This window comes from Pseudomonas sp. MF08817, from assembly GCF_059862705.1.
In genome coordinates this window covers 1-55,461 of record NZ_JCBCUY010000032.1, presented here as the reverse complement: position 1 = coordinate 55,461, position 55,461 = coordinate 1, and the positions used below count along the sequence as shown (strand labels likewise).

Here is a 55,461-nt window from a genome sequence, read left to right as displayed (position 1 = left end):
ATCTGGCACACACGAAAAACGCAGCTCGGGCATGGCCGGCTGCGCGAATAATCTTGTCGTCGACCCTTTTCCGGGAACCGGTTCACCCGTTTCCCGCAATAACCGACGCTATCCCTTTCCTACGGGCAACCTTCTATTGAGCCTGACGGCACAGTAAAAGTTCCCAGCGTTATAACCGCCTTCGATGAACATTGTGCAACCATGTCGGGAAAAAGCGCCCTTCATCGTCGATATTCGCCTAGGGCGGAATTCTTCGTGAAAGCAGCAGCCTTTAGACCCGGCCAGCTAATAGTACCTGTCACGGTAGTTTCACAATGCCATGAACGCCCGGCTATTGTGCCGATCCACCCCTCTATATACTAGTCGCCTGTGTGGCTGTCTTGACTCGCCGTTCCAGGTGTCTTGCGCCAACCCCGACCCGGGTCGCATCGAGCGGAATCCTGAAATGAGCCAACAGTTTCAATACGATGTTCTGGTGATTGGCAGCGGCGCTGCCGGTTTGAGCCTTGCCCTGACCTTGCCCGGCCACCTGCGCATTGCCGTGCTGAGCAAGGGCGACCTGGCCAGCGGTTCGACCTTCTGGGCCCAGGGCGGTGTCGCCGCCGTGCTGGATGACACCGACACCGTCGAATCCCATGTCCAAGACACCCTCAATGCCGGCGGCGGTCTGTGCCACGAAGATGCCGTGCGCTTCACCGTCGAGCATAGCCGCGAAGCCATCCAATGGCTGATCGATCAAGGCGTGCCGTTTACTCGCGACGAACAATCCGGCACCGAGGACGGCGGTTTCGAGTTCCACCTGACCCGCGAAGGTGGGCACAGCCATCGGCGCATCATCCACGCTGCCGACGCCACGGGCGCCGCGATCTTCAAGACCCTGCTGGCCCAAGCCCGGCAGCGCTCGAACATCGAGTTGCTGGAGCAACGGGTCGCCGTGGACTTGATTACCGAAAAACGCCTGGGCCGCGACGGTGACCGCTGCCTGGGCGCCTATGTGCTCAACCGTGGCACTGGCGAAGTGGACACCTACGGCGCGCGCTTCACCCTGCTTGCCTCTGGCGGCGCGGCGAAGGTCTACCTCTACACCAGCAACCCCGACGGTGCCTGCGGTGATGGCATTGCCATGGCCTGGCGCTCGGGCTGCCGCGTGGCCAACCTGGAGTTCAACCAGTTCCACCCCACGTGCCTGTATCACCCGCAGGCCAAGAGTTTTCTGATTACCGAAGCCCTGCGAGGGGAAGGCGCCCACCTAAAGCTGCCCAACGGCGAGCGCTTCATGCAGCGTTTCGACCCCCGCGCCGAGTTGGCGCCCCGGGATATCGTGGCCCGCGCCATCGACCATGAGATGAAGCGCCTGGGCATCGACTGCGTGTACCTGGACATCAGCCACAAGCCCGAAGCCTTCATCAAGAACCACTTCCCCACCGTCTATGAGCGCTGCCTGGAATTTTCCATCGACATCACCCGCCAACCCATCCCGGTGGTGCCCGCTGCGCACTACACCTGCGGCGGTGTGATGGTGGACCAGCAGGGCCGCACCGATGTGCCCGGCCTGTATGCCATTGGCGAAACCAGTTTCACCGGTTTGCACGGCGCCAACCGCATGGCCAGCAACTCGCTGCTGGAGTGTTTTGTCTATGCCCGCTCGGCAGCGGCCGACATTGTCGAGCAGCTGCCCCGGATCGGCGCGCCTGACACCCTGCCGGCATGGGATGCCAGTCAGGTTACCGATTCCGACGAAGACGTCATCATCGCCCACAACTGGGATGAACTCCGGCGCTTCATGTGGGACTACGTAGGCATCGTGCGCACCAACAAACGCCTGGCGCGGGCCCAGCACCGGGTGCGCTTGCTGCTCGATGAGATCGACGAGTTCTACAGTAACTACAAGGTCAGCCGGGACTTGATCGAACTGCGCAACCTCGCCCAGGTAGCAGAACTGATGATCCGCAGCGCCATGGAACGCAAGGAAAGCCGCGGGCTGCACTACACGCTCGATTACCCGAACCAACTGGAACAGGCCCTGGACACTATTCTGGTGCCGCCCACCTACGCCGACTGAACTTGAGACGAACCCGCAGGCGCCGATGCACCTCCGGCGCCAGCCCATCGCGCGGCACACACACCGCACGTACCCGGCGCTGGCCGCGCAAGCGAAAACGCAGCACCACCATCATCGGCAGCGCCAGGCTGTCACGGCGCAATTGCACGGCCTGCCAGCCATCGGCGGCGTTCCATAGTTGCCAGCCGTCAGCGTCACGACGCAGGGCGCAGAAGGCTGTGGGATGGGTCAGCAGGATATGCCGTGGCAGGGTCCAGGCCCCGTGGCCCAGGCACAACACGACAGCGGCCAGACGTGCCCAACCGCCAATATCAAGGGCAAACAACGAACCCAGCGCGAACAGCTGGGCCAGGAGATAGGCCGCCAGCAGGTACCGTGAGGCATGCCAGCGGCACTCAAAGTGATTACTTGGGCTGAACACGGTCCAGGATCATGCGAACCATGCGCTGCAACTCGGGGTCTTCGGATTCGCTGCGTTCCATGAACCAGCCGAACATATCCTGGTCTTCGCATTCGAGCAGCCTGACGTAGCAGTCGCGGTCAACCTGGTTCAGATGGGGGTAAACCTCCCTCACGAACGGCACCAGCAACACGTCCAGCTCAAGCATGCCGCGGCGGCTGTGCCAGTAAAGGCGATTCAGTTCAACGTCTTCGACCATGGAACGCTCCTCAAATAGGGCGCAAGTATACAGCCCGTAATGGCCAGGGCCAGTCGGCTTTGGTCGGCCACCGCCGATCCTTTGGAAACTACCCATTTCCAGGGCGCCCCCTTATGATGTGCCCCAGACTTTTTACCCTGCGATGACCCATGGCCGATTCCGCTTTTTTCTGCACGCTGTCCCATGAAGGTGTCCTGGCTGTTCGCGGCTCGGACGCGGCCAAGTTCCTGCAAGGCCAGTTAACCTGCAACCTCGATTACCTGAGCCAAAGCCACGCCAGCCTGGGCGCGCGCTGCACGCAAAAGGGCCGCATGCAATCGAGCTTTCGCATCCTGCTTGAAGGGGATGGCTGCCTGCTGGCCATGGCCCGCGAGCTGGTGGAGCCACAACTGGCGGACCTGAAGAAATACGCCGTGTTCTCCAAATCCAAATTGACCGACGAAAGCGCTGCCTGGGTGCGTTTTGGCCTGAACGACGGCGATGCCGCGCTGCGCGCCCTGGGCCTGGACCTGCCGGCCGAGACTGACGCCGTCGTCCGCGCCAATGGCTTGATCGCCGTGCGCGTCTCCCCAGCCCGCGCCGAGTTGTGGGCGGCGGCGCAACAGGCCGAGGCGTTGCACCAGACCCTCGCCACCCACCTGCCCGAGGGCGATCTCAACGCCTGGCTGCTGGGGCAGGTGCGGGCCGGCATCGGCCAGGTCATGGCCGCCACCCGCGAACTGTTCATCCCGCAGATGCTCAACCTGCAAGCCGTGGGCGGCGTGAGCTTCAAGAAGGGCTGCTACACCGGCCAGGAAATCGTCGCGCGCATGCAGTACCTGGGCAAACTCAAGCGCCGCCTCTATCGCCTGGCCCTGGACGCCAGCGTCCTGCCCGAGCCCGGCACGCCGCTCTTTGCGCCCAGCCACGCCAGCTCCATCGGTGAAGTGGTGATTGCCGCACGCAGCGCAACCGGCATGGAACTATTGGCCGTGCTACAGGCCGAAGCCGCTGAAGCGGGCGATATTCACCTGGCCACCCTCGAAGGCCCGGCCCTGCACCTGCTCGACCTGCCTTACTCTCTGGATCGCGACCGTGAAATCCAGCGTTAAGCGCAGCACCTTTTTGCAACACCCTAGAGAGCAGAAATGAGCAAGCTGGCAGAAAAAGTCCAACGGGATCTGGTGGCCGCCATCGACAACGATGACCTGGTCCTACCAACACTGCCGGAGGTGGCCCTGGGCATACGCAAGGCCGCCGAAGACCCGGAAATCAGCGTCAGCACCCTGAGCAAAGTGATCGGCCGCGACACCGCCCTGTCGGCACGCCTTATCAAAGTGGTCAACAGCCCTCTGCTACGGGCCACCCAGGAAGTCACCGACCTGCACACCGCGATCACGCGCCTGGGCGTCAACTACAGCAGCAACCTGGCCATTGGCCTGGTGATGGAGCAGATCTTCCACGCCCGTTCCGAGGTGGTAGAGCAGAAAATGCGCGAAGTCTGGCGCCGCAGCCTGGAAGTGGCGGGCGTCAGCTACGCCCTGTGTCGCAGCCACAGCCAACTGATGCCGGACCAAGCGGCCCTCGGTGGTTTGGTACACCAAATCGGCGTGCTGCCGATTCTCACTTACGCCGAAGACCACTATGAACTGCTGTCCGACCCGGTCAGCCTCAACCACGTGATCGAACACATCCACCCGTTGCTGGGGGACAAACTGCTCAGTGTTTGGGAATTCCCGGAACGGCTGGTGAAGCTGCCCGGCCTGTACCAGGATTTCACCCGCCAATCCTTGCAACTGGATTACGTCGACCTGGTGCAAGTGGCCACGCTCTACTGCCACCGGGGCACCCGGCACCCATTGGCGCGGCTCGACCTGCAGGAAGTTCCGGCGTTCCGCAAACTGGACCTTGACCTGGACAACCCCGCCTTGTGCCTCGACCTGGAAGAATCCCGGTCGATGTTTTACTAGGCGCCAGCAATAAAACTTACCCGCACCTTCAGCCCGCCCCCCGCACCGTCGTGCAGGCTGATTTGCGCCAGGTGTGCGCGGCAGATCTCCCCGACAATCGCCAGCCCCAGGCCCGAACCGGCGCCTTGGGCGCTGCGTCGGTAAAAGCGCTCGAACACCCGGCCGCGTTCCTCGCGGGGGATGCCCGGGCCATCGTCTTCCACCTCCAGCACACCCGGTGCGGCGACGCGCAAAATCACGTTGCCACCCGCAGGCGTGTGGGCCAACGCGTTATCCACCAGGTTGCTGAGCAACTCGTTGAGCAGCGTCGGCTCGCCGAGCAACCACACCGGCTCATCGGCCTCCAGCGCCAGGGCCACACCCCGGGCATGGGCCAGGGGCGCCATGGCCATGCCCAGTTCCCGCGCCAATTGGCTCAGGTCCAGACGCTGGGCACCGCCCTCGGCAATCGCCCGCGCACCGTTTTCGATCCGCGCCAGGGACAGCAACTGGTTGGCCAAGTGGGTCAAGCGATCCGTGCCCTGGGCCGCGCTTTCCAGGGTCAGGCGCCAGGTTTGCGGGTCACTGGCACGCAGGCCCAGCTCCAAGCGCGCCTTGAGCGCCGCCAGGGGCGTGCGCAACTCGTGGGCGGCGTCGGCGATGAACTGCGCCTGGCGCTCGAACTGCCCGCGCAAACGCTCGGTGAAGTGGTTCAGCGCCCGCACCAAAGGCCACAGCTCATGCTGCACCTGCACCAACGGCAGTGGCCGCAGGTCATCGGGCTGACGTTCTTCCACCGCCGTGCGCAAGCGCTCCAATGGGCGCAACGCGGCACTGACGGCAAACCACACCAACAGCAGCGCGCCCATGGCCAGCATGCCCAGACGCAACAGGGTGTCGGCCATCAGGCTGCGGGCCATGCTCACCCGCGCCTCGTCGGTTTCCGCGACGCGGATTTCCGCCATACCGTTCATGTTCGGCTCGATCACGGCCTTGAGCAGGCTCACCACCCGCACGTTCTGCCCCTGATAGGTGGCGTTGTAGAAGCGTGCCAGGGCCGGGTAATCATCTGTGCGCGGCGTACCCGGTGGCGGGCCGGGCAGGTTTTCGTAGCCGGAGATAAGTTTTTGGTGGATGTCGTTGACCTGGTAGTAGATGCGCCCGGCACTGTCGTAGGCGAAGGTGTCGAGGGCCACATAGGGCACATCGGCGCTCAGGCTGCCGTCGCGCTGGGACAGGCCCGCAGCGATGGTCCGCGCCGAGGCCAGCAGGGTGCGATCGTAGGCGGTGTCCGCCGCTTCGCGGCCGTTCCAGTAGGCGCTCAAGCCGCTGGCCACCATCAACACCACCAGCAGCAAGGCCAGGTTCCACAACAAGCGCCAACGCAGGCTGCTGGGCTTATGCATCGCGGCTTTCCAGCAGGTAGCCAAGCCCCCGGAAGGTGACAATAACCACCGGGTGGCCATCGAGTTTCTTGCGCAAGCGATGCACGTAGATTTCGATGGCGTCGGGGCTGGCCTCTTCGTCCAGGCCGAACACCTGGGAGGCCAGTTGCTCCTTGCTCATCACCCGGCCCGGGCGGGCAATCAGGGCTTCGAGCACCGCTTGTTCGCGGGAAGTGAGCGTCAGCAGTTCCTCGCCCAGGGTGAAGCGCCGGGTGTCCAGGTCATAGACCAGCGCACCGCAGCGCTGCTGGCGTTCGCCACCGAGTACGGTACGGCGCAGCAGGGCCTTGACCCGCGCTTCCAGTTCGGTGAGTTCAAACGGCTTGGCCAGGTAATCGTCGGCCCCCAGGTTGAGGCCGTGGACCCGATCCTTGACGTCGCTGCGGGCGGTGAGCATCAGCACCGGTAGGTTTTTGCCCCGGGCGCGCAACCGCGCCAGCACCTCGAAACCATCCATGCGCGGCAGGCCCACGTCCAGGATCGCCACCGCGTAGTCCTCGCTGCCCAGGGCCAGGTCGGCGGCCACCCCATCGTGCAGCACATCCACCGTCAGGCCGGTGCTTTTCAAGGCCTGGGCGACGCTTTCGGCCAACTGCAGATGGTCTTCGACGAGCAGGACACGCATGGATCTGTACCTCATTCAGGAAGGGTCGGCGCCACTCTTGGGCGCGGAGTTTACAGGCGCATCCGATGCTGTGAAGGCAAAAAAAACCTGAAAGGTTAGCGAAAGGTTGGCCCGCTAGAGTCCCGCCACGGACAGTTTCGGCCGCGGTACGCGGTCAAGCGTAGTTCCCCGAAAAACGCCCCGATGCGTTTTCGACAATAAGAACAATAAATGGAGTGTTCCACGATGCGGTCAGCACAGCCCCGTCTTCGTCCGCCCACCCGATTCCTGCGCAACGCCACCTACCGCTCCCTCTGTTCATCCCGCGGCGCCGATGACATGCGCCTGCTGGTCAGCTACAGCGTTGTGCTCTGATAAGCCCCGTCACACCCATAACAACAACTCCCTTGGAGACCACCATGCCCCTATCCCTGCGTCAATGTGCCCTGGCCGTCGGTTGCCTGCTGTTTACCGGCCAGTTGCTGGCCGAACCCAAGCGCCCGGAATGTATCGCCCCTGCCTCCCCCGGCGGCGGCTTCGACCTGACCTGCAAACTGGTGCAAAGCGCCCTGGTCAACGAAAAACTCCTGAGCAAACCCATGCGCGTCACCTACATGCCCGGCGGCGTGGGCGCGGTGGCCTATAACGCGGTGGTGGCCCAGCGCCCGGCCGATGCCGGCACGTTGGTGGCCTGGTCCAGCGGCTCCTTGCTGAATCTGGCCCAGGGCAAGTTCGGCCGTTTCGATGAAACCCACGTGCGCTGGCTCGCAGCGGTGGGCACCAGCTACGGCGCCATCGCGGTGAGAAGCGACTCGCCCTACAAGCGCCTCGACGATTTGGTCCAGGCCCTGAAAAAAGACCCGAGCAAAGTGGTGATAGGCTCCGGCGGCACCGTCGGCAGCCAGGACTGGATGCAAACCGCGCTAATCGCCAAGGCCGCCGGGATCAACCCACGCGACCTGCGCTACGTGGCCCTCGAAGGCGGCGGCGAGATCGCCACCGCATTGCTGGGCGGGCACATCCAGGTCGGTAGCACCGATATTTCCGACTCCATGCCCCACATCCTGAGCGGCGACATGCGCCTGCTGGCGGTGTTCGCCGAACAACGCCTGGACGAACCGGAAATGAAAGACATTCCCACCGCCAAGGAGCAGGGCTACGACATCGTCTGGCCCGTGGTGCGCGGCTTCTATTTGGGGCCAAAAGTCAGCGACGAAGACTACGCCTGGTGGAAAGACGCCTTCGACAAAATGCTGGCCTCCACTGACTTCGCCACGCTGCGCGACCAACGCGAGCTGTTCCCATTCGCCCTGACCGGCCCGGAACTGGACGCCTACGTGAAAAAGCAGGTCGCCGACTACAAAGTCCTGGCCAAAGAGTTCGGCCTGATCCAGTGATCGCCTCTTTCTAGCGGCCGCGCGCCCCGAGCAACGGGCGCGCGGCCCAGGAGTTCCCCATGCTGTTACAACGCATCTTCGCCGGCGCACTGCTGTTGGCGTGCCTGGGTTTGGCCCTCATGGCCTGGCCCTATCAGGCGGCTTTTTCCTACGAACCTGTCGGCCCAAGGGCCTTTCCCCTGCTGATGCTGGGCCTGATGGGCCTGGCGCTGCTGTATATGCTGTTTCGCCCCACACCCATCGTGCACAGCGAGGACGAGCCGCCTCTGGACCGCGAAACCCTACAAAAAATCGGCCTGTGCGTCGCGTTGCTGCTGCTCTTCGCCAGCTTGTTCGAGCCCCTGGGCTTCATCCTCAGCAGCATGCTGATCGGCATTCCCATGGCGCGCCTGTATGGCGGCCGCTGGCTGCCTGCCATCGCGGTGACCACCCTGATGAGCGTTGGCCTCTACCTGCTGTTCGACACGTTGATGGACGTGCCGCTGCCCCTGGGCCTGCTGGCCGTCCTGGAGAACTGATATGGATACTTTCAGCTACTTGGGCCAGGGCTTCGGCGTGGCGCTGAGCCCCTACAACCTGGTCACCGCGCTGTGCGGCACCTTGATCGGCACCGTGGTTGGCCTGTTGCCGGGCCTGGGCCCTATCAATGGCGTGGCGCTGTTGATCCCCATCGCCTTCGCCCTCGGCCTGCCGCCGGAGTCGGCGCTGATCCTGCTGGCCGCCGTGTACCTGGGCTGCGAGTACGGCGGGCGCATCAGCTCGATCCTGCTCAACATCCCCGGCGAAGCCTCCACCGTGATGACCACCCTCGACGGCTACCCGATGGCGCGCAAAGGCATGGCCGGTGTGGCGCTGTCGCTGTCGGCCTGGAGCTCGTTCATTGGCGCATTCATCGCCACCTGCGGCATGGTGTTGTTCGCCCCGCTGCTGGCGAAATGGGCGATTGCCTTCGGCCCCGCGGAATACTTCGTGCTGATGGTGTTCGCCATCGTCTGCCTGGGAGGCATGGCCGGTGATCGACCGCTCAAGACCTTTATCGCGGCGCTGATCGGGCTGTTTCTGTCAACGGTGGGCATCGATGCCAACAGCGGTGTGTACCGTTTCACTGGCGACAATGTCCACCTCACCGACGGCATTCAGTTCGTGGTGCTGGTGCTGGGCCTGTTCTCCATCAGCGAAATCCTCCTGTTGCTGGAGAAAACCCACCGTGGCCAGGAAGCGGTCAAGGCCACCGGGCGGATGCTGTTCAACCTCAAGGAAGCCTCGGCGGTGTTCGCGGTGAACGTGCGCTGCGGCCTCCTGGGTTTCATCATGGGCGTGTTGCCCGGTGCGGGCGCGACGCTGGCCAGCGCCGTGGCCTACATGACCGAGAAACGCATCGCCGGCGCCAAGGGCACTTTTGGCCAAGGCGACATGCGCGGCCTCGCCGCCCCGGAAACCGCCATCGGCGCCTCGGCCTGTGGCGCGCTGGTGCCGATGCTGACCCTGGGCGTACCGGGCTCGGGCACCACTGCGGTGATGATCGGCGCCCTGTCGCTGTACAACATCACCCCCGGCCCGCTGTTGTTCCAGCAGCAACCGGACATCGTCTGGGGCCTGATCGCCTCCTTGTTCATCGCCAACATCATGCTGGTGATCCTCAACATCCCAATGATCCGCCTCTTTACCCGCATCCTCGCCGTACCGAACTGGGCGCTGGTGCCGGTGATCGCGATCATTACCGGGATCGGCGTCTACGCCGTGCACGCCACCACTTTCGACCTGTTCCTGATGGTGGCCATCGGCATCTTCGGCTACATCCTGCGCAAGCTGGATTTCCCGCTCTCGCCAGTGCTGCTGGGGTTCATCCTCGGCGGGCTGATGGAGCAGAACCTGCGCCGGGCGCTGTCAATTTCCGACGGCGCGCTGGAAATCCTCTGGTCGAGCCCGATCACCTTTGGGGTCTGGGTGCTGACCGCCATCATGCTGCTGGTGCCGCTGTTGCGTATCTGGCGCAAACGCGCCCTGCAACGGCGCCTTATCGCCGATGTCTGAGCGGGCCTTTAAAGCCTGGTGGGGCACGCCATTGGTGGGCCTGGCGGGCGGCTACCTCGCCAGCCTGGTCGGCTGGCCGCTGCCGTGGATGGTCGGTTCGTTGCTGGCGATCATCCTGGTGCGCTGCCTCACCCCCTGGCAGTTAGCGGAAGTTCCCGGCGGGCGCAAATGCGGGCAATGGATTGTCGGCATCGGCATTGGCCTGCACTTCACCCCGGAGGTGATCGAGCAGGTGGTGAGCCACTTCGGCCTGATCTTCTTCGGTGCGTTGGTGACCAGCCTGTCCAGCGTGGTCGGGGTCTGGTTGCTGCGCCGCACCGGCGAAGACCGCGCCACTGCGTTCTTCTCCAGCATGCCGGGCGGTTCCGGCGAGATGGTCAACCTCGGCGCCCGCAACGGCGCCGTGCTCAGCCGCGTCGCCGCGGGGCAAAGCTTACGGGTACTGGTGGTGGTGCTCTGTGTGCCGGCTGCCTTCAAGTACCTGTTGGGTGACGGCGTACCGCTGCTGCACCCGGCCACTGTCGATTGGCGCTGGCTGGCCGTGTTGTTCCCGGCGGGCGCCCTGCTCGCCTGGTTCTGGCAACGCCTGCGCCAGCCCAACCCCTGGCTGTTCGGGCCGTTACTGGTGAGCGCGGCGGTCAGTATCGGTTGGGATCTGCACATCGGTTTGCCCGACGGCGGCAGCCAAGTCGGCCAATGGCTGATCGGCAGTGGCCTGGGTTGCCACTTCAACCGTCAGTTTTTTCGCCGCGCCCCGTCGTTCATGGGCCGCACCCTGGTCGGCACGGCGCTGACCATGCTCATCGCCACCCTCGCAGCCCTGGGCCTGAGCGCCCTGACCCACCTGGACCTGCGCTCCCTGACCCTGGGCATGATGCCCGGCGGTATTGCGGAAATGAGCCTCACCGCCGAAACCCTGCAACTGTCGGTGCCTCTGGTCACTGCGATGCAGGTCATGCGCTTGTTGTTCGTGCTGTTTCTGGCCGAGCCGCTGTTCCGCCACTGGAACCGTCAGGACTGAGCCAAACCCTCACACGACGAGCGGCAAACGCCACTCGATCGGCGCCTCGCCATTCTGCTCCAGGTACTTGTTAGTGCGGCTGAAGTGCCCGCAGCCGAGAAAACCGCGATAGGCCGACAACGGCGACGGGTGCACGGAGGTCAGCACCAAATGCTTGGTGGCGTCGATCAGTTTCTGCTTGCTCTGGGCATGGGCGCCCCACAACAAGAACACCAGGTGCGGCTGGTGCTCGCTGACAATCTCGATCACCCGGTCGGTAAAAAACTGCCAACCCTTACCCGCATGGGCGTTGGCGGTCGCCCGTTCCACGGTCATGGTGGTGTTGAGCATCAGCACGCCCTGGTCGGCCCAACTTTGCAGGTAGCCGTGGCTGGGGATGTCGATGTTCAGGTCGCGCTTGAGCTCTTTATAGATATTGACCAGCGACGGCGGCGCCGGTACGCCCGGTTGCACCGAAAAGCACAGGCCATGGGCCTGGCCGGGGCCGTGGTAGGGATCCTGGCCGAGGATCACCACTTTGACCTTGTCCAAAGGCGTGGAATTGAGCGCATTGAAGATCATCGGACCCGGCGGGTAAATCTCCTTGCCCGCGGCATGTTCGCGGCGCAGAAACTCGCGCAGTTCGGCCATATAGGGTTGGTCGAACTCGGCGCGCAGGGCCTCCTTCCAGCTCGGTTCCAGTTTGATGCGGTCGTCGGAAGTCATGGCAAGGGTCCAGAAAAAACAATGGCGGCACCCTAGGAAAGCTCACAGCGCTTGTCAATTGATCTGACGCAGAACCGGCACTTTCCTACACAGCGATCATACTGAACGCTCAAATTCCCGATTGAGGTCACGATGAACCTGCACTTTGAAGAGCTGACCGGCACCGACGGCGCACGCATCGGCATCGCCAGCCTGGACGCCGAAAAGTCCCTCAACGCCCTCTCCCTGCCGATGATCCTGGGCTTGAGCGAACGCCTGGACGCCTGGGCCAAGGACCCGCAAATCGTCTGCGTATTGCTGCGCGGCAACGGCGCCAAGGCCTTCTGCGCGGGCGGTGAAGTGCGCAGCCTGGTGCAAGCCTGCCGCGCCCAGCCCGGTGAAGTGCCGCCCCTGGCTGCGCGATTCTTTGCCGCCGAGTACCGCCTCGACTATGGCCTGCACACCTACCCCAAACCGTTGATCGCCTGGGGCCACGGCTACGTGCTGGGCGGCGGCATGGGGCTGCTGCAAGGCGCCAACATCCGCATCGTCACCCCCAGCAGTCGCCTGGCGATGCCGGAAATCAGCATCGGCCTGTACCCGGATGTGGGTGCCAGTTGGTTTCTCTCGCGCCTGCCCGGCAAGCTCGGTTTGTTCCTCGGCCTGACCGGCGCGCACCTGAACGGCCGCGACGCCCTCGACCTGGACCTGGCCGACCGCTTCTTGCTGGATGAACAACAGGAAGCGTTGATCGAAGGGCTGCTGCAACTCAACTGGCAGGAACAGACGCCCGTACAGCTCAACAGCCTACTCAAGGCCCTGCAACAAGAAGCCAGCGCACAGGTGCCCGCCGGCCAGTGGCTGGCCCGGCGTGGGGAGATCGATCAATGGCTGGATGTCAGCGACGTGCAAGGTGCCTGGCGGGCCATCAGCCAACTGCGCGACCACCCCGACCCGCTGCTGGCCCGCGCCGCCAAGACCATGACAGAAGGCTGCCCGCTGACCGCGCATCTGGTGTGGGAGCAAATTGCCAGGGCACGGCATTTGTCGTTGGCCCAGGTATTCCAGATGGAATACAGCTTGAGCCTCAACTGCTGCCGTCATCCCGAGTTCAGCGAAGGCGTGCGGGCCCGGCTGATCGACAAGGACCAGACGCCCCATTGGCACTGGCCCGATATCAACGGCATTCCCCCAGCCGTGATCGAGGCGCATTTTCACAAGGCTTGGGAAGGCAGGCATCCGCTGGCGGATTTATCTGAGTACTGACGCTCATGACCCCAAGACGACGGAGGGAGCGAGCAAGCTCGCCCCCTCCGGCTCAACGCTTTAAGTAACGGTAATAGGCTAGAACAAGCCTCAGCGGTTGTGCCCGCCACGATGACCGCGATCACCCCGCCCATCACGCTCGCCGCGGTTGTGGCCTCTGTCGTGGCCGCGGTTGCCATGCTCGGCGCGCTCATCGCGCCCGCGATAGTCACCCCGCGGGCCGCGGTGCTGGTCCCAGCCGCGATTGGGGTAGGCACGGTAGGCCATCCGTGGTGCAGGCTGGTAGTAGCGCGGAGCCGGTTGGTAATAACGAGGCGCCGAGTAATAACGCGGGGCCGGGCTGTAATAGCGATTGCGATCCTGGTAGTAACTCCCGCCACCGTAGTAATAGGCCGGTGCCGGCGTGCTGTAGACCTCGGAACGGTAGTACGTCGACCCTCCATCGTAGTAAGGCGTGCACGCAGCAAGAGACAGACCCAGCACAACAATCAGAAGAATTCGGCGATACATGGCGGCCTCCTGGACCGCTGATGGGCCATGCCAGCGACGCTGGTTGGCGTCAGCCGGCAAATACACCGACTGACGAAATATCTGACAACAAAAACGGAATCTGGTGCCATTCAGCAACACCCGAATACAAACGAGGGTACCCGGGTGGCTGCCTGGCGGTTGCGGTTATCCGCGCGAATTATTGTTCGACATCACTGAAGGCACAGTCGCCCGGTGCCTGGTTGGTGCATTCATACAACACCAAGCCAATCTCGGTGGTAACTTGCTTCCACTTATCCAGGTTCCTCAGCTGTACTAAAACATCAGAACTTTCGTTCGGGCGATAACGCATATTCAAGCCTTCACCATTACCCACTTTATATTGGCAATAACCCACAGTGCCCACTGTTCCACTGGCATTGTTACTGGGGTAGAACACTCCATTCTCAAACGACACCACTTTTTGGTTTTGCACTGCCGACGGGCTGAGCACGCCAAGCCACTCGCCTTTGGCACTGGCCGTAGTTGCCGTGTAGATGCCGTACTTACCGGTGATATCCGCCGGTGCCGGGCAGCTTTCAAAACTAACGGCCCACGAACTCATGGAAAAAAACAATGGTGCCGCGGCAACAAGAAATTTCATTTTCATAACTAACCCCTGATAGTCGTTAATTAAATCCGCCTGTTTCGATTCCTTGCGAATACGTTTACAGCGGACAGTGATGAGACTATCGGGCATTAGTAATTTAACAATGGGACTTTCTGTAGGCTTAATCCCAAACAACAATAAGAACAATGCCAGGCAACTCGTTACTCCCCCCCTTCCCGGCTTTGCAGCAGCGCAAGGCGGCCGAAAATGCCTCCATCATTTACCCTCGGTGCCACTAGAATGCACCCATCAGGTCTCTAGCCATGGAATCGCTATGCCGCTTCGTTCTGCGCTCTACTCCCAACGCGGGTTGGTCACCACCCTTATCGCTCTGCTGGGCTGTGGCTTCCTCGCCACTTCGCTACTGAGTTACTACGCCTCGCGGGCCTCCATTCGCGACAACATCGTCAACACCGAACTGCCCCTGACCTCCGACACCGTCTACTCGGAAATCCAGAAGGATTTGGTACGGCCCATCCTGATTTCCTCGATGATGGCCCGCGACACCTTCATGCGCGATTGGGTGATGGCCGGCGAGCGCGAGCCGGGGCAGATGACCCGCTACCTCAACGAAGTGATGACCCACTACGGCGCATACACCGCGTTCTTCGTCTCCAACAGCAGCCTGACCTACTACCAGGCCAAGGGCGTGCTGAAGAAAATCGCCGTCGATGAGCCCCGCGATGCCTGGTACTTCCGCGTGCGCGACATGGCCACGCCCTACGAGATCAACGTTGACCTGGACATGGCCAACCAGGACAGCCTGACGTTCTTCATCAACTACAAAGTCTACGACTACGCGAACCAGTTCATCGGCGCCGCTGGTGTGGGCCTGACCGTCGATGCGGTGATAAAACTGATCGACACCTACCAGCAGCGCTACCAGCGCAGCGTGTACTTCGTCGACACCACGGGACGGCTCGTGCTCACCGGTGCCGACGGTGGCCCGCAAGGCGCGCGCGCCGGGCAATCGCTGCATGACCTGGAAAGCCTCAAAGACCTGCTGGCCAAACTGCCCAAGCCCCACAGTGGCAGTTATGAATACTCGGCCCAAGGCCAGGAGCACTTTCTTAATGTGCGCTTTATTCCGGAACTGAACTGGTATCTGTTCGTCGACAAGCGCGAAGACAGCGCCCTGGGCGAGATCCGCCAGTCGCTGTACCTGAACCTGCTGATCTGCCTGATCGTCACGCTCATCGTGCTGGCGCTGCTTAACCGCGTGGTCAACCGTTACCAACGGCGGATCGAGACCCAGGCTACCCTCGACAGCCTCACCGACCTACCCAACCGCCGTGGCTTCGACCTGCTGGCCGCGCAAGCGCTGCACGAAGCTCAGCGCGAGCCCAAGCCCCTGGCCGCGATGCTGCTGGACCTGGACCATTTCAAACGCCTGAACGACACCTACGGCCACCTCGCCGGCGATAAGGTGCTGGCCGGTTTCTCCCGAGACCTGGAAAGCTGCCTGCGCCAATCCGACATCATCTGCCGCTGGGGCGGTGAAGAATTCATCGTGCTGCTCAAAGACACCGACGGCCAGGATGGCCTGATGATTGCCGAAAAAATTCGCACGCGCATCGAAGAACAACGCTACGACTATCAGGGGCAAACCCTGCAAATAACCGTCAGTATCGGCCTCACCACCCTGCAACCCGACGACACCCTGCACAGCTTGCTGTCCCGGGCCGATCAGGCGATGTACCGGGCCAAACAGACGGGCCGCAACCGCACCTGCGTAGAAATGCCTCACTCAAGCTATGAATAAACCCGAACTGTGCCCGGCCTGCGGCGCCCGCAACGGCTGCACCCTGGCCGACCCGCGTAGCGCCGACCAGGCCTGCTGGTGCTACAGCGTCAGCATCGACCCGCGCGTGCTGCAGGCCTTGCCCCCCGAACTGCGTAACGCCGCGTGCCTGTGCCCGCGCTGCGCGCAAGTCGACGCGCAGTTGCAGGCAGCGGCCCCGGCCGTGGAGTAACATGCGCGCCCCATTCGCCGCCCGCCGATAGCCATGCGCCTCGATCGCTTTCTCAGCAACCTGCCCTGCTTCAACCGCAAACAGGTGCGCCTGCTGCTGGCAGAACGCCGCGTGCAGGTGGACGGGCACACCGTCAGCGACCCCCACCATGACGTGCGCGAGTTCAGCCGGGTCGAATGCGATGGCCAGTTGCTGCAAGCCGCAAGGCCCGCGCGCTATCTAATGCTGCACAAGCCCAAGGGCTGCGTCAGCGCCACCCGCGACCCAGAGCACCAAACCGTCCTGGACCTGATCGCCGCACCGGACAAGCACCAACTGCACATTGCCGGGCGCCTGGACTTCAACACCACCGGCCTGATGCTACTGACCAATGATGGCACTTGGTCGCGGCGCCTGACCCAGCCGCAGACCAAACTGGCCAAGGTCTATTACGTCGAAACCGAGCAAGACATCGGCCCGCACTACGCACAGATATTCGCCGCCGGCCTGTACTTTGCCTTTGAAAACCTCACCACCCAACCCGCCGAACTCCAAGTGCTGGGCCCCAGGACCGCACGCCTGAGCATCGTCGAAGGCCGCTACCATCAGGTCAAACGCATGTTCGGCCACTTCGACAACAAGGTTCTGCGCCTGCATCGCGAAGCCATGGGGCCGCTGGTGCTTGACCCGGCCCTGGCGCCGGGCCAGTACCGTGCCTTAACCCCGGATGAAATCCAGCAGATCTGAAGTCGGCCCTGCAGGTTGCAGGACAATGGCCATTCGGTACTTGCGGGTTGCCCGATGCCCTGCTTGAATCAAACGGTCGGCCGTAACATGACCGCACAGTCACAAGCCACTTCCAATAAAAAATTTGCTGGCCTGGGCCCTTGAGGCTCAACGCATTCCGGCAAATTGCCCGCCTATAACAACACCCGTCGACCAGCCCCAGCGGATCGACATGGGCCCTCACTTGCAGGCGTATGCCTACCTGTCACAAAGCCCGTGCACACTCACGTTGCGCGCATACCCGCTTGCTTGCCAGGAGTCTTACGACATGAGGCCAGAAATCGCCGTGCTGGATATACAGGGGCAGTACCGGGTCTACACGGAGTTCTATCGCGCAGATGCCGCAGAAAAAACCATCATCCTGGTCAACGGCTCGATGGCCACCACTGCGTCATTTGCCCAAACCGTGAAAAACCTGCACCCGCAGTTCAATGTGGTGCTCTACGACCAGCCCTACGCGGGCAAATCCAAGGCCCACAACCGCCATGAAAAAATGCTCACCAAGGACGTCGAAGGGCAGATCCTGCTGGAACTGATCGATCACTTCGCCGCCGAGCACATCCTGTCCTTCTCCTGGGGCGGCGCGGCCACGCTAATGGCCTTGGCCCAACGGCCACGACGGATCGAAAAAGCCGTGGTCAGTTCGTTCTCGCCGGTCATCAACGCGCCCATGCTCGACTACCTCGAACGCGGGGCTGGCTACCTCGGCGCCCTCGACCGCGACCGCGTCGGGCACTTGGTGAATTCCACCATCGGCAAACACCTGCCGTCCCTGTTCAAGCGCTTCAACTACCGCCACGTCAGCAACCTGGCCGAGCACGAATATGGGCAAATGCGCTTTCACATCAACGACGTGCTCACCAGCGACCGCAGTTGCTACCTGCGCGCCGCGAAAAAAATTAGCGTGCCGGTGCTGTTCGTCAATGGTGAATGGGATGAATACACCGCCGCCAGCGACGCCAAACTGTTCGCCGACCACGTGCAGCACAGCAGCTTCAGCACCGTCCAGGCCACGGGGCACTTCCTCGACATGGAACACAAAGCCGCCTGCCGCGACACCCGCCACGCCTTGATAGGTTTCCTCAAACCCGGCCAACACGAAACCCGACCGCGCTACCTCCACCACCCGGCCCACCCTGCACTGGCCCTTTGACCCGCCCTGCAAACAAGCCCCACGCCACGGCCAAAACACCCGATACGTGGGGCTTGCTCTCTCAATACCGGCCACTAATGTGTTGACCCGACAAAGAAAAACTTCAAATCCAAGCGCACATCTGGTACAAAGTCAGCCGCTCTGAGCGGGTGTCGTATAATGGCATTACTCCAGCTTCCCAAGCTGATAACGAGGGTTCGATTCCCTTCACCCGCTCCACTTATTCCTCGCCTGTTCCCGCTCCTTGTGGCAAACAGCGAACCTAAAAAACCGGCTAATACGCCGGTTTTTTTGTGCCCCGTCATCTCGCAAGCCACCGCTTCGACAAGCCGCTGAATGGGCCGGACATTTCCACCCGGCGACAATCGATGCCATCACAAGCGCCCACGCCCACCTAAAACAGAGGTTCGTGTTACCTGCCCGCCAATGCCCGCGCCCGCTCCAGGTGTTCTTCCAGTTTGGGCAGGGTTTCTTCAGCAAAAGCCTTGAGTTCCGGCAGTTCACTGGTTTTCGCCTGTTGTTGCAGTTGTTCGATGGCTTGTTCGGTGTTTTTCACCTGAGCGGCGGCGTAGGCCTGGTCGAAGGTGTCGCCGTCCTTGACCTGGGGCATCAGGCGTTTGGCTTTGTCGACCACTTCGCTGCGCTCGGCCACGGGCAGTGCCAGTTGCTTGGCGATTTTGGCCAGGTGCTGGTTGGCGGTGGTGCGGTCGTTGATGACCTGGATGGTGTAGTCCTTGACCTCTTGGGACTCGGTTTTCTGGTGGGCCATGCGGTTCAGTTCGATGTCGGCGATGGCTTGGGCCGAAGCGTCGTCGATGAATTGCGTGGGCGTCTGGGCCCAGGCCTGGCTGGCCCAGACGCCCAAGAGCAGGGAAAAACTGACGGTGCGTAATCGGCTGGCCTTGAGGCTCATGATCGCGCCCTCCTTGAAGATGGCAGTTGAGGCGCAGGCCTTAGCCTTGCCTCCTGAGTGACTGGCGCGGGGGACGCCCGCACAACTTCAGAATGCCTGGCACCGTAAAGGTTTAAAAAACTTGTCGCGGCCACGACGAACGGCCCCAGTTCAGAGCGCTTGCTGGCGTCGTTTTTCGGCGTACATGGCATCGTCGGCGTGCTTGAACAATTGCGTGTCTTCGTCGCCGTGCTGCGGGTAAAACGCCAGGCCGATACTGGGCACGATGGTCAGTAGATGGCCACCCAGGTGCAGCGGCTGGCTCAGGGCCTGGCGGATCTTCTCGGCCACGCGTCGGCCATCCTCTTCTTCGTGCACCTTTTCAAGCAGCACGACGAACTCATCGCCGCCCATGCGCGCGACGGTGTCGCTTTCGCGCACGCAGCCCTTGAGGCGGCTGGCCACGGCTTGTAATAGCAGGTCGCCAACGCCGTGCCCGTAGCTGTCGTTGACCTGTTTGAACTTGTCCAGGTCGATGTACAGCAGTGCCATGCGCCCCGCCTCCTGCCGCGCGCGGGTCAGCGCCGCCCGCACCCGTTCGCGCAGCAGTTCGCGGTTAGGCAGTTGGGTCAACTGGTCGAACTGTGCCATGTGCTGCAAACGCGCGTGCAGTTGCTTGCGCTCGATGGCGGTGGCCACCTGGGCGCAGACGTATTGCAGCAGTTCCTTATCCTGCTCGGTGTAGCGCTCCCCACCCGGCGGGCTCTTGACCACCAAGGCGCCGATGGTGCCGCGCGGGGATGTCAGCGGCACGCCGAGCCAACAGGAAGAGTGCAGGTCATGGGCCAACGCGTCGAAGGCCGGCAACCGGCCGCTGTCCTCAGGCGTGAGCAGTAGCGGCTGGCCACTGCGGATGACCTCTGCGCACAGGCTGGCCGTGTCCACGCCTTGAGGCTGCGGCGCAGCGTTCTGGTCGTGAACCTGATAAGGAAAACTGATCTGCTGGCACTGGTGGTCGTACAGCGCCACGGAGAAGTTCAGCGCCGGCAGCCACTCGCCAATGATGCGGTGGATGCGGCCGAACAACGCCAGTAAATCCTCGGCGGCATGGGCGGCTTCGGAGATGGCATAAAGCGCAGCCTGTTTGGACTCGGCCAACTTGCGCTCGGTGATGTCGCGGGCAACGGCGATGCGCAGTTGATCCACGGGCGACCAGCGTGCCGACCAAAGGATATGGGCGATTTTCCCGTCCTTGCACAGGTAGCGGTTCTCGAAATTCGGCATGGGCTGACCGCCCATGATTTCCCGCGCTGCTTGCAGGGTGCGCTCGCGGTCGGCGGGGTGGACCAGGTCGATCATCGCCCGGCCGATCAGTTCCTCGGGGGTATAGCCGAAGATCCGCTCGCACGCGGCGCTGACAAAGACAAAACGCCCCTGCCCGTCCACCGCGCACACGGCATCCAGCAATAGATCGATGTAGCTCGCCAGTGGAGCGGAGTTCTTGGTTGCCATCTGGAGTCGATACTGCCCGTAAAAATCCAGCATTGAGTATCCGTCCCTGGGGCCATTACTGCAGCGCTGCTCCCTGGAGGGTCAATCCAGGGTTTTGTTCGCCAGCAACCCGGGCACCGCGTGCAACAGGGCATTGATGGCGAAGCCGATGAACATCAAGCCGCAAACCCGGGTGATCGCCAGCTCATGGCGCTGGTACAGGGTACGCACGTGCCGCGCGCCAACCACGGCGATCAGGATGGCGTACGCCGCCAGCCCGCCGATAAAACTGAGGAAAATCAGCCACGGCAGCATTTCCCAGTTGAGCAGTTCGGCACGGCTGGACAGCAGCGCCGTGAAGGTCGCCACCGCCACCGGGTAAGCCTTGGGGTTGGTCAGGCCAAACACCACGCCATGCCAAAACGGTTGCCGCGCCGGGCCTTGGGTGGCCGGGTCGCTGTTGCGCCGCGCACCCAGCGCCCGCGCGCCGAGCCAGAACAGGTACAGGCCGCTAAGCACGCCCAGCACGTCGAACGCCGTACTGCCGATCACCCGCGCACCGACAATGGCGATCAGCGCCGTGCTGCACCACACCACATCGCCCAGCAGGTGCCCGCAGAGGAACCCCGCCCCCGCCCGGCGCCCTCGCGCCGCGCCGATGCCGAACACCGCCAGCACGCCCGGGCCTGGGGTGATGCCATAGATAAAACCAGAAGCCAGTACCGCGAACAGCAAGGAAGGCGTCATCCCGTTTTCCATCGAGAACTGTAATGAAGGTCGATCATGTCCAAGGCAGATGGCCAAACGACATGAGGCGAATCGCCGCAGTCTATCTCAGGCGCTAAAGATTACTAGCTACCGCTGAGCCTGCGGCACGCGGCCCGACACTTGTTCAATCTGCCCGTTGAGCCAATTGAGGGCCGGGTCGCCACCCCGGCGCTCGTGCCAGGCAAGCACGAAATTGAAGTTGGGAATGCTGAACGGCGGGGCCACCACTGCCAACCCTGGGTCGTCGATACCCCGCAACCCCCGCGAGGCAACAGTGAGAATCAGGTCGGTGCCGCCGATCAGGTGTGGCGCGACGCTCCAGTGCGGCAGGCTGACCGCCACATGACGGCGGCAGCGGATCGCTGTCAGCGCCCGCTCGATTTCCGGGGTGCCGCTGCCGCGCATCTCCAGCAGCACATGGGGCCGCGCCAGGTACGTGGGCAAGTCGAGCTGGCCGTCGGCGCCAAGGCTGTGGCGATCCACCAGGCAGGCGAAGTGCTCCTCGAACAGCGGGGTGCTGCGCAGCTCATGGGGCAGTTCGGGGAACACCCCGGCAGCCAGGTCGATGTCACCGTTGAGCACGCCATCGAGCATGCCTTCGCGGCTGGCGTGGCTGACCACCAGGTCGATGCCCGGCGCCTGCTGGCGCAAGGTGCGGATCAACCCTGGCAACACCTGCGCCGCGCCATAGTCAGACATCGCCAGGCGAAACCGGCGCTTGGCCGACGCTGGGTCGAACTGGCTCGGCGCCAGCAATGCCTGTACCCGCGCCAAGGCCTCGGCCAGGGGTTGCGCCAATTCCAAGGCCCGAGGCGTGGCCGCCAAGCCAGCCCCGGCGCGTACCAGCAAGGGGTCGCCGAGCATGTCGCGCAGGCGTGCTAGGGCATGGCTCACCGCCGGTTGGCTCAAATGCAGGCGTTCGGCGGCGCGGGTCACCTGTTGCTCGCTGAGCAAGGCGTCCAGCACCACCAACAGGTTGAGGTCGATACGGCGCAGATCATTCATCTTGTGCATGTTCTACATTTGAAAACGGAATTTAAATTAAAACTATGAATACATTAGAGTCCAGCAAAACCTCCAGGAACCTTCACATGAACCCTTTGCATTGGCTTGGCCTTTTACTACTGGCAGTGATCGCCGGGGCGGTCGTGCCCTTCCAGAGTGCGATCAACGCGAACCTCGGCCGCGGCCTGGGCCACCCGTTGTGGGCCACCCTCGCCTCGCTGCTGGTGAGTATCGCGGTGCTGTTGCCGATCATCCTGATGCTGCGCCTACCGCTGCCATCCCTGGGTTTTATCAGCAAGGCGCCGCTGTGGATGTGGGCCGGCGGTGCGTTCGGGGTGTGCTTCATTTCCCTGGCGCTGGTGCTGCTGCCCCGGCTCGGCGCATCGGGGTTCATTGCCCTGGCGCTGGCCGGGCAGGTTATCGCGTCCCTGGTGCTGGACCACTTCGGCTGGTTCGGCCTGATGGAGCGGCAGTTGACCCCGCCGCGCCTGCTGGGGGCCATCCTGCTGATTGCCGGCGTCGGTTTGATCCAGTTCGGTGGCTCGGCGGCCAAGGCCCTGGCCACCAGCCACTGATCGGTGTCAGTCCGCCCGCGGGGTGTCCAGGGCCCGCAGCTTCTGCGGCAACCCCCACAACACAAGGGCCGCGGCGAGCAACGCGGCAGTGCCGATCACGTACAGCGCCGGCGTGGTGCTGCCAGTCAGGTCGCGAATGCGGCCGACCATTACCGGGCTGACGATCCCACCAAACTGGCCCAGGGTGTTTATCACCGCGATGCCGCCGGCCGCCGCCGCCCCGCCCCCTGCCAGCAACTTGGGCGGCAAGGTCCAGAAGGCCGGGATCGAAGCAATGATCCCGGCGCCCAACATGCCCAGGGCGATGATGAGGAACGTGGTGTGGCTGGCAAAGATCCCGGCGCAAAAGAACCCCACCGCGCCCAGGCTAACCAGGCCACAGACAAACTTGCGCCGCTCGCCAGTGGCGTCCGACCAGCGCCCCATCACGACCATGGTGATCGCGCCGCAGACGTAGGGGATGGCGGTCAGCAGGCCGATCATCACCGGGTCCTCCGTGCCGGCGCTGCGGATCATCTGCGGTGCCCAGAAGTTCAGGCCATAGGACGCCACCTGGATCAGGAAGTAGATCAGGCCCAGGGTCAGAAACCCTGGAATGCGCAGCGCCGAGAGCAAGGAGCCACCGTGCTTGTGCGGTTCGTGCTGGGCGATGCGGCTGGCCAGAAGCATTTTCTCTGCGGCGCTCAGCCACGGTGCGTCTTCGATACGGTCTTTGAGCAGGCCCAGTACTAACAAGCCGAGGCCGATGCAGGGCAAGCCTCCGAGCAGGAACAACCAGTGCCAACCGCGCATCGCCAGTACGCCATCCAGGTGCTGCAGCACCAGCCCCGAGAACGGCGCCCCCACCAACCCGGCGAAAGCCGAGGCAAGGAACAGCATGGAGGTGATCCGGCCACGGAAATGCTGAGGGAACCACAGCGTCAGGTAATACAGCACCCCCGGCGCGAAACCGGCCTCCATGGCGCCAATCAGGAAACGCAGCACATAGAACTGCCATTCGGCGGTAACGAACACCATGGCCGCCGTGGCCAAGCCCCAGGACATCATGATCCGCGCGATCCAGCGCCGTGCGCCGACCCGGTACAGCATCATGTTGCTCGGCACCTCGAAGATCACATAGCCGACCACGAACAGCCCGGCCCCCAGGCCATAGGCCGTGTCGCTCAGGCTCAGGTCGGCCTGCAACTGGAACTTGGCAAAGCTGATGTTGATGCGATCAAAAAACGCGAACAGGTAGCACACCATGATGAGCGGCATCAGGCGCCAGGCGACTTTGCGCACCACCGCCCGCTCGGCATCTTGAGAAGTGGCCGGCCTCGCGCCGACCCCCAGGACATTCAGGCTCATGAAATTTCTCCAGTGGGTCGCCCGCAGGCGCCCGATTGTTTTTATGGTTTTCCGGGTTACAGCCCTGCGACGTATTGCGGCACCGGATACAGATGTTGGGGCGTGCCCGCCTTGGCGACCTGGCCGGGCAGCTCATGACCCAGCAACGCGGGCAGGCGCCGGGACAGGCGCAGCAGCAGGGGCAGCTCGATGCCGGTGTGGATGCCCATTTCATCGCATAGGTTCACCAGATCCTCGGTGCAGATATTCCCTGAGGCGCCCGGCGCGAACGGGCAGCCGCCCAAGCCCCCGAGGGAGGCGTCGAAGCGCCGCGCACCGGCCTCGAAAGCAGCCAACACGTTGCACAGGCCCAGGCCCCGGGTGTTGTGGAAATGCAGGGTCAGGCGCGCCGCCGGCACCCGCTGCAACACTCGGCGCACCAGGCGTTCGACCTGCAACGGGTTGGCCATGCCCGTGGTGTCGGCCAGGGTGATGCCGTGCATGCCCAACTCCAGGTAGCCGTCGACTATGCCCAGCACGCGGTCGGCATCGATCTTGCCCTCGAACGGGCAGCCAAACGCCGTCGCCACGGTGGCGTTGAGGCCCACCGCCGTACCGCGGACACTCTCCACCACCTCGCCGAACGCGAGGAAGGAGCCCTCGCAACTCATGCGCAGATTCGCCAGGTTGTGGGTCTGGCTAGCGGACATCACCAGGTTCAGCTCGTCGGCCCGAGCCGCCAACGCCCGTTGCGCGCCCTTGAGGTTGGGCACCAGGGCTACATAAACGACCCCCGGCTGACGGGTAATGCCCTGGAACACGTGCTCGCTGTCACGCAGCGCCGGCACCGCTTTGGGCGAGACAAACGAGCCGGCCTCGATGCGGCTGAAGCCGGCCAGGGACAGTTCGTCGATCAGCGCAATCTTGTCCACCGTTTCGACCCAGATCGGCTCGATCTGCAAGCCGTCGCGGGGCGACACTTCCTGGATCACCAGGGTCTGGGAGAAATCCGAGATCATTGCACCACCCCCGCAGCCCGCAGGCCTTCGATCTGCCGCACGCTCAAGCCCAGCCCCGCGAGGACTTCGTCGGTGTGCTGGCCCAGGCCCGGCCCGGACCAGTTCACCGCCCCTGGCGTAGCGGAAAGCTTGGGCACGATGCCCGGCATCTTCACCCGGGTGCCACCGGGCAACTCGGCCTGCAGCAGCATCTCCCGCGCCTGGTAGTGGGGGTCGGCGACGATGTCGGCCACCGAATAGATCCTGCCGGCCGGCACTTGGGCGGCGTCCAGCACGTGCAGCACGCGCTCGATGGGCAGGCTGGACGTCCAGTGGCCGATAGCGGCATCGAGCACCCGGCTACCGGCCGCGCGCCCGTCGTTGTGGGCGAACTCCGGCGCCAGAGCCAGGTCTTCGCGGCCGATGGCGGTCATCAGGCGTTTGTAGATCGGGTCGCTGTTGCCGGCGATCACCACGTAGGCGCCATCCGCCGTCAGGTAGGTGTTGGACGGCGCAATGCCCGGCAGCGAACCGCCGCTGCGCTCACGCACATGGCCCAGCAAGTCGTACTCCGGCACCAGGCTTTCCATCACGTTGAATACGCTTTCCACCAGCGACACATCCACGACCTGCCCCGCGCCGCGCCCGGTCTTGACCCGCAACAACGAGATCAGCGCGCCGATCACGCCATGCAGCGAGGCCAATGAATCCCCCAGGCTCACCCCCATCCGCGCCGGCGGCGAACCCGGAGTGCCGGTGGTGTAACGCAACCCGCCCATGGCCTCGCCAATGGCGCCGAAACCGGGGCGGTCGCGGTACGGGCCGCTCTGGCCATAGCCGGAGATACGCACCAGGGTCAGCCCCGGGTTGATCGCATGCAACTCATCCCAGCCCAGGCCCAGGGCCTCCAGCGCACCGGGGCGCAGGTTCTCGATCAGCACATCGGCGGTAGTGGCCAGTTGTTTGACCAGCGCCACGCCCTCGGCGGACTTGAGGTTCAACGCCAGGGACTTCTTGTTGCGCGATTGCAGGTACCACCACAGTGATGTGCCCTCATGGAGCTTTCGCCATTTACGCAACGGGTCGCCCTGGCCGGTGGCTTCGATCTTGATGACTTCGGCGCCGAACTCCGCCAGCAGGCGCGCGGCGAAAGGCGCGGCGATAAGGGTGCCAATCTCAATGACCTTGATCCCGTACAGGGCGGTCGTTTCGCTCGTGGAGGCGTTCATGGGGCTTACCTCTTGTTCTTGGAAGTTCGACCAAGGCTAGAGGAGCGCGGGGCGGGGAATCCAACCGTGAGTTGGCAACAGGCTTTCGCCAAATACGAACGGGCAATGGATGCCAAAACGGCCAGCCGTTTCCTACACGCCATGCACCAAGCGTAACCGCTCGAAGAGCATGCGGCTTACAGGAGAAAGCGAAGCCTCGTCCCGCACCACCAGAATCAACGTGCGACGTGCCCAGTCGTCACTCAGCGGCACCGCATGCAGGCCCAAGGGCTGGCCAATCAGTTCGAAGGCCCGTTGCGGCAGGATGCCGATGCCCATGTTGGCCAACACCATGCAGCACACCGCGTCAAACCCCGGCACGTGGATACGCAGGCGCAGCACCCGCCCGGCCTGACGCGCCGCCGCGTGGGTGCGCATGTTGATCGAACTGGCGGCATGCAGGCCCACATAGTCGCTGCCCAGGGTGTCGACAAACGCCAGTTCCCGGGCGCTGGCCAACTCATGGTCGGCGCGCATCACCACCATCAATTGATCGTGGCGATAAGGCACGGCGCCCAGTGTCTTGACATCGCTGTCACGCGAGCAAATACCGAAGTCCGCCACACCGTCGAGTACGCCTTGGATCACGCCACTGCTAGGGCGCTCTTCGAGGTCGACCTTGACGTGGGGGTGGTGCTCGGAAAAGTCCCGCAGGTCCTGGGGCAAAAACTGAATGATCGCCGAGAGGTTGCCCAACATGCGCACGTAGCCACGCACACCGAAGCTGTGTTCGCTCAGTTCCAAGCCCATTTTCTCTACGTTGAACAGCATTTTGCGGGCGTGGTGCAGCAGGGTTTCCCCGGCGGGCGTCAGCACCATGCCCTTGGCTTGGCGCATGAACAGGCCGATGCCCAGCGCTTCTTCCAACTCCATCAGGCGCTTGCTCGCGGCCGACAGTGCGATGGCCTCACGGCCGGCGGCCCGGGTCAGGGTGCCTTCCTCATGGACGGCGACAAAAAGTTGCAGGGTTATCAGGTCCAGGCGACGGATCAGGCTTTTATGCAGCATCAAAGGCTCAGCGGGGCGGGCGATGGGAGCGGCAGAATATCGCCGTTACTGGCCCCGACGGGGGCTTGCGGACGACCCCACAACAGCATCAGTAAAAGCCTACACGCAAGCATCCAGCGCCCCGCAGCCGTAAGAGAAGCAGCCGATTCATCTGGGTGATGAAGGCTCTGTAAAGTCACGCCCCGTCAAGCTGACACAAAAAGAAACAGATACTGTTCACACAAAGGACTGCCCCATGAACCACCCAGCATCACGCTTGCACCGCTTTATCCACCACACAAAAGTCATTGCCCTGGCCGACCGCGACTGGCAAGCGGCCGAGGCCCAGCGTGTGTGTGGCCTGCATGTCGAGGTGAAGAACCCCAACCACTTGCTCGACCAGCACGGGCGCAAGTTGCGCGACTTCAGCAGCACCTCCTACCTGGGCCTGGACTACCACCCAACTATTCTCGCCGGCGCCATTCAGGGCCTGCAGGACGCCGGCACCCTGCGCGTCGCCAATGTGCGCCAGCGCTGTCAGTTAACGCTTTTGGAGCAGTACGAAAACGAGCTGTCGGAACTGTTCGGCGCCTGTTGCCTGAGCACCCTGTCGTGTAGCGCCGCCAGCGCCGCGATCCTGCCCTTGTTGGCCAGTGGCGCGCTGACCGGCAACACCGCGCCGGTGATGGTGTTTGACCGCCGCGCCCATTGCTCCATGAGCCGCCTGCGGGCGCTGTGCAGTGATGAAACCCAGGTCATCACCGTGCCCCACAACGACATGAACGTGCTGGAAGACCTGTGCAAGCGCTACGCCAAAATCGTCTACGTGGCCGACGCGGTGTACCCCATGGGCGGCGTTGCCGACCTCGACAGCCTGCTGTACCTCAAGGACCGCTACGGCGTGTTCCTCTACCTGGACGATTCCCACGGGCTGAGCACCGTTGGGCAGTACGGCGCGGGCTCGGTGCGCCCCCGGGTGCCCGCCCTGGACGATGACCTGTTGGTCGTCGCCTCGCTGGCCAATGCCTTCGGCGCCAGCGGCGCAGCGGTAATGTTCGCCAACCCGCGCCAGCGCCAATTGGCGTTGCGCTACGGTGCGCCGGGCAATGGTTCGCAAAGCTTGAACGCAGCGTGCATCGGCGCCGGCCGCGCGGCTGTTGCCCTGCACCGCACGGGGGAATTCACGCAATGGCAGGAAAAACTTCAGGTCAATATCCGCTTTTTCGACCGCCTCATTCAGACGCCGCAACGGGCCAATGGTCTGCCCATCCGCCTCATCCCCTGTGGCAAGGCCGAGGTGGCTAACAGGGTCGCGGGGGAGTTGGCGAAGATCGGTTTTCTCACCGCCCCGATATTTTTCCCGTTGGTGGCGCGGCATGAAGCGGCGCTCAAAATCACCTTGCGTGCCGACATGCAGCCCAACGTGATCCGGGTACTGTGCGAGTTAATCGGGGATTTGCTCGGCGAACAGGGCGCCGAAGTGCGCCACTGAGCAGCGCCCGCGCATGGCCATGCCACGGGCGCTGCGCGAAGGTCAGAAGGCGCTGCGGAAAATCTCTTCGATCTGGCGTTGATCCGCCGCACGCGGATTGGTCAGGCCACAGGCGTCCTTGAGCGCGTTGGCGGCCAATACCGGGATGTCCTGCAACTTGGCGCCCAACTCGCGCAAACCGGCGGGAATCTCCACATCCTGGGCCAGGCAACGAATCGCCACGATGGCGGCTTGGGCCCCCTCCTCGGCACTCATACCGCGTATATCCGTGCCCAAGGCATGGGCCACATGGCTGAGGCGCTCAGCGCTGACCACCGCGTTAAAAGTCTGCACATGGGGCAACAACACCGCATTGCACACGCCGTGGGGCAAGTCGTAGAAACCGCCCAATTGGTGGGCCATGGCATGCACAAAACCCAGGGAAGCATTGTTGAACGCCATACCGGCGAGGAACTGCGCGTAGGCCATGTTTTCACGGGCCTGTAGGTCACTGCCGTCGCGCACGGCCAGACGCAGGTTAGCGCTAATCAATTCGATGGCCTTGATCGCACAGGCGTCGGTAATCGGGTTGGCGGCGGTCGAGACATAGGCTTCGATAGCGTGGGTCAGGGCGTCCATGCCGGTAGCGGCGGTCAGGCCCTTGGGCATCGCCACCATCAGCGCCGGGTCGTTGACCGACAACAGCGGCGTGACGTTGCGGTCAACGATGGCCATTTTCACGTGGCGCGATTCGTCGGTGATGATGCAAAAACGGGTCATCTCACTGGCTGTGCCAGCGGTGGTGTTGATCGCCACCAGGGGCAGTTGCGGCTTGGTCGACTGATCCACGCCCTCATAGTCGCGGATATGCCCGCCGTTGGTGGCACACAGGGCGATGCCCTTGGCGCAGTCGTGGGGCGAACCGCCGCCCAGGGACACGATGAAATCGCACTGGCTGGTACTGAGCAACGCCAAACCCGCCTCGACGTTGGCAATGCTGGGGTTGGGCTTGGCACCGTCGAAAATCACCGAGTCGATGTCCTGCATCGCCAGTTTCTCGGCAATCGCCGTGGCCACGCCGGCCTTGGCCAAACCGGCGTCGGTGACGATCAGGGCCTTGGTGAAACCGTAGTTGCGGATCGCAACCATGGCTTCTTCCAGGCAATCAATGCCCATGATGTTGACGGCGGGAATAAAAAACGTGCTGCTCATGGCCAATCCTCTCAAATGGGGGCCGGGCCGATGACAGGGCCCGACGCATGCGCACAGGATCGACCCATAGGTCAGGGCAGTTGTTGATCTGGCTCAACTTCCCATCGTGCTAGAGTCTGCGCCCCGCCCAACGACACGCCTTGAGACGAAAAACCGCAATGAAGGATTTCCAGGAATTTGACGCCGAACTCGCCGACTGGAACGCCCTGCGCGCCACGCTCGACTGCACCGCCCTGCTGCTGGGCAATGGCGCCAGCCGCGCGGTGTGGGACGATTTTGGCTACGACTCGCTGTTCGAAAACGCCCGCACGGTGGAAGAAAAGCCCCTGGGGCCTTCAGAACTGAGCGTGTTCGAGGCCCTCGGCACGCGGGTGTTCGAGCAGGCCCTGAGCGCGCTGAAAACCACCAGCCGCGTCAACAAAGCCCTGGCCGTCAGCTCGGCGGCACCCCGCAACCGCTACTACGCCATCAAGGAAGCGCTCATCAACAGCGTGCACGCCGTGCACATCCCTTGGCGCCTGGTCAAACCGGCCACCCTGGCCACCCTCAGCCAGGAACTGGCGCGCTACCCCACGGTGTTCACCAGCAACTACGACCTGCTCACCTCCTGGGCGATCCAGCATGCCCCCCAGGCCCTCAGCGACCTGTTCGACGGTGCCGACGCCAGCTTCGACCTCAACCGCACCGCCACGACCAAAACCCGCGTGCTGTACCTGCACGGCGGCCTGCACCTGGTGCGCAACAGCGACGGCACCGCGCGCAAGCTGACCAGCACCGAGGCCAGCCTGCTCGGCAGTTTCGCCATCAACAATACGATCAAGACCCTGGACGACGTACCGCTGTTCATTAATGAAGGCAGCAGCCAGGACAAGCTCAAGACCATTCGCAGCTCCGACTATCTGTCGTTCTGCCACCAGCAATTGCTGGGCCAACACGGTGCCCTGTGCATCCTCGGCCATAACTTGGGCGAGCAGGACCGGCACCTTGTCCAGGCCCTGCGCCTGGCCCGGCCCAAGGCCTTGGCCATCGGCATCAAGGCCCGCACCGCGGCCTTTGTGCAGCACCAAAAACGCCACTACGCGGCGCTGTTTGAAGGGCTGGACACCGAACTGCACTTCTTCGACGCCCGCACCCACGCCCTGACCCATCCAGGGTTGGCGGTGCCGGTGGAGCGCTGAGTGCGGGGCGCTTTGTAGAGGCTGGCCGGGCGCCATCGCGGGCAGGGCCAGCTCCCACAGCGGCCAGCGCTCCAGGCGTTCAGCGAGGCGTTGGCGCCGCAGAGGAACGCACCGAGGCGGATCTGCCCGCCGCACTCAGCCACCGTGGGCGCCCTCCTCGGCCAGCGGCGCAGGCACGGGCGCCCGCAGCAACAGGCTCACCAGCGCCCACACCGCCAGGCTCACCAGGGCGAGGAACACCATCACCGCCCGGTAGCCCTGCAAGAAGGCCCCCTGCACATCCCCCGCCAATGGCCCGGCAAAGTGGTGATAAAGCCCCACGCCCACCGCCAGCCCAAGGCCACCGCCGACGTTGTGCAAGGTCATCAGCGAGCCCATGGCCACCGAGCTGACGTCCTGGGGCACGGCGCTGATCCCCAGCACCGTGGACGGCCCGAGGATGCTCGCCCAGCCCAGGCCCATCAGGCCAAACGCCGCCAGCAAGTAGGGCAGCGAGGTCTGGCGGTCGAAGCCCACTTGCAGCGCCGCCGACAGCACAAACAGCAGCAAACCGGTTTTGATAAGCAGCGCCGGGCCTTTGCGGTCCACCAGGCGCCCCACCAGCGGCGACAACAGCGCCACCCCCAGGGTGGTGGGCAACAGCAGCCAACCGCTGGCCTGCACGCCTTCGCCACGGATCAGTGCCAGGTACAGCGGCATCACGAAAAACGCCACGCAATAGAACACCGCCAGGCCAAAACTGGCGACCACCCCGGCGACAAAGCGCCGGTTGGCGAACAACTGCACATCGATGATGGGCGCCGCCACGCGCCTCTCCACCTGGACGAAGGCCAGCAATGCCGCTGCCGCAATGGCGCCCAGGCTCAAGCTCGGCGCCGAGGTCCAGCCCCACGCCGCGCCCTGCACGATCACCAGCACCAGGCTCGGCAGGCCCAGCAGCAGCAACAACGCGCCGGGCCAATCGAGGGTTGCGCCCGTATCGCCGCTGCGCGACTCATCGACGCTCAAGGCGCAAATGCCCAGGCTCAGCAGCACGAACGGCACGTTGATAAGGAAGATCCATGGCCAGCCGAACGCGGCGCTAATCACCCCGCCCAACACCGGCCCCACCGCCAGCCCCACGCCGTTGACGCCAAACAGCACGCCGAAGGCCTTGCCCTGCTCATGGCTGGCAAAGGTGCTGGCGACAATCGCCCCGGACGCGGTGTACAACACCGCGCAGGCCAGGCCCTGCACCACCCGCGCGGCAATCAGGCCATCGACCCGCCCCGCCAGCCCCGCCGCCAGCGACGCCAGGCCAAATACCCCAAGGCCGATGAACAGCACGCGCTTGCGCCCATGCAGGTCCGCCAAGCGCCCCACCAGCACCATGACACTCGACAGCGCCAGGATGAAGCCATTGATGACCCATTGCAGGCTGTCCACCGACGCGCCCAAATCGGCCTGCAACGCCGGCAGCGCGGTGTTGACGATGGTGAAATCGACACAGCCGAGAAAACTGGCAATGCTCACCCCCAGCAACGCCCACCACTTGCGTTGCTGTTGCGCAAAAACGCCCATGGAAACTCCTTGGTTGAAAGTCAAAAAAACCATTAGAAAAGCCGCTTACCGAGCAAGCAGCACGCTCTGTAGTAGCGGGTTTGCCCGCCCCCACAGTTAGCCTGCTGCCCCCCGTTGGCGGGCTAGATCGCAATCGCCCCGCTGGACCAGTTGGGATGGATGACGCCCGGCAGGTTGAAGGGGATGGGGATGCCGCGTTTTTTGAATTTGAGCGGCAGCCAGCGCACGCGGTCGGGGCTGTGGGGTTCGATCAGCAGGTCGCGGCTGGTGGCCATGGCGGCGGTCATTGGCTGGGGGTAGAGCACGTAGTCATAACCCTCGCCCGCCCACAGCGGCAGGATGATGGGGATTTCTTCGAGGATGTATTCGCGGCACTGGGCCGCTGCCCGTTCGATATCGGCGTGCTCGTCGCGCAGGCGCAAGCGGTCGGTGAACACGGCAATGGTGCTTTCGATGGCCTCGCGCAGTTCCGCACGCTGCTGGTACACCCCGTTGAGCTGTTGGCGCAGGTCGGCGTAGTGGTCGCTGGCCAGTTCCTGGTTCCAGCGGGTGATGTGGTACGGCACCCGCAAGCCGTCGAGGATACCCTGGTTGCGCGCCAGCCACGCATCGCCGTCGCGGATCGACGCCGACAACGCTTCGCCCGGGGATTTGCCGTGCTTGTTGTGGCGTTGCAGGGTGTCGGCCACCACCACTTTGACGTGGCTGAAACCAGACTGGTTTATCAGGTGGATGGTAGAGCGCAGCTTCTGGTCTTCGTGGTACTCCTGGCCGACGCTGACCGCCAATACCACTTTCTTGCCGTCGAAGCTGTGGTCTTCGCCACCTTTGTTGAAGTACGCCTTGAGGTTGATTTCTTGCACGCTGCTCATGGGTTTAGCTCCAGTAGGCCAATGGCTGGTGTTCGCCGTAGTAACCGATAAAAACCCCGAGGGTGACCCGGGTGCTGCTGGCCGAAGGGCGCACGGCGTGGATCAGCCGCGGGTTGAGCAGAATCAGGTCGCCGGGCTCGGGTTTGATGACGAAATCCGGCGGCGGCAACAGGTGGCGCTCGATGCCGTAGGCCCGTTCGCCGCGCAAGCGCTGGTACTCCTGCTCGTCGGGCTCGATGCCCCAGATCTCCAGCTCGCCGCCGTCCTCGGGGATCTGCAAATAGATGTTGGTCGACAGTTGGCTAAGCAGTTTCGGCTCGTGGCCCGGCGGCGCATTGCGCTCCAGGTCGTCGGTGTGGGGCGTGAGGTCAACACCGCTGCCCTGAAAGCGGGCGATGCCGACAAAACACTTTTGCCCGTCCACTTGCAGCAGGTGCGCGCCCTGGGGCCAGGTCTCGTCCAGCAGCAGGCGCAGTTCATCGATGGGCGAGGCCAGCGGGCGGAACAGTTCGCGGATGCGGCGGATAGTGCCCGGCGCCTGGGCGTGGTACTCGGCGCGACTGCGCTCGTCCTGGATCTCGATGTAGGCCTTGCCGATGCGCACGAACTCGGTTTGCTGGCTGAAGGCGCTGCGCAAGTCCTGGTGCAGGAGGCGCTCACGGGCCACGTGCAGCGTGTCGGGCGGGCAGAAGCCTTTGAGTTGGACGCCATAGGAACGTTTCTCCACGACATCCAGAATATGCTGCGCGGTAAGTTGCTCGGCAGTGGTGACTGTAAACATGCAAACTCCCTGAATCCCTGGAATGTTTAACACTGAAACAATTTGTTTCACAGCAACTTTAGGTAGCTGCAAAGCCCTTGTGAAATACCCTTTATCTCTATTCACCTAACTTAAAAATGTATTGAAAATCAGGCAAATAGGCGCGATAAGCGGCCACTTTAAAGTGGTGCATAGTTGATCTGCGCAAGGCTTACAGTTCGCGCTTTACCGCGCTGTTAGTTGGGTTCGTTGAATTGCCCGTCAAAGTAATGGGCGGCATTGAAAGTGCCGTGGATGATGCCCTCCTCGCGGTACAGGTCGGCGGTGTGCTGCACGTCATCGACCACCGCCGGCCCGACATCGATACGGTGGGCGCGGGCGTAACGGTTAGACGCGGCGTGGATCGCCACCGGCAAACCGCTGTAGCCGGCCTGGATGTTGGAAAACGCCTGCTGATGGGCGTCGGCCCAGGTGTAGGCGCGGCCCAGGCGTTGCAGGAAATCGCGCAGTTGCGCCGGTTTGTCGCGGATCGCCGCGTCGTTGGCCACCAGCAGCATGTGCCCGGCGAACAGGCCTTCGCCGCTGACCAGCACGCGGCTGCCGCCCTCCATCTGCACCATGCTGGTGTAGGGGTCCCAGGTCGACCAGGCCTGTGCGCCGCCATTGGCCAGCAGGCTGCGCGAGTCCCCCGGTTGCAGGAACACAAACTGTGCGTCGCGCCCATGCAGCCCCACCGAGCGCAGCGCCGCCAGGGCCAGGAAATGGCCGATGGAGCCCTTGGTAGTGGTAATGCGCTGGCCCTTGAGGGAGGCCGCGTCGCGCAGCGGCGAATCGGCCTTGACCACAATGGCGACGGCGGTCTGGGTGACGTTGAGCTTGATGACCCCCACGGTTTTCAGCGGCGCCCCGGCCGCGGCGGCAAACACAAACGGTGCATCCCCCAGGCTACCGATGTCCACCGCCCCCGCCGCCAACGCCTCGGCCGTCGGCGCCGCCGCACCAAAAGAGGCGAACTCGATGGGGTATGGCACGTTCTCCAATTCCCCGGCGGCTTGCAGGAGGATCTTCAGCGACTGTTTCTGGCTCGACACCCGCAACGGCGTGTCGGCCAGGGCGTTAACGCACAGCAGCGACAGCAGCAGCGGCCATAGCGCCAAAGCCGTGCTGCGGGCCGGTATAAGCCTCGCCTGTGGGAGGGCGGGTGTGTTCATTGGGCGCATCAATCAGAACGCCAGGCTGACGCGGCTGTAGTAGTAGCCGCCGCCCAAGCCGTAGGGCGAGAACATGCCGTATTCGTAGGTGCCGGCCCAGGCCTTGAGGCCGATTTTGTCCGGGTACTCGTCGAACAGGTTGTTGGCGCCCAGGGCCACGGTGAGGTTCTGGGTGACGTCGTAGGCCACGTCTATGTCGGTGATCCACTTGGCGCTGTAGGTGCGGTCGTTGGCCGGGATATTGGAGCCTTCGGTGTATTCGCCAAAGCGGGTCAGTTGCAGGTTGGTGGTCCAGTCGCCGACCTTGTAGTTAGTGGACAGGATCCACTTGTCCTTGGGCGTGGATTCGGTCAGGTCGATCTGCTGCTGGCGGTCGAACAGCACGTAACCCGAGCCCAGGCGCGCCAGTTGCGCCGGGGTATCGGCCAGGTCGCGGATGCTGGTTTTGTTGCGGTTGTAGGCCACGCTCCATTTCGCTTCGCCGTACTGGCCCAGGGACTGGCGGTAGTCCAGCACCAGGTCCACACCCTTGGTGCGGGTGTCGGCGGCGTTGGTGTAGTACTGCCCGGCGAGGTTGGGCGAGAGGCCGTTTTCGACAAGGATCTGCGACACCGCCGAGCCCTTGAGGATGCCGGTTTGCAGGATGCGTTTGTCGATGTCGATCAGGTAGAAGTCGGCCGTCAGGCGCAGGCGTTCGATGGGTTCGGCGGTGAAGCCCAGGCTGTAGTTGCGTGAAGTTTCCGGCTCCAGGTCGCGGGCGCCGAGGGCGATGGCTTCCGGTGAATCGGGGCGCATCTGCTTGGTGCGCACCGAACTGGTGGTGCCGTTGGCGCCGAACTGGGTGACGGTGCTGGTGGTGGAAAACACGCTCTGGGCCAGGGACGGCGCGCGAAAGCCATTGCTCACCGCCGCCCGCACCGCGTAGCCGGGGCTGAATTCATAGCGGGTGGTGAGTTTGCCGCTGGTGGTGTCGCCCACGCCCTGGTTGTACTTCTCGTAGCGCCCGGCGGCGCCGACATACCAGTTGGGGGTGATGTTCAGGCCCAGGTCGACGTAGGCCGCTTCGCTGTGGCGCTGTAGGTCGTAGGCGTCCTCAGGCGTGGTGCCGTTGACCGAGAACAGCCCCGGGTCGGGGTGCACCCCGGCGAATTTGCCCACATCCGGCACATAGCTGCCGTAGTTGTAGGCATTTTCCTCGCCGGCTTCGAGGGCGTATTTTTCCCAGCGGTATTCCAGGCCGAACGCGGTTTCCAGCGGGCTGCTCCAGCCGATATCGAGGGCGCGGCTGAAATCCAGGTTATTGGTCCACTGGTCGAAAATCAGGTTGCCCAGGTGGAAGTCGTGCTGGCCGTAGGGGCCGTTGGAGATGTTCAGGTTGTTGGCGGTGTCGAGCACGGCGCGGTCTTTGCCGTAGGTGCTGCTCAGGTCCCAGCCCCACTCGGCCAACAGGCCTTTGGCGCCGCCGGCGATCTGGAAATCGGTCTCGTGGATCTCGCGCCGCGCCTGGCCGCCATTGGGGTACGGTGCGTTCGGCACGCCGGCCAGGCTGGTGATGTCGGTGGGTTTGCGGTGGCCCAGGTCCTTGTTGCTGTTGCGGTAGCTGAGGGTGGAAAAGGAGTACAGCTTGAGGTCGTCCTGCAACGGCAGTTCGGCGTTGTAAGCCACGCTGGCGGTGCGGTCGCGGCCCAGGCCATATTCGCCGCCCCAGCCCTGGCGGTTGTTTTCCCGCGGGTCGGGGGAGCCGTCGGGTTGCTTGAAGTACAACTGGCCATCAGCGGCGGCGGAACGCTCGTAAGGCTCTTGCACCTTACCGTCGAAGGACAGGTTGAAAAACCCGCCGTTTTCCCCCAGCCCCGTGCCCCAGTTGATCGCTTCGTGGCCGGTGGTGCCGTCGCCATCGTAATACTGGCCCAGGGTGGTGTCGGCGCTCAGGCCTTCGGCGTTGCGCTTGAGGATGATGTTGATGACCCCGGCGATCGCGTCCGAACCGTACTGCGCCGCCGCGCCGTCGCGCAGCACTTCGATGCGCTCGATGGAGGCGGTGGGGATCAGGTCCAGGTCCACCGGCACCGAGGCGTTGCCCACCCGCGCGCCGTTGTTTATCAGCGCCGAGTTGTGGCGGCGCTTGCCGTTAATCAGCACCAGCACCTGGTCGCCGCTCAGGCCACGCATGCTCACCCCGCGCACCAGAAACGCCGTGCCGCCACCGTTGATGGTAGGCACGTTAAAGGACGGCAACAGGCGCGCGAGCATTTCCTTGAGGCCGTTCTGGCCGATGGTGCGCAGTTGCTCGCTGTCGATCACATCGATGGGCGCCGGGCTGTCGGTGACGGTGCGCTGCTGGCTGCCGCGCACCCCGGTGACCACCACCGTGCCCAGGGCCTGGTCGGCGGCGAAAACAAACGGTGCGGGGCTGGCCCAGAGCAGGCCCAGGCCCGCGCCGAACAGGGTTTTAGAGAAGTGTGAAGGCATGGCGGGAATCCTTTTCTGGCAGCGTTCAAGGGGCCTTGGCGGCAACGGCTTCGATTTCGATCAGGGCGCCGGGCAATACCAGCCCCGCCACTTGCACCGTGGTGCGCGCCGGTTTCAGCGGTTGTTGGGCGTTGCCGAAAAACTCGCGAAAGGCCACTTGCAGGCCCTCGAAATCCAGCTTGCCGCCCAGGGCCGGGTCGCCCACCAGGTACACCCGCAGTTGCACCACATCCGCCAGTTTCAAGCCCTGGCTGGCCAGCACCGTTTCCACCTTGCGCAGCACCACCCGGGCCTGGGCCTCGGTGTTGCCGGCGGCGCGCACCTGGTCCTTGGGCGCCTTGGCGTCCACCGGGTCGGGCAGCAGGCCGGAGAGGTAGGTGACCTCGGTGTTGGCGGGCAAGGTCACCGATTGCAGGATCGGCGAGTTCGGGTAAGTCGAGGGCACGCGTTCAATCCCCGCGGCCCAGGCGCTGCTGGCGGCCAACAGGATCCCCATCCCCACTACGGTTTTGTTCAAAGACATGTACAGGCACTCCAAGGTTTTTATGGCCAGCCTCGGAGGTCCGCTACCTGGCGTATCAATGTCGCTATGTGAATGAAAGCGCGGCTTTTTCAGGCCGTTTGCTTGACGGGCGAGGCTTGCGAGCGCTCGAACAACTGGCGCACCACGCGCCGCGCCGCGGCGGCGGCGGATTCCTGCCAGATACCGATGCCGCTGTGGGCCAGGCCATCGCTGGTCAGGTACACCCGGCCCTGGGCCTGGTTGAGCAGGCTGTAGTCGGGCTCGGCCACTTCATGGTTGAGCCACGGGCCTAGGGCATAAGGAATTTTGCTCCAGGCCACCGCCAGGGGTTTGCCCAGCTCCCGGGCGTGGCCGGGGTGCAGCAGCTCCACGGCCTGGCGGGAAATCTCGATCTGCTCGGCCAGGCTCTTTTCGCCGAATTTGCGCGCGGTTTCGCCGTTGTTGTACGCCGCCACCAACACGCCCTGAGCCTGGTTGAAACCGCCGCTGGGGTACCACAGCCCGGAGGCTTCCTGGTTGATGAACGACAGGCCGCCGTAGATCTGGTAGTCGCGTTCCCAAAAGCGCGGCGCCTGCCAGGCCACTTTATTCGCGTAGCCGAACTGCACCGCGCCAAGGGCCTTGCGCACCGGTGCGCTGAGGTTGCTGTCGACCTTGGCCAGCAGCGGCAGGGGCAAAGCGCTAATCACGTAATCGGCGCGGATGCGCTGCTCGCTGCCGCTTTTCAGGTCGCGGTAGCCGACCTCAACAAAATCGGCGTGGTTATGCAGCGAGCGCACCTCGGCACCCAGGCGCACCACCCCTTGCAGGCGTTGGGCGAAGGCCTTGGGGATGCGGTCCATGCCGCCCACGGGTTGGAACATAGTGGGAGAGAATTCCGGGTATTCGTCGATCATCAGCGCCGTGGTCAGGGCCGGGTTGAGCAGGGTTTGCAGGGGCAGCGGGTCGTTCTTCTGCGCCCGTTGATCGCCGGCGCCGGGCCAGACTTTGTAGCCGGAGCGGGCCGAGCCCAGGTATTGAAGCTTGTCGGACAAATCGCCCCAGGTTTTCAGGAAACTCAGCAGGTGGCTGCGGTCGGCGGCGCTCAACTCCTGGTCCAGGGCGTTGCGGTTGACGGCTTTGGCCAGCAATTCGGAAAAATGCCCACGGCTGTCGTTCACCGCTTGGCGGATCTGGATTGGCGGCTGGCTCAGGTCCGGGCGCACCAGGGCATTGCGGCTGGTGTTGACCAGCACTTCCAGCTCCACCCCCAGTTCGCGGCAGTAGCCGAGCATCAATTGGTGGTGGCTGGGGATGCGCCCGGGGCCGGCGTTGAGGTAAAAGCCATCATCGAACTGGGCGACCTGGGCGCTGCCGTCGGTGTAGGCCACCCGGTCGCCGCCGCGCACCGTCCAGTTGCGCCCGCCCACCCGGTCGCGGGCTTCGAGCAGGGTGACGTTGAACCCGGCCTTTTGCAGTTCATAAGCGCTGACCAGGCCACCGATGCCGGCGCCGATCACCACCACACTGGCGCCCTTACCCACACTGGCGGTGGGCAGGGAGGCGTAGTTTTCCGCTGCGGCCAGGGCCGCGCCATTGACCCCCAGCAAACCCATTACCGCCGAAGCGGCCTGCAAGCCGCCCACGGCGGCCACACGGGCGATCAATTGTCTTCTGGTCAACGGCATGCAAGCGCTCCCTGCCTGGCGGATGGATAGTGCATTCGGTTATAGCCCGGCGCTGCGTTCAGCAACTTGGGTCTATGGGAAGCCATCCTAGGGGGCGTTATTTAATAAGAGAAATACATTTTAAGCATATGCAAATATTAATTAGTTTCATATTTACAGCGGATTATTCTGCGTTGTTTGCATGAGCCGCGCGCGCCGCCGCCTCGGCCACGACCCGCAGCAGATTGGCACCCCAGATCTTCGCCAGGTCTGCCTCGCCATAGCCCTCCGCCAACAAGCGTTCGGTAATGCGCGGCAGTTGCGTTACGTCCTCCAGGCCCTGCACCCCGCCACCGCCGTCCCAGTCGGCGCCGATGCCAACGTGGTCGGGGCCGACGACATCGAGGATGTGCAGCAAGTGGGCCATGAAGTCGTCCAGGGTGGCGCGGCGCTCTGGGTATTGCGCCTCGACCGCGCGGATGCGCGCCGCCAGGTCGGCCACCTCGGCCGGGGCCATGCTGGCCGCCAACCGGAACTCGCGGTACAGCGGCGCCAGGGCCTTGTTGCGCGCCGGGGCGGGCGGGTTGTCGAGCAAGTCGCTGGCAAAGGCGTTGACCTGCACCACCCCGCCCTTCGCCGCCAAGGCGCGCAAGCGGCCATCGTCGAGGTTGCGCGGGTGGGCGGTGACGGCGCGGCTGCTGGAATGGGAAGCGATGATCGGGGCCGTGGACAGGGCCAGCACCTGGTCGAACACCGCGTCCGAGGCGTGGGACACGTCCAGCACAATCCCCAGGCGATTGGCCTCTTGCACCAACTCACGCCCGGCCGGGCTCAAGCCGTGCCAGTGCGCCAATGCCGTGGCCGAGTCGGCGAAGCTGTTGTTGGCCGAGTGCACCAGCCCCAGCATGCGCAGGCCCAGGCGCTGGTAAGTGGCCAGCCGCGTGGGGTCGGCGGCCAGGGGTTCGGCGTTTTCCAGGCTGATAAACACCACCCGCTGGCCACGGGCGACGATGGCGGGCACATCCTCGGCGGCCAGGGCCAGGGCGAACTCCTGGGGGTGAGCGGCGATCATGTCGCGGATACGCGTGATAACCGCCAAGCCGTGCTCGCTGGCCAGGGTGCGGCCCTCGGCGGTCAACGGCCCCTGGGGGGTGAACACCGCCCAAAAACCGCCATCCAGGCCTCCCTCGCGCATGCGCGGCAGGTCGACCTGGGACAGGTCATCGCCATAGCGATGGCGCTGGGCGATATCCCAGCCCGGCCGCGCCAGTTGCATGGGAGTGTCGAGGTGGCTGTCAAGCACGGTCAGGCGTTGGTGCAGTTGCAGCGCCGGCTCCTGCGCCCAAAGTGCGGGGCTGAACAGGCAAAGCAAGGCAAGGGTACTGCGGGCTAAAGGCATGCAATGCCCTCCTGGGTGAATGGGATGCTGTGGGCACAGCACATTGCCTTGCAGGAGCCTGGCTGCCAGCGATGGCGCCCTTAGAACCGCCATTGCTGGCAAACCAGGCGCCTACAGGATTTCACGGCAGTGGTCAGCCCCAGCGAAAGCTGCGGTCCCACAACCCCGACACATCCAGCTTGTTGGGCAGCACCCCCGCTTCGAAAAACAAATCCGCCACGTCCTGCTGCGAGGCGATGGCCGCGTCATCCACCGGTTGCAGCAGGCGCGGGCCGCTTTGCGCGCGGTATTGGGCGAGGAACACCTCGCGGGGCATGCCGAGGACTTTCGCGCTTTTGCTCGCCCATTCTTCGGGGTGGGCAGCGATCCATTGCCAGGCGCGGTACTCGCGCAGCACGTAATCGGTGATGGCCGCGTGTTTGAGCGGGTCAGCGATGCTGGCCTGGTTGGCGGCGATCACGTAGTTGCCCGACAGGTAGCCCTGGCCGGTCTTGAGCACGCGCGCGCCGCTGCGCAGTTCGGCCAGTTGGATGAAGTAGCCGAAGGTCACCCAGGCATCCAACGCACCGTTTTGCAGTGCAGCGAAGCCGTCCTGCGGGGTCAGAGCCATGGGCACGATGTCGGCAAAGCTCAAGCCCTGTTCCTTGAGGGCCTTGAGCAGAAAGTAGTGGGAACTGGTGGAACGGATGTAACCCACCCGCAGGCCCTTGAGCTGGGCCACCGACTGCACCGCCGAGCCCTTGGGCACCACGAAGGCCTGGTTGTTGACGTCGCCGGTGAGTACCGCGATCAGCTTCACCGGCGCGTGGTTCTTGATGCCGAAGATCGGCGGGATCTCGCTCATGGGCGACAGGTCCAGGGTGCCGCTGACCAACGCCTCGAAGCTGAGGTTGCCGCCGGTGAATTCGGCGTACTTGACCCGGTACGGCGCCGCGCCGATGCCGGCCTCGGGGAAGAAAGTCGGTGCCGCGCCTTTATAGGTGGCGACGTTGAGGGTGACCCCCGCCAAGTCCGGCGCGGCCAGGCCCAGGCGCGGCAGGCCGGCGGCCAACCCGGCGACACCGGCCCATTGCAGAAAACGACGACGTTGCATGGCGCTGATCCTTAATCGAGAAAGTCCGCTTCGCTGCGCAGGATTTGCTGGCGATAGGGTTGAAAGCTGAACCAGCCACCGAACTCGGTACCCACCTGGCGCGCCGTGTGCTGCGCCACCGCATGGGGAATTGGCCGGGGCGTGCCCGCCGCTTCCGCAAGCAATTGCGTGTGGGCGGCGTTGTCCAGGGCGATAAAGCGCCACGCCGCCGCTTCCACGGTTTGCCCCACGGTGAGCAGGCCATGGTTTTGCAGGATCAGCGCGTGGTGCCCGGCCAGCACCTGGGCGATGCGCGCGCCTTCGCTGGCCTGCAGCACGACGCCGCTGAAGTGGTCGAACAGCGCGTGTTTTTCGTAGAAGGCGCAGGCGTCCTGGGTCAGTGGGTCGAGCAGGCGCCCCAGGCTCGACCAGGCCTTGCCATGCAACGAATGGGCATGGGCGGCGGCCACCACATCGGGGCGCGCCTCATGCAGGGCGGCGTGGATGGCGAACGCCGCCAGGTTCAACGCGCCCTCGCCTTCGACGATTTCGCCGTGAGGGTTGACCAGCAGCAGGTCCGACACCCGCAAGTGGCCAAAGTAAACGCCCACCGGGTTGACCCAGAAATGGTCCGGCCACTGCGGGTCGCGCACGGTGATATGGCCGGCGCCCCCCATGTCGAAGCCCTGGCGGGCGAACACACGGAACGCCGCCGCCAGGCTCTGCTTGCGCGCCAGGCGTTCAAGGGCGGCGGTGGGCTGTTGCGGCGGGTGTTCCCAGCGCGCCACGGTGTGGCCTTGGCGCGGCAGGTCGTACACCGCCGGGCGAAGAGGTGCGGTCATGGCTGTGCTTCCTCAATGGCAATGGACACGGCATTTTCCAGGGCGCGGCCATGGGCCAGGTGCGCGAGGTTGCGCCCCAGCAGCAGGGCGATCTGGCGGTACACCTCGGGGCAATTGGCCGAGGTGTGGGGCGACAGCCGCACCCGGGGGTGGCGGTAGAGCGGGTGCCCGGCGGGCAACGGTTCGGGGTCGCTGACGTCCAGGCTGGCCAGGGCAATGCGCCCGCTGTCCAGGGCCTGGAGCAGCGCTGCTTGGTCGATCAGCGCCCCGCGCGCGAGGTTTATCAAGTGCAGGCCGGGCTTGGCCGAGGCCAGCACCGAAGAGCCGATGACGTGCCGCGTGCGCTCGGTAAGCGGCGCCGCCAGCAGCAGGTGATCGGCGCGGGCGAAGAGTTCATGCACATCCGCCACCCCCTCTACCCCCGGCACCTCGAAGGGCTGGGCGCTGTGACGCAGGGCAAGCACCTGCATGCCCAGGGCCTGGGCCTTGGGCGCCAGCGCCTGGGCGATACGGCCAAAGCCGAACAACCCCAGGGTGCTGCCGCTGACTGAGGCCAAGGGGCGTTGCTGCCAGTGCTGCGGGCCGTCGATCCACACCTGCGGTAGCTGCTTGGCGGCGGCGAAAATCGTCGCCAGGGCGAACTCGGCCAGGGTCGCCGCGCTGGTGCCCCGGGCGCTGGCCACCGCCACGCTGCGAAACAGCCACGGCGGGAAAAAATCCAGGCCCGAGGTCACCAGTTGCACCAACTCCAGGGCAAAGGGCCAACCCGCTGGCGGCCCCGCTGCCTCGAGCCACTCGCCATGGGGCGCGGCCAGCAGCACCCGCACATCCGCCGGCAACGGGCGGGGCAAGCCCCGGGGCACCTCCAGCACCTGTATTCCCGGCAGCCACTGGCGCAGTTGCTGGTTGAACGCGGCGCCCAGTTGGCTGGCGACGCGGCTCATGCCTGCCCCCCACGGCTGGGCAAGGCGAACGCGGCGCGGCCCACGGCGCCAAGGATGGCGTCGTTTTGTGGGGTATGAATGCGGCTGCACAGCACGTCGCGGTAATGCCGCTCGATCGGGTTGCCCCGCGCCAGCCCCGGGTTGCCGATGGCTTCGATGCCCAACTCGACGGCGCTGATGGCGTTGCTGGTGACCAGGTATTTGATTTGCGTCGCTTCGCTGGCGGCGACCCGGCCTTGGGCGGCGGCCTCCAGCAGCACGCGGTTGGCCAGCAGCAGCGCGTCGATGCGCCCCAGCAGTTCATGAAAACGCGGCAGGCTCGACAGCGGCGCGCCGAGGTTGGCCGGCACCCGTTCGGCCAGCCAACCCACCAGCCAATCGCGGGCGGCACGGGCTACGCCGTCGTAGATCGCCGAGAGCAACACGGCGAGCCACAGCAGGCCATCGCTGTCCAACTCGCTGGGGCGCGGCACATGGGCCGGTTGGATATCGACGGCGTATTCCAGGGGCACGAACACCTCGTCGAACACCACGTCGTGGCTGCCGGTGGCGCGCATGCCCAGGTGATCCCAGGTCTCTTCGACAACGATGCCGGGGGTGTTGCGGTGCACCAGCCAAGTGCCGACGCGGGGCTCGGCCTCGTCGCTGCGCGCCCACACCGACAGCCAGGTCAGGCCGGGGATGCCGGTGGAGTAGATCTTGCGCCCGCTCAGGCGCCAGCCGCCCTCCACCCGCCGCGCCACGGTGGCGGGCAAACCGCCACGGGCCGGGGTGCCGAGGTCGGGCTCGACCCGCAGGGCGTTTATCAGCGCGCCATCGTGCACCGCCTCGTGGGCCAGTTGTTCGCGCAGGTGCAGCGGCCAGGCATGGTTGTGCTGCAAGCGGCTGTGTTGCAGGTATTGCATCACCAGCACCAGGGCGGTGGACGGCTCGCCCCGAGCCACGGCGCTGATAACCCGCCGCGCCTGGTCGAGGGTGGCGCCGCTGCCGCCCAGGCGCCGGGGCACGGTCAGCGCCAGCAGGCCATGCTCGTGCAGGCGTTGCAGGTTGGCGTGGGGGAAGGCGCTGTGGCGATCGTAGTGGGCGGCACTGGCGGCGAATTCGCGACTCAGGGTGGCCAGCACATCGGCGAAGGCCGGGCCGTCGAGGTCGGCCAGGGGCGGTTGCGGGCGCTGTACGGTGGATGCACTCATGGGTGGGCGGTCCTGCTCAGGGGCTGGGGGTGCAAGGCTGCGGGCGGGTGGTCGGTGGCCACCCCCAGCAGGCTCAGCAAACGTTCGCGCAAGGCCTGGAAACCCGGGTGGGCGACCTGGCGCGGGCGCGGCAAACGGATCGGCATGTGTTCGGCGATGCGCCCATGGGCCAGCACCACCACGCGGTCGGCCAGCAGCAGCGCTTCGTCGACGTCATGGGTGACCAGCAGCACCGCCGGGGTGTGGGCGCGCCACAAGCTGATAATCAGTTGATGCATGCGGATGCGGGTCAGGGCGTCCAACGCGGCGAACGGCTCATCGAGCAACAGCAACTGCGGCTCGCGCACCAGCGCCCGGGCCAGGGCCACGCGCTGGGCCTCGCCGCCAGACAAGGTGGCGGGCCAGGCATTAAGGCGGTGCTGCAAGCCCACTTCGGCCAGGGCCGCCAGCGCCCGCGCCTTGGCCTCGCCACCGCGCACCCCGAGGGCGACGTTGCGCCAGGCGCGCTTCCAGGGCATCAGGCGCGGCTCCTGGAACACCGCCGCCAACGCCTGGGGCACGCGCAACTGGCCTTCGTCCACCGCGTCCAGCCCGGCAAGGGCGCGCAGCAGGGTGGTCTTGCCCGACCCGCTGCTGCCCAACAGGGCGACGAATTCGCCGGGGGCGATGTCCAGGTCCAGCCCATCGAGCACGGCTTGGCCGGCGAAACGCCGGGTCACGCGGCGGCACTCGACGGCGGCGCGGGGGATGGGGTTTAGGGGCACGCTCATGGTCAGGTCCTGATAAAGGTCGGCCGCCAGGCCAGGGCGAAGCGTTCGAGCACACGCACCAGGCTGTCGATAGCCAGGCCCAGCACGCTATAGATCAGCAGGCAGATGACAATGACGTCGGTGCGCATGAAGTCCCGCGCATCGTTGACCAGGTAACCGATACCGGCGTTGGCGTTGATCTGCTCGACCACCACCAGGCCCAGCCAACTGATGCCGAAGGCATAGCGCAGGCCAACGAAAAACGCCGGCAAGGCGCCGGGCAGCACCACATGGATGATCTGCTCCCCGCGCGAAAGGCCGAGCAAGTGCGCCGCCTCCAACAATTTGGGGTCGAGGCTGCGGATGCCGGAAAACAGGGTCAGGTAAATCGGGAAAGTGGTGCCCAGGGCAATCAGGGCGATCTTGGGCGTCTCGCCCACGCCGAACCAGAGGATGAACAGCGGCACGATGGCCAAAAACGGCAGGGTGCGCAGCATCTGCATGGGCGAATCGACCACCAGCTCACCGCGGCGCGACAACCCGGCCAGCAGCGCCAGCAGCGTGCCGCAGCCCACGCCAATCGCCAGGCCACTGAGGGCGCGGCGCAACGACACCAGCAAGTGGCCGCCCAACTCGCCACTGGCGAGCATCTGCCACAAGGTGCCGCCAATGGCACTCGGCGCGGCCAGCACCCGTGGCGGCAACAGCCCGGTGCGCGCGGCCACTTCCCAGGCCAGCAACAGCAGCAAGGGGCTGAGCAACCGCGCCCCACCCTCGCGCCAGCCGCGCCAATGGGCGATGCGGGTGCAACGGGCGAAAGAGGCAGCAACGAGGGGCGCGGGCATGGCAACGTCCTTGATTCAGCGCAGTGAGCCCCATCCTAACTACATAAAAAACGTCCGTGAAATTCGCTTTGGTTCTAACCTAATATAGAAATTGCGCATCAACATGAGATTCTATTATGCGAACTAACAAGACATAGAGGCGCACATCTGTGGGAGCGGGCCTTGCCCGCGATGGCGGCCTGGCGGCAGGGGAAACGACACAACTGGGGGGTGCGGTTTTTTGCAAGCACTCCGCCAAGGCAGCCCCCACAACAGCCCCCTCTTTTGTCAGTGCTTGCCCACCCGCGCCGCAACCATTTCGCCGAACAGGCCCACCGGCTCTTGCAGGTTGCCCAAAAAGCGCGGGTGGATCAGCCACAGGTCGATCACCGGTTTGAAATCCGCCACCGGAACGATGTCGAGTTTGTCGCGGTGACTGCTGTTCTCCAAAAGCGGCAGGGGCACCAGGCCAAAGCCCAGGCCGTTGGCGATCAGGCCCAGTTGCAGTTCGGTGCCGAAGGTTTCCAGGTTGATCTGCAACGACAGCCCCTGGGCGCTCAAGGCCCGTTGCAGGCCGGCGCGAAAGCCGCAGCCGTCGGGGTTGAGCACCCAGCCGCGCTGGTAGCAGTCGGCCAGTTTGTAGCTGCGCTTGCGCACCTCGCCTTTGGCCGCAACCACCACCAGATTCATGCTGCCCAGGGAGCGCCCCACCACGCCTTCGGGGAATACCTTGCCGGCCGGGAACAGTGCCGCCACCACGTCCAGTTCGCCGTTTTCGACCTTGCCCAGCAAGTGGCTGCCCCAGCCCGTGGCGACCGAGGTGTGCAGTTGCGGGTAGAGGGTCTTGAGCTGGCTGAGGGCATCGAGCAGCACCACATCGCCGATGGTTTGCGGCACGCCGATGCGCAAGGCGCCGCTGGGCGCGCCGTCGCTGGCCACCAGTTCGCTCAAGGCGTCGATGGCACGCAGCACTTCCAGGCATTGGGCGTACACCCGCAGCCCCATGCTGGTGGGTTTGAGGGGCTTGGTGTTGCGGTCGAGCAACTCCACCCCCAGGGCTTCCTCGAAGTTCTGCACGCGGCGGGTGATGGCCGGCTGGGTCAGTTGCAGGGAATCGGCAGCCTGGCTGATGGTCTGGCAGCGGATCACGGCAACGAACGCGTTGAGATCATCTATCTTCATTCTTTTTTCGCATAATAAATGACTGGAAAAATGTGCAGAAAGAATAATACCTTTTAGCTCGCTCGTGTAGTCCGCGTTGTTTTACGTTGTTTCCACGGAGGGAGCTCAATGCCCCGAAATGCCCCAGCCCTTGACCCCAACCCACCGAACCTGGCGCGCTTGCGCCTGTTCATCGAGCAACTCGCGCACCTGCTGGAACAACCGGCCAGCGAAGCGCAACAGCTGCACGCCGCCGCCCCGCTGCTGGCGCAACTGGTGAGCCACGACGACTGGCTGCCCGAAGCCTTCGCCCAACCCGACCCGCAGCGCTACCAGCAGTTTTTGCTGCACGCCGATTCACGCCAGCGCTTTAGCATCGTCAGCTTCGTCTGGGGGCCGGGGCAGCGCACGCCGGTGCACGACCATCGGGTTTGGGGGCTGATCGGCATGCTGCGCGGTGCCGAGTATTCCCAGGCTTTTGCCCGTGACGCCGATGGCAGCCTGAGCGCCGCCGGCGAGCCGGTGCGCCTGGCGCCCGGGCAGGTGGAAGCGGTGTCGCCGCGCATTGGCGATATCCACCAGGTGGCCAATGCCTACGCCGACCGTGTGTCCATCAGCATCCACGTGTATGGCGCCAACATCGGCGCGGTAGAGCGCGCGGTGTACAGCCTCGATGGCAGCGAAAAACCCTTTATCTCCGGCTACAGCAATCGCCTGTTGCCCAACCTTTGGGACCTGTCCCTGGAGCCCCGGCCATGACCCGCCCTGCCCGTCGTACCCACGCTGATATCCGCCGCGCCCTGCTGGCGCGCGAGGAACTGGCCCTGCTCGATGTGCGCGAAGAAGCGCCCTACGCCGAGGCCCACCCGCTGTTCGCCGCCAACATCCCCCTGGGCAAACTGGAGCTGGAAAGCTACGCGCGCATCCCCCGGCGCAATACGCCGATCACCGTCTACGACAACGGCGAGGGCCTGGCGCAAGTGGCTGCGCAGCGCTTGCTGGACCTGGGCTACAGCGATGTCGCCCTGCTCGACGGCGGGCTCGCCGGTTGGCAACGGGACGGCGGCGAGGTGTTCAAGGACGTCAATGTGCCGAGCAAGTCCTTTGGCGAACTGGTGGACGCCGAGCGCCACACGCCGTCGCTGTCGGCCGAAGCGGTGCAAGGGCTGCTCGATGCCCGCGCCGATGTGGTGGTGCTGGACGCCCGGCGCTTCGACGAATACCAGACCATGAGCATCCCCGGCAGCACCAGCGTGCCCGGCGCCGAACTGGTGCTGCGCGTGCGCGAACTGGCGCCCAACCCGCAGACCCGGGTGATCGTCAACTGCGCCGGGCGCACCCGCAGCATCATTGGCGCCCAATCGCTGGTCAACGCCGGCATTCCCAACGACGTGGCGGCGCTGCGCAACGGCACCATCGGCTGGACCCTTGCCGGGCAGGCCCTGGAGCACGAGCAGCAGCGCCGCTTTGGCGAGGTCAGCGCGGCCAACCGGCAACTGGCCCAGGCCTCGGCCCGCGCCGTGGCCGACCGCGCCGGTGTAACCCGTGCCCACCTCGCTGATCTGCACCAGTGGCAGGCCGAGGCGCGGCGCACCACCTACCTGCTGGATGTACGCACCCCCGAGGAGTTCGAAAACGCCCACCTGCCCGGCTCGCGCCCCGCCCCCGGCGGGCAACTGGTGCAGGAAACCGACCACATCGCCAGCGTGCGCGGCGCGCGGTTGGTGCTGGTGGACGACGACGGCGTACGCGCCAACATGAGCGCCTCGTGGCTGGCGCAAATGGGCTGGGACGTGGCGGTGCTCGACGGCTTGCAACACGCCGATTTCAGCGAGCGGGGCGCCTGGCACACACCCTTGCCGCCCCAGCCCGGGGCCGACACGGTCAGCCCGCAAACCCTGGCCCACTGGCTGCACACCCCCGGCACCCAGGTGCTGGACTTCACCAGCAGCGCCAACTACGTCAAGCGCCACATCCCTGGCGCGTGGTGGGCCTTGCGCAGCCAACTGGCCCAGGCCCTGGAACACATCCCCGTGGCCGAGCGCTACGTGCTGACCTGCGGCAGCAGCCTGCTGGCGCGCTTCGTGGTGGCCGAACTGCAGGCCCTGACCGAACGCCCGGTGTTCGTCCTTGAGGGCGGCACCGCCGCGTGGATCGCCGCCGGCCTGCCCGTGGAAGAAAGCCGACAGCAATTAGCCGCGCCGCGCATCGACCGCTACCGCCGCCCGTACGAGGGCACCGACAACCCCCGCGAGGCCATGCAGGCTTACCTGGATTGGGAATACGGCTTGGTGGAGCAACTGGGGCGTGACGCCACCCATGGTTTTTTTGTGATTTGAGCGCGGGGCTGAACGCGCAGGGTATGTGTGTGGGGGGCGGGGTCAGCCTCCCTTCCACAATAGGCCTGCTGCCAAAAATTCTCAGGCACCCTCACCGCCCAGCGAATTTACCTATAGGCAAATAGCAATAATTCTCGATATCATTCGCGACTTTTCCGCCCTCCGCGCCTGGTCAAGAAGGATATCCATGTCTGGCTTCAAACCCGACCCGCTGTCGGCCGAGTCCTTTCGCGGGTTTTATGCCGACATCCTGCATTTCCTGCGCAAGCGCACCGACAACGCCAATGACGCGGCGGACATGACCCAGGACGTGTTCGCCCAATGGCTCGACTACCGCGACCGGGCCAAGGTCGAGCAGCCCCGGGCCTTTTTGTTCCAGATGGCGCGCAACCTGCTGCGCGACCATTGGCGCCGGCAGAAGGTGCGCCACTTGGTGCACGGCCAAGCCCCGGCGGATGCACAACCCCTGGCGGACGAGAGCACCGACCCCATGGCCGCGACCCAACGCCTGCAACGGCTCGAACAGCTCAAGGCGGTACTTGCCGAACTCTCGCCGCGGCGCCGCGAAGCCCTTATGCTGCATCGCTTCGAGGGCTTGAGCCAGGCACAGATCGCCGCGCGCATGGGCATTTCCGTCAGCATGGTGGAAAAGCACATCGCCTTTGCCCTGTTGCACTGCAAACAGCGCCTACAACCGGAACATGGCAAGGAGCAGCCAGAATGACCCGCCTTCGCGGCCTAGAAAACGCCCTCGACGCCGACAGCGTCGATGCCCAGGCAGCCCATTGGTTCGCGCGCAACCGCAATGCCCCCGACCGCGCCACGCGCAAAGCCTTTGCCAGGTGGCTCGACGAGCCAGCCCACGCCCGCGCCTACCATGAGTTCGAGCAACTGTGGGTCGACCTGGCCGAGCTCCAGCAACAGGCCAAACCGCGCCCGCTAACGGCGCGCAAACCCCTGCCCTGGCGCCCCGCGCTGGCGGTGGCGGCGGTGCTGGTGTGTGGCCTACTGGCCTTCAACCTCGGCGCGCCGCTGGCCCTGCACCAGCAGCAGATCGCCGCCCAGGCGAGCGGCCCGCGTACCTTCGAATTGCCCGATGGCAGCACCTTGTTCGTCAACGCCAACACACGCCTGCACATCGAGTTCAGCGCCCAGCAGCGCAACGTTTACCTGGAGCAAGGCCAGGTGTATCTGGAAGTGGCCGCCGACAAGGAGCGGCCGCTGTGGGTGCACTCGGGCGAGGCCCGTGTGCGGGTGGTCGGCACCGGGTTCGACGTGCGCCGCGGCCAGCAGCAATTGGTGGTCAGCGTCGCCCACGGGCAGGTGGCATTCACCCCCGCCTCCAAAAGCGCCGAACCCACCCTGCTGAGCGCCGGGCAACAGGCCCGCTACGACCTGGCCACCGCCACCCTGAGCCAGCACAACCTGGCCCCCGAGCAGGTGGCGGACTGGCGCAGCGGCCACCTGGCCTTTCGCAACCGCGAACTGGCCAGCCTGGTGGATGAGTTGAACCTCTACCGCGCCGTGCCGGTGGAGTTGGCCGATGCTGCGCTGGGGCGCTACAAGGTGTCCGGCAACCTCGACGTCAAGAACCCCGACGCCCTGCTGATGGCCCTGCCGGCGCTGATCCCGGTGAACACCGTGGCCCTGGGCGGCGGTCGCCTGCGCATCGAGGCGCGCCAATAAGCCCTTATGAGAATATTTTGCATTCGCATGTGAGGGTTTCTTCGCCTGCCCCGTCTTCCTCCCGTCTGCGTGCTGTGCGCAGGCCTTTTTGGCCGTTTTGGCCACACCGGGGGGATTTAATGTTTCGCGTGCCAGATCATTTCCAGCGCCTCTGCCTGCGCCCAACCGTGCTCGCCACCTGCCTGGCGTTCAGCCTGCAAGCCCAGGCCGAGTCGATCAACCTGCACCTGCCGGCCCAACCGCTGGCCGCCTCGCTCAGCCAGGTGGCCAAGCAGGCGCGCATCCAGCTGTTGTTCGACGAAGCCTTGCTGCGCAACGCCCAGGCTCCGGCGCTGGAGGGTGACCTGAGCCCCCAGGACGCCATCCGCCGCTTGCTCCAGGGCAGCGACTTCAGCCTCGTCATGGTCGGCCAAACGTACGTCGTGCGCCCCAACGAAACCGGCACCACCAGCAGCGAGAGCATCAAGCTCGGCGCCCTGAGCGTGATCGGCGACGGCCAGCAAGTGAATGCCGCCACCGTCGGGCGCTCGACCTTGAACCAGGCGGAAATGGACCGCCACCAGGCCAACAACATCCCCAGCCTGATCGCCACCCTGCCCGGCGTGACCCTGGGCGGCTCGCTCAAACCCGGCGGGCAAACCATCAACATCTGGGGCCTGGGCGACGCCGAAGACGTGCCGATGACCGTAGACGGCGCGACCAAAAGTGGCTTTGAGCGCTACCAGCAAGGCGCAATCTTCATCGAACCGGAGCTGATCCGCCGCATCGAAGTGGAAAAAGGCCCGCACTCGCCCCTGACCGGCAACGGCGGCTTCGGCGGCACCGTGCACATGGAAACCAAGGACGCCCCCGACCTGCTGCAAGAGGGCCGCAACAGCGGCGCCATGGTCAAGTACGGCTACAGCAGCAACGACCACCAGCAGGCCTACACCTCGGCGGTGTTCGGGCGCAGCGATGACGGCCGCTTCGACGCCCTGGCCTACTGGACCAAGCGCGACGGCGACGACATGAAACTGGCCAGCGCCCAGCCCGACCCGCAACACGAATACCCGATCAACCCCAAGCGCCAGCCCAACACCGCCCAGGACCTGGAAGGGGTGCTGTACAAGCTCAACATGCAGGTCACCGACGAGCACAGCCTGGGGTTCAGCTACTCGCGTTCGGACAGCGACATCTGGGCGCCCTTCTCGGCCAAAAGTTACCCAGCACCGCCCAGCCAACGCCTGATAGACCGCTTGGGCTACGAAGGTGCCCTGAGTTACTACCTGGCCCAGCGCAACACCGTGGACACCACCTGGGTAGCCAAGTACCACTACCAACCGCTGGACAACCCGCTGATCGACCTCAAGGTCAGCTACTCGGACTCCACCACCGACCAGCACGACAAACGCGGCCCCAACGCCTACTTCCAACCTGTCACGGGCGGGCGTGAAATCACCGTGGGCTACGAAGACCGCCTCGTCGAAATCAGCAACGTCGCACTGTTCGCCACTGGCCCCCTGGAACATGCCCTGACCACCGGCGTGCAGATCCGCAAGCACGAGCGCGAAGTGGACATGTGGATGCCGGGCAACACCTACGGCACCGCCAAGTACAACTACGGCCACTACCAACCGGGCTTCATGCCCCACGGCAAAGTGGACAACAACGCCTTCTATATCCAGGACGCCGTGACCCTGGGTGACTTCACCCTGACCCCATCACTGCGCTACGACCACGTGCGCAACCGGGGCGAGCGCAACGACGCGCCGTTCTACAACAGCCCCAACCCCAAAGACGGCCACGACTACGGCAACAAGACCTACACCGGTTGGTCGCCGCGCCTCTCGGCCTTCTGGAAGGCCACGCCGAACCTGGCCCTGTTCGCCGACTACAGCAAAACCTGGCGCGCCCCGGTGATCGACGAGCAATACGAAGTGCAGGCCGCCGGCAGCAGCCGCTCGGCCACCAGCCGCCACCTCGACCCCGAGCGCATCACCGCCCTGCGCGCCGGCACTATCCACAACTACGACAGGCTGCTGACCGACAGCGACAGCGTGCAACTGCGCACCACGGTGTTCCACAACACCATCAAGGACGAAATCCTCAAGGCCACCGGCGTCGCCTGCGCGGCGCAGCTGGAAAACGGCCTGAGCATCGGCGATGGCGGCTGCCCGGGCGTGGAAACGATGCCGGTGTACCGCAACATCGGTGACGTGACCATCAAGGGCTTCGAGTTCGAGAGCTTCTACGACTCGACCTACCTGTTCGGCACGCTGTCGTATTCGTGGATCACCGGCAAGCACCAGGGCGCCTACACCAACCCCTGGGGCCCGAACGTGTGGGCGCGGGACATTCCACCGCGCAAATGGGTGGCGAGCCTGGGGGTGAAGATCCCGTCGTGGGACGCGCAAGTCGGCTGGCAGGGCCAATGGGTACGCCAAACCGACCGCACCCCCTATGACTCCTACGCCAGCGGCCCGGCCAGCGATATCGGTGACTTCTACTGGCGCCACTACGAAAACAAGCGCTACAACGTGCACGGCCTCTTCGCCCACTGGAAACCGCAGCAGGCGTACCTCAAGGGCACCGAAGTCCACTTCACCCTCGACAACATGTTCAACCGCGACTACCGCCCCCCCCTGAGCGGCGAGAACGCCGCCAGCCTGGGGCGCAACGCCAAGGTCAGCGTGACGCGGTTTTTCTAAGCAGGGCTTTGCCCCGGTGGGAAAGGGCCCAGCGTGCTTTCGCAAGCGTGCTCAGCGCATAAGGGCCCGTTTGCGCGGGCACGGCCAGGGTTACGAATTGTCGTAGGCCGATTCCCACCAATCGCGTCCGTTTGGTCTGATTTCGCGCAATAAATTGCCTCGCTAGCATCGCGTTTTGTCCTGCGCGAGTGCGTGCCATGCCGCCATCCTCTCCCCCAGAA

Annotated in this window: 52 protein-coding genes and 1 tRNA gene; 22 read left to right on the top strand and 31 right to left on the bottom strand. The window is 64.5% G+C overall.

All coding sequences use genetic code 11. From position 1 onward, the window contains the following. The first annotated feature begins 445 nt into the window (after nt 1-445). Nucleotides 446-2,062, top strand: a complete 1,617-nt coding sequence (nadB, locus tag AC19YR_RS19220) for an L-aspartate oxidase (protein WP_095107176.1) — start codon at nt 446-448, stop codon at nt 2,060-2,062. Here nadB and AC19YR_RS19215 read toward each other — a convergent pair. Then, nucleotides 2,031-2,483 carry a protein YgfX gene (locus AC19YR_RS19215; protein WP_095107174.1) on the bottom strand — a complete coding sequence of 151 codons (453 nt, stop codon included), beginning with the start codon at nt 2,481-2,483 and terminating at the stop codon, nt 2,031-2,033. The genes nadB and AC19YR_RS19215 overlap by 32 nt on opposite strands. Continuing rightward, nucleotides 2,467-2,721 carry an FAD assembly factor SdhE gene (locus tag AC19YR_RS19210; RefSeq protein WP_095107172.1) on the bottom strand — a complete coding sequence of 85 codons (255 nt, stop codon included), beginning with the start codon at nt 2,719-2,721 and terminating at the stop codon, nt 2,467-2,469. The genes AC19YR_RS19215 and AC19YR_RS19210 overlap by 17 nt, the downstream gene beginning before the upstream one ends. Nucleotides 2,722-2,870: 149 nt before the next feature. On the opposite strand from AC19YR_RS19210, the gene ygfZ reads away from it, so the two are divergent. Both ygfZ and AC19YR_RS19200 read left to right on the top strand, forming a co-directional pair. Continuing rightward, a complete protein-coding gene (gene ygfZ / locus AC19YR_RS19205; RefSeq protein WP_095107170.1) occupies nt 2,871-3,812 on the top strand; it encodes a CAF17-like 4Fe-4S cluster assembly/insertion protein YgfZ in 942 nt (313 codons plus the stop codon). Nucleotides 3,813-3,848: 36 nt separating this feature from the next. Then, on the top strand, nt 3,849-4,670 hold the full coding sequence (locus tag AC19YR_RS19200) for an HDOD domain-containing protein (protein WP_095107168.1): 822 nt from the start codon (nt 3,849-3,851) through the stop codon (nt 4,668-4,670). On the opposite strand, the gene AC19YR_RS19195 is transcribed toward AC19YR_RS19200, so the two are convergent. Next, nucleotides 4,667-6,055 (bottom strand): sensor histidine kinase, encoded by a 1,389-nt coding sequence (locus AC19YR_RS19195; RefSeq protein WP_095107166.1) that lies wholly within the window; start codon nt 6,053-6,055, stop codon nt 4,667-4,669. The two genes, AC19YR_RS19200 and AC19YR_RS19195, sit on opposite strands and share 4 nt — an antisense overlap. Beyond that, nucleotides 6,048-6,719 carry a response regulator gene (locus tag AC19YR_RS19190; protein ID WP_500599711.1) on the bottom strand — a complete coding sequence of 224 codons (672 nt, stop codon included), beginning with the start codon at nt 6,717-6,719 and terminating at the stop codon, nt 6,048-6,050. The genes AC19YR_RS19195 and AC19YR_RS19190 overlap by 8 nt, the downstream gene beginning before the upstream one ends. 225 nt (nt 6,720-6,944) lie before the next feature. Between AC19YR_RS19190 and AC19YR_RS19185 the strand changes: the two genes are divergently transcribed. The 5 genes from AC19YR_RS19185 to AC19YR_RS19165 are packed head-to-tail and all read left to right on the top strand — an operon-like array spanning nt 6,945 to nt 11,150. Beyond that, nucleotides 6,945-7,073 carry a hypothetical protein gene (locus tag AC19YR_RS19185; RefSeq protein WP_256576518.1) on the top strand — a complete coding sequence of 43 codons (129 nt, stop codon included), beginning with the start codon at nt 6,945-6,947 and terminating at the stop codon, nt 7,071-7,073. 44 nt (nt 7,074-7,117) lie between these two features. Beyond that, the gene (locus AC19YR_RS19180) at nt 7,118-8,095 is read left to right on the top strand and encodes a Bug family tripartite tricarboxylate transporter substrate binding protein (RefSeq protein WP_500599709.1); all 978 of its coding nucleotides are present in this window, start codon (nt 7,118-7,120) and stop codon (nt 8,093-8,095) included. Nucleotides 8,096-8,154: 59 nt separating this feature from the next. Further along, nucleotides 8,155-8,613 (top strand): tripartite tricarboxylate transporter TctB family protein, encoded by a 459-nt coding sequence (locus AC19YR_RS19175; RefSeq protein WP_500599708.1) that lies wholly within the window; start codon nt 8,155-8,157, stop codon nt 8,611-8,613. Nucleotide 8,614: 1 nt separating this feature from the next. Next, nucleotides 8,615-10,129 carry a tripartite tricarboxylate transporter permease gene (locus AC19YR_RS19170; RefSeq protein ID WP_095107158.1) on the top strand — a complete coding sequence of 505 codons (1,515 nt, stop codon included), beginning with the start codon at nt 8,615-8,617 and terminating at the stop codon, nt 10,127-10,129. Further along, a complete protein-coding gene (locus AC19YR_RS19165; protein WP_500599705.1) occupies nt 10,122-11,150 on the top strand; it encodes an AbrB family transcriptional regulator in 1,029 nt (342 codons plus the stop codon). The genes AC19YR_RS19170 and AC19YR_RS19165 overlap by 8 nt, the downstream gene beginning before the upstream one ends. A 9-nt stretch (nt 11,151-11,159) precedes the next feature. Here AC19YR_RS19165 and ung read toward each other — a convergent pair whose 3' ends face one another. Then, the gene (ung, locus tag AC19YR_RS19160; protein WP_095107154.1) at nt 11,160-11,855 is read right to left on the bottom strand and encodes a uracil-DNA glycosylase; all 696 of its coding nucleotides are present in this window, start codon (nt 11,853-11,855) and stop codon (nt 11,160-11,162) included. A gap of 132 nt (nt 11,856-11,987) precedes the next feature. Here ung and dspII point away from each other — a divergent pair, with 132 nt between their 5' ends. Further along, nucleotides 11,988-13,100, top strand: coding sequence for an enoyl-CoA hydratase/isomerase DspII (dspII, locus tag AC19YR_RS19155; protein ID WP_500599703.1), 1,113 nt, complete (start codon nt 11,988-11,990; stop codon nt 13,098-13,100). Nucleotides 13,101-13,190: 90 nt separating this feature from the next. On the opposite strand, the gene AC19YR_RS19150 is transcribed toward dspII, so the two are convergent. Together AC19YR_RS19150 and AC19YR_RS19145 are read right to left on the bottom strand one after the other, a co-directional pair. Further along, a complete protein-coding gene (locus AC19YR_RS19150) occupies nt 13,191-13,610 on the bottom strand; it encodes a hypothetical protein (protein WP_095107150.1) in 420 nt (139 codons plus the stop codon). Between the two features lie 178 nt (nt 13,611-13,788). Then, a complete protein-coding gene (locus tag AC19YR_RS19145; RefSeq protein WP_141233950.1) occupies nt 13,789-14,385 on the bottom strand; it encodes a DUF3757 domain-containing protein in 597 nt (198 codons plus the stop codon). Between the two features lie 127 nt (nt 14,386-14,512). Here AC19YR_RS19145 and AC19YR_RS19140 point away from each other — a divergent pair, with 127 nt between their 5' ends. The 5 genes from AC19YR_RS19140 (at nt 14,513) to AC19YR_RS19120 (ending at nt 18,348) form a co-directional block, all read left to right on the top strand. Beyond that, complete coding sequence (locus tag AC19YR_RS19140; protein ID WP_095107146.1) at nt 14,513-16,000, top strand: sensor domain-containing diguanylate cyclase; 1,488 nt, start codon at nt 14,513-14,515, stop codon at nt 15,998-16,000. Then, entirely contained in the window at nt 15,993-16,211 is a 219-nt protein-coding gene (locus AC19YR_RS19135) for a cysteine-rich CWC family protein (RefSeq protein WP_500599701.1), read from the top strand. The genes AC19YR_RS19140 and AC19YR_RS19135 overlap by 8 nt, the downstream gene beginning before the upstream one ends. A gap of 33 nt (nt 16,212-16,244) precedes the next feature. Then, the gene (locus AC19YR_RS19130; protein WP_500599700.1) at nt 16,245-16,937 is read left to right on the top strand and encodes a pseudouridine synthase; all 693 of its coding nucleotides are present in this window, start codon (nt 16,245-16,247) and stop codon (nt 16,935-16,937) included. A gap of 307 nt (nt 16,938-17,244) precedes the next feature. Continuing rightward, nucleotides 17,245-18,129, top strand: coding sequence for an alpha/beta fold hydrolase (locus tag AC19YR_RS19125; protein WP_500599699.1), 885 nt, complete (start codon nt 17,245-17,247; stop codon nt 18,127-18,129). Nucleotides 18,130-18,274: 145 nt separating this feature from the next. Next, nucleotides 18,275-18,348: transfer RNA gene (locus AC19YR_RS19120), tRNA-Gly, on the top strand. 193 nt (nt 18,349-18,541) lie between these two features. Here the strand turns inward: AC19YR_RS19120 and AC19YR_RS19115 are convergent. From AC19YR_RS19115 to AC19YR_RS19100, 4 genes are all read right to left on the bottom strand, one after another. Next, nucleotides 18,542-19,042 carry a DUF4142 domain-containing protein gene (locus tag AC19YR_RS19115; RefSeq protein ID WP_500599698.1) on the bottom strand — a complete coding sequence of 167 codons (501 nt, stop codon included), beginning with the start codon at nt 19,040-19,042 and terminating at the stop codon, nt 18,542-18,544. 150 nt (nt 19,043-19,192) lie between these two features. Next, a complete protein-coding gene (locus AC19YR_RS19110) occupies nt 19,193-20,533 on the bottom strand; it encodes a sensor domain-containing protein (RefSeq protein WP_500599728.1) in 1,341 nt (446 codons plus the stop codon). 81 nt (nt 20,534-20,614) lie between these two features. Continuing rightward, nucleotides 20,615-21,259: a LysE family translocator gene (locus tag AC19YR_RS19105; protein ID WP_095107131.1), complete on the bottom strand. Its 645-nt coding sequence runs from the start codon at nt 21,257-21,259 to the stop codon at nt 20,615-20,617. A 108-nt stretch (nt 21,260-21,367) separates the two neighbouring features. Further along, nucleotides 21,368-22,294 (bottom strand): LysR family transcriptional regulator, encoded by a 927-nt coding sequence (locus AC19YR_RS19100; protein ID WP_500599696.1) that lies wholly within the window; start codon nt 22,292-22,294, stop codon nt 21,368-21,370. Between the two features lie 77 nt (nt 22,295-22,371). On the opposite strand from AC19YR_RS19100, the gene AC19YR_RS19095 reads away from it, so the two are divergent. Next, nucleotides 22,372-22,860, top strand: coding sequence for a DMT family transporter (locus AC19YR_RS19095; protein ID WP_095107127.1), 489 nt, complete (start codon nt 22,372-22,374; stop codon nt 22,858-22,860). 6 nt (nt 22,861-22,866) lie between these two features. Here the strand turns inward: AC19YR_RS19095 and AC19YR_RS19090 are convergent, their stop codons facing one another. The 4 genes from AC19YR_RS19090 to AC19YR_RS19075 all read right to left on the bottom strand — a co-directional run bounded on the left by AC19YR_RS19090 (nt 22,867) and on the right by AC19YR_RS19075 (nt 27,460). Further along, the gene (locus AC19YR_RS19090; RefSeq protein WP_095107125.1) at nt 22,867-24,207 is read right to left on the bottom strand and encodes an MFS transporter; all 1,341 of its coding nucleotides are present in this window, start codon (nt 24,205-24,207) and stop codon (nt 22,867-22,869) included. A 56-nt stretch (nt 24,208-24,263) separates the two neighbouring features. Then, nucleotides 24,264-25,205 carry a hydroxymethylglutaryl-CoA lyase gene (locus AC19YR_RS19085; protein WP_095107124.1) on the bottom strand — a complete coding sequence of 314 codons (942 nt, stop codon included), beginning with the start codon at nt 25,203-25,205 and terminating at the stop codon, nt 24,264-24,266. Beyond that, the gene (locus AC19YR_RS19080; protein WP_500599695.1) at nt 25,202-26,413 is read right to left on the bottom strand and encodes a CaiB/BaiF CoA transferase family protein; all 1,212 of its coding nucleotides are present in this window, start codon (nt 26,411-26,413) and stop codon (nt 25,202-25,204) included. The genes AC19YR_RS19085 and AC19YR_RS19080 overlap by 4 nt, the downstream gene beginning before the upstream one ends. Before the next feature lie 132 nt (nt 26,414-26,545). Beyond that, nucleotides 26,546-27,460 carry a LysR family transcriptional regulator gene (locus AC19YR_RS19075; protein ID WP_095107121.1) on the bottom strand — a complete coding sequence of 305 codons (915 nt, stop codon included), beginning with the start codon at nt 27,458-27,460 and terminating at the stop codon, nt 26,546-26,548. Nucleotides 27,461-27,695: 235 nt separating this feature from the next. On the opposite strand from AC19YR_RS19075, the gene AC19YR_RS19070 reads away from it, so the two are divergent. Further along, on the top strand, nt 27,696-28,931 hold the full coding sequence (locus AC19YR_RS19070; RefSeq protein ID WP_500599693.1) for an aminotransferase class I/II-fold pyridoxal phosphate-dependent enzyme: 1,236 nt from the start codon (nt 27,696-27,698) through the stop codon (nt 28,929-28,931). A gap of 42 nt (nt 28,932-28,973) precedes the next feature. Here the strand turns inward: AC19YR_RS19070 and yiaY are convergent, their stop codons facing one another. Beyond that, nucleotides 28,974-30,122 (bottom strand): L-threonine dehydrogenase, encoded by a 1,149-nt coding sequence (gene yiaY / locus AC19YR_RS19065; protein WP_095107117.1) that lies wholly within the window; start codon nt 30,120-30,122, stop codon nt 28,974-28,976. Nucleotides 30,123-30,280: 158 nt separating this feature from the next. Between yiaY and AC19YR_RS19060 the strand changes: the two genes are divergently transcribed. Further along, a complete protein-coding gene (locus AC19YR_RS19060) occupies nt 30,281-31,300 on the top strand; it encodes a DUF4917 family protein (protein WP_500599691.1) in 1,020 nt (339 codons plus the stop codon). 135 nt (nt 31,301-31,435) lie between these two features. Here the strand turns inward: AC19YR_RS19060 and AC19YR_RS19055 are convergent, their stop codons facing one another. The 15 genes from AC19YR_RS19055 to AC19YR_RS18985 form a co-directional block, all read right to left on the bottom strand. Beyond that, nucleotides 31,436-32,860: an MFS transporter gene (locus AC19YR_RS19055; RefSeq protein ID WP_500599690.1), complete on the bottom strand. Its 1,425-nt coding sequence runs from the start codon at nt 32,858-32,860 to the stop codon at nt 31,436-31,438. 122 nt (nt 32,861-32,982) lie between these two features. Next, nucleotides 32,983-33,732, bottom strand: a complete 750-nt coding sequence (locus tag AC19YR_RS19050; protein ID WP_095107111.1) for a tRNA-dependent cyclodipeptide synthase — start codon at nt 33,730-33,732, stop codon at nt 32,983-32,985. 4 nt (nt 33,733-33,736) lie between these two features. Continuing rightward, complete coding sequence (locus AC19YR_RS19045; RefSeq protein ID WP_095107109.1) at nt 33,737-34,513, bottom strand: 2OG-Fe(II)-dependent halogenase WelO5 family protein; 777 nt, start codon at nt 34,511-34,513, stop codon at nt 33,737-33,739. Nucleotides 34,514-34,728: 215 nt separating this feature from the next. Then, nucleotides 34,729-35,703: an aliphatic sulfonate ABC transporter substrate-binding protein gene (locus AC19YR_RS19040; RefSeq protein ID WP_256576504.1), complete on the bottom strand. Its 975-nt coding sequence runs from the start codon at nt 35,701-35,703 to the stop codon at nt 34,729-34,731. A 12-nt stretch (nt 35,704-35,715) separates the two neighbouring features. Next, the gene (locus AC19YR_RS19035; RefSeq protein WP_095107106.1) at nt 35,716-38,175 is read right to left on the bottom strand and encodes a TonB-dependent receptor plug domain-containing protein; all 2,460 of its coding nucleotides are present in this window, start codon (nt 38,173-38,175) and stop codon (nt 35,716-35,718) included. 25 nt (nt 38,176-38,200) lie between these two features. After that, entirely contained in the window at nt 38,201-38,698 is a 498-nt protein-coding gene (locus tag AC19YR_RS19030) for a RidA family protein (protein WP_095107102.1), read from the bottom strand. An 89-nt stretch (nt 38,699-38,787) separates the two neighbouring features. Beyond that, the gene (locus AC19YR_RS19025) at nt 38,788-40,365 is read right to left on the bottom strand and encodes a flavin monoamine oxidase family protein (RefSeq protein ID WP_095107100.1); all 1,578 of its coding nucleotides are present in this window, start codon (nt 40,363-40,365) and stop codon (nt 38,788-38,790) included. Nucleotides 40,366-40,528: 163 nt separating this feature from the next. Continuing rightward, the gene (locus AC19YR_RS19020; RefSeq protein WP_500599687.1) at nt 40,529-41,743 is read right to left on the bottom strand and encodes a dipeptidase; all 1,215 of its coding nucleotides are present in this window, start codon (nt 41,741-41,743) and stop codon (nt 40,529-40,531) included. Nucleotides 41,744-41,876: 133 nt separating this feature from the next. Next, nucleotides 41,877-42,836 carry an ABC transporter substrate-binding protein gene (locus tag AC19YR_RS19015; protein ID WP_095107096.1) on the bottom strand — a complete coding sequence of 320 codons (960 nt, stop codon included), beginning with the start codon at nt 42,834-42,836 and terminating at the stop codon, nt 41,877-41,879. Between the two features lie 11 nt (nt 42,837-42,847). Beyond that, nucleotides 42,848-43,657, bottom strand: coding sequence for a class II aldolase/adducin family protein (locus AC19YR_RS19010; protein WP_095107094.1), 810 nt, complete (start codon nt 43,655-43,657; stop codon nt 42,848-42,850). Further along, nucleotides 43,654-44,601, bottom strand: coding sequence for a D-isomer specific 2-hydroxyacid dehydrogenase family protein (locus AC19YR_RS19005; RefSeq protein ID WP_500599686.1), 948 nt, complete (start codon nt 44,599-44,601; stop codon nt 43,654-43,656). The genes AC19YR_RS19010 and AC19YR_RS19005 overlap by 4 nt, the downstream gene beginning before the upstream one ends. Next, a complete protein-coding gene (locus tag AC19YR_RS19000) occupies nt 44,598-45,794 on the bottom strand; it encodes an acyl-CoA dehydrogenase family protein (protein WP_095107090.1) in 1,197 nt (398 codons plus the stop codon). The genes AC19YR_RS19005 and AC19YR_RS19000 overlap by 4 nt, the downstream gene beginning before the upstream one ends. Then, the gene (locus AC19YR_RS18995) at nt 45,791-46,564 is read right to left on the bottom strand and encodes an ABC transporter ATP-binding protein (protein ID WP_095107089.1); all 774 of its coding nucleotides are present in this window, start codon (nt 46,562-46,564) and stop codon (nt 45,791-45,793) included. Before AC19YR_RS18995 ends, AC19YR_RS19000 begins: the two co-directional genes overlap by 4 nt. Nucleotides 46,565-46,566: 2 nt before the next feature. Continuing rightward, nucleotides 46,567-47,388, bottom strand: a complete 822-nt coding sequence (locus AC19YR_RS18990; RefSeq protein WP_095107087.1) for an ABC transporter permease — start codon at nt 47,386-47,388, stop codon at nt 46,567-46,569. 267 nt (nt 47,389-47,655) lie between these two features. Then, entirely contained in the window at nt 47,656-48,549 is an 894-nt protein-coding gene (locus tag AC19YR_RS18985) for a LysR family transcriptional regulator (protein WP_095107085.1), read from the bottom strand. A gap of 108 nt (nt 48,550-48,657) precedes the next feature. Here AC19YR_RS18985 and AC19YR_RS18980 point away from each other — a divergent pair, with 108 nt between their 5' ends. The 5 genes from AC19YR_RS18980 to AC19YR_RS18960 all read left to right on the top strand — a co-directional run bounded on the left by AC19YR_RS18980 (nt 48,658) and on the right by AC19YR_RS18960 (nt 55,240). Then, on the top strand, nt 48,658-49,287 hold the full coding sequence (locus AC19YR_RS18980; protein WP_095107083.1) for a cysteine dioxygenase family protein: 630 nt from the start codon (nt 48,658-48,660) through the stop codon (nt 49,285-49,287). Then, the gene (locus tag AC19YR_RS18975; protein ID WP_500599684.1) at nt 49,284-50,867 is read left to right on the top strand and encodes a rhodanese homology domain-containing protein; all 1,584 of its coding nucleotides are present in this window, start codon (nt 49,284-49,286) and stop codon (nt 50,865-50,867) included. Before AC19YR_RS18980 ends, AC19YR_RS18975 begins: the two co-directional genes overlap by 4 nt. 187 nt (nt 50,868-51,054) lie before the next feature. Further along, nucleotides 51,055-51,591 carry an RNA polymerase sigma factor gene (locus AC19YR_RS18970; protein WP_095107078.1) on the top strand — a complete coding sequence of 179 codons (537 nt, stop codon included), beginning with the start codon at nt 51,055-51,057 and terminating at the stop codon, nt 51,589-51,591. Then, the gene (locus tag AC19YR_RS18965; RefSeq protein WP_500599682.1) at nt 51,588-52,553 is read left to right on the top strand and encodes a FecR family protein; all 966 of its coding nucleotides are present in this window, start codon (nt 51,588-51,590) and stop codon (nt 52,551-52,553) included. The genes AC19YR_RS18970 and AC19YR_RS18965 overlap by 4 nt, the downstream gene beginning before the upstream one ends. Nucleotides 52,554-52,672: 119 nt before the next feature. Continuing rightward, entirely contained in the window at nt 52,673-55,240 is a 2,568-nt protein-coding gene (locus AC19YR_RS18960; RefSeq protein WP_095107075.1) for a TonB-dependent receptor, read from the top strand. Nucleotides 55,241-55,461 lie beyond the last annotated feature (221 nt).

What these genes read in the sequence shown, in the direction of transcription:
- AC19YR_RS19150 (WP_095107150.1), bottom strand. Translation starts at nt 13,610, where the DNA reads ATGTATCGCCGAATTCTTCTGATTGTTGTGCTGGGTCTGTCTCTTGCT.
- yiaY (WP_095107117.1), bottom strand. Translation starts at nt 30,122, where the DNA reads ATGAGCAGCACGTTTTTTATTCCCGCCGTCAACATCATGGGCATTGAT.
- AC19YR_RS19130 (WP_500599700.1), top strand. Translation starts at nt 16,245, where the DNA reads ATGCGCCTCGATCGCTTTCTCAGCAACCTGCCCTGCTTCAACCGCAAA.
- AC19YR_RS19135 (WP_500599701.1), top strand. Translation starts at nt 15,993, where the DNA reads ATGAATAAACCCGAACTGTGCCCGGCCTGCGGCGCCCGCAACGGCTGC.
- AC19YR_RS19105 (WP_095107131.1), bottom strand. Translation starts at nt 21,259, where the DNA reads ATGACGCCTTCCTTGCTGTTCGCGGTACTGGCTTCTGGTTTTATCTAT.
- AC19YR_RS19060 (WP_500599691.1), top strand. Translation starts at nt 30,281, where the DNA reads ATGAAGGATTTCCAGGAATTTGACGCCGAACTCGCCGACTGGAACGCC.
- AC19YR_RS19170 (WP_095107158.1), top strand. Translation starts at nt 8,615, where the DNA reads ATGGATACTTTCAGCTACTTGGGCCAGGGCTTCGGCGTGGCGCTGAGC.
- AC19YR_RS19210 (WP_095107172.1), bottom strand. Translation starts at nt 2,721, where the DNA reads ATGGTCGAAGACGTTGAACTGAATCGCCTTTACTGGCACAGCCGCCGC.
- AC19YR_RS19195 (WP_095107166.1), bottom strand. Translation starts at nt 6,055, where the DNA reads ATGCATAAGCCCAGCAGCCTGCGTTGGCGCTTGTTGTGGAACCTGGCC.
- AC19YR_RS18995 (WP_095107089.1), bottom strand. Translation starts at nt 46,564, where the DNA reads ATGAGCGTGCCCCTAAACCCCATCCCCCGCGCCGCCGTCGAGTGCCGC.
- AC19YR_RS19110 (WP_500599728.1), bottom strand. Translation starts at nt 20,533, where the DNA reads ATGGCAACCAAGAACTCCGCTCCACTGGCGAGCTACATCGATCTATTG.
- nadB (WP_095107176.1), top strand. Translation starts at nt 446, where the DNA reads ATGAGCCAACAGTTTCAATACGATGTTCTGGTGATTGGCAGCGGCGCT.
- AC19YR_RS19070 (WP_500599693.1), top strand. Translation starts at nt 27,696, where the DNA reads ATGAACCACCCAGCATCACGCTTGCACCGCTTTATCCACCACACAAAA.
- AC19YR_RS19185 (WP_256576518.1), top strand. Translation starts at nt 6,945, where the DNA reads ATGCGGTCAGCACAGCCCCGTCTTCGTCCGCCCACCCGATTCCTGCGC.
- AC19YR_RS19015 (WP_095107096.1), bottom strand. Translation starts at nt 42,836, where the DNA reads ATGCAACGTCGTCGTTTTCTGCAATGGGCCGGTGTCGCCGGGTTGGCC.
- AC19YR_RS19050 (WP_095107111.1), bottom strand. Translation starts at nt 33,732, where the DNA reads ATGAGCAGCGTGCAAGAAATCAACCTCAAGGCGTACTTCAACAAAGGT.
- AC19YR_RS18975 (WP_500599684.1), top strand. Translation starts at nt 49,284, where the DNA reads ATGACCCGCCCTGCCCGTCGTACCCACGCTGATATCCGCCGCGCCCTG.
- dspII (WP_500599703.1), top strand. Translation starts at nt 11,988, where the DNA reads ATGAACCTGCACTTTGAAGAGCTGACCGGCACCGACGGCGCACGCATC.
- AC19YR_RS19010 (WP_095107094.1), bottom strand. Translation starts at nt 43,657, where the DNA reads ATGACCGCACCTCTTCGCCCGGCGGTGTACGACCTGCCGCGCCAAGGC.
- AC19YR_RS19040 (WP_256576504.1), bottom strand. Translation starts at nt 35,703, where the DNA reads ATGAACACACCCGCCCTCCCACAGGCGAGGCTTATACCGGCCCGCAGC.
- AC19YR_RS19175 (WP_500599708.1), top strand. Translation starts at nt 8,155, where the DNA reads ATGCTGTTACAACGCATCTTCGCCGGCGCACTGCTGTTGGCGTGCCTG.
- AC19YR_RS19005 (WP_500599686.1), bottom strand. Translation starts at nt 44,601, where the DNA reads ATGAGCCGCGTCGCCAGCCAACTGGGCGCCGCGTTCAACCAGCAACTG.
- AC19YR_RS19045 (WP_095107109.1), bottom strand. Translation starts at nt 34,513, where the DNA reads ATGTTTACAGTCACCACTGCCGAGCAACTTACCGCGCAGCATATTCTG.
- AC19YR_RS19080 (WP_500599695.1), bottom strand. Translation starts at nt 26,413, where the DNA reads ATGAACGCCTCCACGAGCGAAACGACCGCCCTGTACGGGATCAAGGTC.
- AC19YR_RS18980 (WP_095107083.1), top strand. Translation starts at nt 48,658, where the DNA reads ATGCCCCGAAATGCCCCAGCCCTTGACCCCAACCCACCGAACCTGGCG.
- AC19YR_RS19125 (WP_500599699.1), top strand. Translation starts at nt 17,245, where the DNA reads ATGAGGCCAGAAATCGCCGTGCTGGATATACAGGGGCAGTACCGGGTC.
- AC19YR_RS19140 (WP_095107146.1), top strand. Translation starts at nt 14,513, where the DNA reads ATGCCGCTTCGTTCTGCGCTCTACTCCCAACGCGGGTTGGTCACCACC.
- AC19YR_RS19055 (WP_500599690.1), bottom strand. Translation starts at nt 32,860, where the DNA reads ATGGGCGTTTTTGCGCAACAGCAACGCAAGTGGTGGGCGTTGCTGGGG.
- AC19YR_RS19180 (WP_500599709.1), top strand. Translation starts at nt 7,118, where the DNA reads ATGCCCCTATCCCTGCGTCAATGTGCCCTGGCCGTCGGTTGCCTGCTG.
- AC19YR_RS19115 (WP_500599698.1), bottom strand. Translation starts at nt 19,042, where the DNA reads ATGAGCCTCAAGGCCAGCCGATTACGCACCGTCAGTTTTTCCCTGCTC.
- AC19YR_RS19190 (WP_500599711.1), bottom strand. Translation starts at nt 6,719, where the DNA reads ATGCGTGTCCTGCTCGTCGAAGACCATCTGCAGTTGGCCGAAAGCGTC.
- AC19YR_RS18970 (WP_095107078.1), top strand. Translation starts at nt 51,055, where the DNA reads ATGTCTGGCTTCAAACCCGACCCGCTGTCGGCCGAGTCCTTTCGCGGG.
- AC19YR_RS19085 (WP_095107124.1), bottom strand. Translation starts at nt 25,205, where the DNA reads ATGATCTCGGATTTCTCCCAGACCCTGGTGATCCAGGAAGTGTCGCCC.
- AC19YR_RS19075 (WP_095107121.1), bottom strand. Translation starts at nt 27,460, where the DNA reads ATGCTGCATAAAAGCCTGATCCGTCGCCTGGACCTGATAACCCTGCAA.
- AC19YR_RS19020 (WP_500599687.1), bottom strand. Translation starts at nt 41,743, where the DNA reads ATGCCTTTAGCCCGCAGTACCCTTGCCTTGCTTTGCCTGTTCAGCCCC.
- AC19YR_RS19100 (WP_500599696.1), bottom strand. Translation starts at nt 22,294, where the DNA reads ATGCACAAGATGAATGATCTGCGCCGTATCGACCTCAACCTGTTGGTG.
- AC19YR_RS18985 (WP_095107085.1), bottom strand. Translation starts at nt 48,549, where the DNA reads ATGAAGATAGATGATCTCAACGCGTTCGTTGCCGTGATCCGCTGCCAG.
- AC19YR_RS19000 (WP_095107090.1), bottom strand. Translation starts at nt 45,794, where the DNA reads ATGAGTGCATCCACCGTACAGCGCCCGCAACCGCCCCTGGCCGACCTC.
- AC19YR_RS19090 (WP_095107125.1), bottom strand. Translation starts at nt 24,207, where the DNA reads ATGAGCCTGAATGTCCTGGGGGTCGGCGCGAGGCCGGCCACTTCTCAA.
- ung (WP_095107154.1), bottom strand. Translation starts at nt 11,855, where the DNA reads ATGACTTCCGACGACCGCATCAAACTGGAACCGAGCTGGAAGGAGGCC.
- AC19YR_RS19035 (WP_095107106.1), bottom strand. Translation starts at nt 38,175, where the DNA reads ATGCCTTCACACTTCTCTAAAACCCTGTTCGGCGCGGGCCTGGGCCTG.
- AC19YR_RS18990 (WP_095107087.1), bottom strand. Translation starts at nt 47,388, where the DNA reads ATGCCCGCGCCCCTCGTTGCTGCCTCTTTCGCCCGTTGCACCCGCATC.
- AC19YR_RS19025 (WP_095107100.1), bottom strand. Translation starts at nt 40,365, where the DNA reads ATGCCGTTGACCAGAAGACAATTGATCGCCCGTGTGGCCGCCGTGGGC.
- AC19YR_RS18960 (WP_095107075.1), top strand. Translation starts at nt 52,673, where the DNA reads ATGTTTCGCGTGCCAGATCATTTCCAGCGCCTCTGCCTGCGCCCAACC.
- ygfZ (WP_095107170.1), top strand. Translation starts at nt 2,871, where the DNA reads ATGGCCGATTCCGCTTTTTTCTGCACGCTGTCCCATGAAGGTGTCCTG.
- AC19YR_RS19095 (WP_095107127.1), top strand. Translation starts at nt 22,372, where the DNA reads ATGAACCCTTTGCATTGGCTTGGCCTTTTACTACTGGCAGTGATCGCC.
- AC19YR_RS19200 (WP_095107168.1), top strand. Translation starts at nt 3,849, where the DNA reads ATGAGCAAGCTGGCAGAAAAAGTCCAACGGGATCTGGTGGCCGCCATC.
- AC19YR_RS19030 (WP_095107102.1), bottom strand. Translation starts at nt 38,698, where the DNA reads ATGTCTTTGAACAAAACCGTAGTGGGGATGGGGATCCTGTTGGCCGCC.
- AC19YR_RS19165 (WP_500599705.1), top strand. Translation starts at nt 10,122, where the DNA reads ATGTCTGAGCGGGCCTTTAAAGCCTGGTGGGGCACGCCATTGGTGGGC.
- AC19YR_RS18965 (WP_500599682.1), top strand. Translation starts at nt 51,588, where the DNA reads ATGACCCGCCTTCGCGGCCTAGAAAACGCCCTCGACGCCGACAGCGTC.